This window comes from Bradyrhizobium sp. BR 10289 (genome assembly GCF_019455385.1).
Taxonomy (GTDB): domain Bacteria; phylum Pseudomonadota; class Alphaproteobacteria; order Rhizobiales; family Xanthobacteraceae; genus Bradyrhizobium.
The window spans coordinates 111,415-160,655 of sequence record NZ_JACOFR010000018.1; the positions used below are offsets into that span (position 1 = coordinate 111,415).

The 49,241-nt window shown below is 62.7% G+C and carries 49 protein-coding genes and 2 tRNA genes (1 of these 51 running past the window's edge); 29 read left to right on the forward strand and 22 right to left on the reverse strand.

Annotated features, from left to right (window positions below; translation table 11 throughout):
• Nucleotides 1–291 carry the 3' portion of a hypothetical protein gene (locus tag HYH08_RS26015; protein WP_220012687.1) on the forward strand. Its footprint begins 132 nt before the window's first position, so 291 of the gene's 423 nt are visible here — the last part of the coding sequence; the start codon falls outside the window, past its left edge; the stop codon is at nt 289–291.
• 2 nt (nt 292–293) lie between these two features.
• Here the strand turns inward: HYH08_RS26015 and rplT are convergent, their stop codons facing one another.
• Both rplT and rpmI read right to left on the reverse strand, forming a co-directional pair.
• Nucleotides 294–653, reverse strand: coding sequence for a 50S ribosomal protein L20 (gene rplT / locus HYH08_RS26020; RefSeq protein WP_220012688.1), 360 nt, complete (start codon nt 651–653; stop codon nt 294–296).
• Nucleotides 654–743: 90 nt separating this feature from the next.
• Nucleotides 744–944 carry a 50S ribosomal protein L35 gene (gene rpmI / locus HYH08_RS26025; RefSeq protein ID WP_007598540.1) on the reverse strand — a complete coding sequence of 67 codons (201 nt, stop codon included), beginning with the start codon at nt 942–944 and terminating at the stop codon, nt 744–746.
• A 273-nt stretch (nt 945–1,217) separates the two neighbouring features.
• Here rpmI and HYH08_RS26030 point away from each other — a divergent pair, with 273 nt between their 5' ends.
• Nucleotides 1,218–1,622 carry a hypothetical protein gene (locus HYH08_RS26030; protein ID WP_220012689.1) on the forward strand — a complete coding sequence of 135 codons (405 nt, stop codon included), beginning with the start codon at nt 1,218–1,220 and terminating at the stop codon, nt 1,620–1,622.
• A gap of 64 nt (nt 1,623–1,686) precedes the next feature.
• On the opposite strand, the gene infC is transcribed toward HYH08_RS26030, so the two are convergent.
• Complete coding sequence (infC, locus tag HYH08_RS26035; RefSeq protein ID WP_220012733.1) at nt 1,687–2,226, reverse strand: translation initiation factor IF-3; 540 nt, start codon at nt 2,224–2,226, stop codon at nt 1,687–1,689.
• Between the two features lie 247 nt (nt 2,227–2,473).
• On the opposite strand from infC, the gene HYH08_RS26040 reads away from it, so the two are divergent.
• Both HYH08_RS26040 and HYH08_RS26045 read left to right on the forward strand, forming a co-directional pair.
• Entirely contained in the window at nt 2,474–3,262 is a 789-nt protein-coding gene (locus HYH08_RS26040; RefSeq protein WP_220012690.1) for an alpha/beta hydrolase, read from the forward strand.
• A 190-nt stretch (nt 3,263–3,452) separates the two neighbouring features.
• On the forward strand, nt 3,453–3,920 hold the full coding sequence (locus tag HYH08_RS26045; RefSeq protein ID WP_220012691.1) for a nuclear transport factor 2 family protein: 468 nt from the start codon (nt 3,453–3,455) through the stop codon (nt 3,918–3,920).
• A gap of 9 nt (nt 3,921–3,929) precedes the next feature.
• On the opposite strand, the gene HYH08_RS26050 is transcribed toward HYH08_RS26045, so the two are convergent.
• From HYH08_RS26050 to HYH08_RS26060, 3 genes are all read right to left on the reverse strand, one after another.
• On the reverse strand, nt 3,930–4,730 hold the full coding sequence (locus HYH08_RS26050) for an acyl-CoA thioesterase domain-containing protein (protein ID WP_220012692.1): 801 nt from the start codon (nt 4,728–4,730) through the stop codon (nt 3,930–3,932).
• 182 nt (nt 4,731–4,912) lie between these two features.
• Entirely contained in the window at nt 4,913–6,103 is a 1,191-nt protein-coding gene (queG, locus tag HYH08_RS26055) for a tRNA epoxyqueuosine(34) reductase QueG (RefSeq protein WP_220012693.1), read from the reverse strand.
• On the reverse strand, nt 6,052–6,744 hold the full coding sequence (locus HYH08_RS26060) for a glutathione S-transferase family protein (protein ID WP_220012694.1): 693 nt from the start codon (nt 6,742–6,744) through the stop codon (nt 6,052–6,054). The genes queG and HYH08_RS26060 overlap by 52 nt, the downstream gene beginning before the upstream one ends.
• Before the next feature lie 168 nt (nt 6,745–6,912).
• Here HYH08_RS26060 and HYH08_RS26065 point away from each other — a divergent pair, with 168 nt between their 5' ends.
• The 3 genes from HYH08_RS26065 (at nt 6,913) to HYH08_RS26075 (ending at nt 9,890) form a co-directional block, all read left to right on the forward strand.
• Entirely contained in the window at nt 6,913–7,719 is an 807-nt protein-coding gene (locus tag HYH08_RS26065) for an undecaprenyl-diphosphate phosphatase (protein ID WP_220012695.1), read from the forward strand.
• A gap of 101 nt (nt 7,720–7,820) precedes the next feature.
• Nucleotides 7,821–9,146 carry an FAD-binding oxidoreductase gene (locus HYH08_RS26070; protein WP_220012696.1) on the forward strand — a complete coding sequence of 442 codons (1,326 nt, stop codon included), beginning with the start codon at nt 7,821–7,823 and terminating at the stop codon, nt 9,144–9,146.
• A gap of 3 nt (nt 9,147–9,149) precedes the next feature.
• The gene (locus HYH08_RS26075) at nt 9,150–9,890 is read left to right on the forward strand and encodes an SDR family oxidoreductase (RefSeq protein ID WP_220012697.1); all 741 of its coding nucleotides are present in this window, start codon (nt 9,150–9,152) and stop codon (nt 9,888–9,890) included.
• Nucleotides 9,891–10,045: 155 nt separating this feature from the next.
• On the opposite strand, the gene HYH08_RS26080 is transcribed toward HYH08_RS26075, so the two are convergent.
• Nucleotides 10,046–11,011 (reverse strand): complex I NDUFA9 subunit family protein, encoded by a 966-nt coding sequence (locus tag HYH08_RS26080; RefSeq protein WP_220012698.1) that lies wholly within the window; start codon nt 11,009–11,011, stop codon nt 10,046–10,048.
• A gap of 139 nt (nt 11,012–11,150) precedes the next feature.
• Between HYH08_RS26080 and HYH08_RS26085 the strand changes: the two genes are divergently transcribed.
• Together HYH08_RS26085 and HYH08_RS26090 are read left to right on the forward strand one after the other, a co-directional pair.
• Nucleotides 11,151–11,237, forward strand: a tRNA-Leu gene (locus HYH08_RS26085).
• A 1,203-nt stretch (nt 11,238–12,440) separates the two neighbouring features.
• A complete protein-coding gene (locus HYH08_RS26090; RefSeq protein ID WP_220012699.1) occupies nt 12,441–13,415 on the forward strand; it encodes a hypothetical protein in 975 nt (324 codons plus the stop codon).
• A 167-nt stretch (nt 13,416–13,582) separates the two neighbouring features.
• On the opposite strand, the gene HYH08_RS26095 is transcribed toward HYH08_RS26090, so the two are convergent.
• Complete coding sequence (locus HYH08_RS26095; protein ID WP_220012700.1) at nt 13,583–14,854, reverse strand: MFS transporter; 1,272 nt, start codon at nt 14,852–14,854, stop codon at nt 13,583–13,585.
• Between the two features lie 331 nt (nt 14,855–15,185).
• Between HYH08_RS26095 and HYH08_RS26100 the strand changes: the two genes are divergently transcribed.
• From HYH08_RS26100 to ptsN, 8 genes are all read left to right on the forward strand, one after another.
• Nucleotides 15,186–16,511: a UbiA family prenyltransferase gene (locus tag HYH08_RS26100; RefSeq protein ID WP_220012701.1), complete on the forward strand. Its 1,326-nt coding sequence runs from the start codon at nt 15,186–15,188 to the stop codon at nt 16,509–16,511.
• A 111-nt stretch (nt 16,512–16,622) separates the two neighbouring features.
• Entirely contained in the window at nt 16,623–17,237 is a 615-nt protein-coding gene (locus HYH08_RS26105; protein ID WP_220012702.1) for a ribonuclease D, read from the forward strand.
• A gap of 142 nt (nt 17,238–17,379) precedes the next feature.
• Nucleotides 17,380–18,099 carry an LPS export ABC transporter periplasmic protein LptC gene (gene lptC, locus HYH08_RS26110; RefSeq protein ID WP_220012703.1) on the forward strand — a complete coding sequence of 240 codons (720 nt, stop codon included), beginning with the start codon at nt 17,380–17,382 and terminating at the stop codon, nt 18,097–18,099.
• A 5-nt stretch (nt 18,100–18,104) separates the two neighbouring features.
• Nucleotides 18,105–18,863 carry an LptA/OstA family protein gene (locus tag HYH08_RS26115; protein WP_220012704.1) on the forward strand — a complete coding sequence of 253 codons (759 nt, stop codon included), beginning with the start codon at nt 18,105–18,107 and terminating at the stop codon, nt 18,861–18,863.
• Between the two features lie 235 nt (nt 18,864–19,098).
• Nucleotides 19,099–20,118, forward strand: coding sequence for an LPS export ABC transporter ATP-binding protein (gene lptB, locus HYH08_RS26120; RefSeq protein WP_220012705.1), 1,020 nt, complete (start codon nt 19,099–19,101; stop codon nt 20,116–20,118).
• Nucleotides 20,119–20,209: 91 nt separating this feature from the next.
• Nucleotides 20,210–21,823, forward strand: coding sequence for an RNA polymerase factor sigma-54 (rpoN, locus tag HYH08_RS26125; RefSeq protein WP_220012706.1), 1,614 nt, complete (start codon nt 20,210–20,212; stop codon nt 21,821–21,823).
• Between the two features lie 159 nt (nt 21,824–21,982).
• Complete coding sequence (hpf, locus tag HYH08_RS26130; RefSeq protein WP_220012707.1) at nt 21,983–22,594, forward strand: ribosome hibernation-promoting factor, HPF/YfiA family; 612 nt, start codon at nt 21,983–21,985, stop codon at nt 22,592–22,594.
• A gap of 232 nt (nt 22,595–22,826) precedes the next feature.
• Nucleotides 22,827–23,288 (forward strand): PTS IIA-like nitrogen regulatory protein PtsN, encoded by a 462-nt coding sequence (gene ptsN / locus HYH08_RS26135; protein ID WP_008141251.1) that lies wholly within the window; start codon nt 22,827–22,829, stop codon nt 23,286–23,288.
• A 154-nt stretch (nt 23,289–23,442) separates the two neighbouring features.
• Here ptsN and HYH08_RS26140 read toward each other — a convergent pair whose 3' ends face one another.
• From HYH08_RS26140 to HYH08_RS26190, 11 genes are all read right to left on the reverse strand, one after another.
• Nucleotides 23,443–24,570 (reverse strand): ClpX C4-type zinc finger protein, encoded by a 1,128-nt coding sequence (locus HYH08_RS26140; RefSeq protein WP_220012708.1) that lies wholly within the window; start codon nt 24,568–24,570, stop codon nt 23,443–23,445.
• Nucleotides 24,567–27,536 carry an NB-ARC domain-containing protein gene (locus HYH08_RS26145; protein ID WP_220012709.1) on the reverse strand — a complete coding sequence of 990 codons (2,970 nt, stop codon included), beginning with the start codon at nt 27,534–27,536 and terminating at the stop codon, nt 24,567–24,569. Before HYH08_RS26145 ends, HYH08_RS26140 begins: the two co-directional genes overlap by 4 nt.
• Nucleotides 27,537–27,607: 71 nt before the next feature.
• Nucleotides 27,608–28,051: a Het-E N-terminal domain-containing protein gene (locus tag HYH08_RS26150; RefSeq protein WP_220012710.1), complete on the reverse strand. Its 444-nt coding sequence runs from the start codon at nt 28,049–28,051 to the stop codon at nt 27,608–27,610.
• A 794-nt stretch (nt 28,052–28,845) separates the two neighbouring features.
• Entirely contained in the window at nt 28,846–29,118 is a 273-nt protein-coding gene (locus tag HYH08_RS26155) for a BQ00720 family protein (RefSeq protein ID WP_100178644.1), read from the reverse strand.
• Nucleotides 29,119–29,168: 50 nt separating this feature from the next.
• The gene (locus HYH08_RS26160) at nt 29,169–29,594 is read right to left on the reverse strand and encodes an Hsp20 family protein (RefSeq protein WP_008141238.1); all 426 of its coding nucleotides are present in this window, start codon (nt 29,592–29,594) and stop codon (nt 29,169–29,171) included.
• Between the two features lie 299 nt (nt 29,595–29,893).
• On the reverse strand, nt 29,894–30,979 hold the full coding sequence (locus HYH08_RS26165; protein WP_220012711.1) for a sn-glycerol-3-phosphate import ATP-binding protein UgpC: 1,086 nt from the start codon (nt 30,977–30,979) through the stop codon (nt 29,894–29,896).
• A 6-nt stretch (nt 30,980–30,985) separates the two neighbouring features.
• Nucleotides 30,986–31,834 (reverse strand): sn-glycerol-3-phosphate ABC transporter permease UgpE, encoded by an 849-nt coding sequence (ugpE, locus tag HYH08_RS26170; RefSeq protein WP_220012712.1) that lies wholly within the window; start codon nt 31,832–31,834, stop codon nt 30,986–30,988.
• Complete coding sequence (ugpA, locus tag HYH08_RS26175; RefSeq protein WP_220012713.1) at nt 31,834–32,715, reverse strand: sn-glycerol-3-phosphate ABC transporter permease UgpA; 882 nt, start codon at nt 32,713–32,715, stop codon at nt 31,834–31,836. Before ugpA ends, ugpE begins: the two co-directional genes overlap by 1 nt.
• Before the next feature lie 46 nt (nt 32,716–32,761).
• The gene (ugpB, locus tag HYH08_RS26180) at nt 32,762–34,078 is read right to left on the reverse strand and encodes a sn-glycerol-3-phosphate ABC transporter substrate-binding protein UgpB (protein ID WP_220012714.1); all 1,317 of its coding nucleotides are present in this window, start codon (nt 34,076–34,078) and stop codon (nt 32,762–32,764) included.
• A 231-nt stretch (nt 34,079–34,309) separates the two neighbouring features.
• Entirely contained in the window at nt 34,310–35,512 is a 1,203-nt protein-coding gene (locus HYH08_RS26185) for a CaiB/BaiF CoA transferase family protein (RefSeq protein WP_220012715.1), read from the reverse strand.
• Nucleotides 35,513–35,685: 173 nt separating this feature from the next.
• On the reverse strand, nt 35,686–36,111 hold the full coding sequence (locus HYH08_RS26190; protein ID WP_220012716.1) for an organic hydroperoxide resistance protein: 426 nt from the start codon (nt 36,109–36,111) through the stop codon (nt 35,686–35,688).
• A 156-nt stretch (nt 36,112–36,267) separates the two neighbouring features.
• Here HYH08_RS26190 and HYH08_RS26195 point away from each other — a divergent pair, with 156 nt between their 5' ends.
• Nucleotides 36,268–36,726, forward strand: coding sequence for a MarR family winged helix-turn-helix transcriptional regulator (locus HYH08_RS26195; protein ID WP_220012717.1), 459 nt, complete (start codon nt 36,268–36,270; stop codon nt 36,724–36,726).
• 4 nt (nt 36,727–36,730) lie between these two features.
• On the opposite strand, the gene HYH08_RS26200 is transcribed toward HYH08_RS26195, so the two are convergent.
• The 3 genes from HYH08_RS26200 to HYH08_RS26210 form a co-directional block, all read right to left on the reverse strand.
• A complete protein-coding gene (locus tag HYH08_RS26200) occupies nt 36,731–36,973 on the reverse strand; it encodes a GIY-YIG nuclease family protein (protein ID WP_220012718.1) in 243 nt (80 codons plus the stop codon).
• A 139-nt stretch (nt 36,974–37,112) separates the two neighbouring features.
• Nucleotides 37,113–37,188: transfer RNA gene (locus tag HYH08_RS26205), tRNA-Ala, on the reverse strand.
• 91 nt (nt 37,189–37,279) lie between these two features.
• Nucleotides 37,280–37,687 carry a TIGR02300 family protein gene (locus HYH08_RS26210; RefSeq protein WP_220012719.1) on the reverse strand — a complete coding sequence of 136 codons (408 nt, stop codon included), beginning with the start codon at nt 37,685–37,687 and terminating at the stop codon, nt 37,280–37,282.
• A gap of 112 nt (nt 37,688–37,799) precedes the next feature.
• Here HYH08_RS26210 and aroA point away from each other — a divergent pair, with 112 nt between their 5' ends.
• The 11 genes from aroA to HYH08_RS26265 all read left to right on the forward strand — a co-directional run bounded on the left by aroA (nt 37,800) and on the right by HYH08_RS26265 (nt 49,145).
• Nucleotides 37,800–39,185: a 3-phosphoshikimate 1-carboxyvinyltransferase gene (gene aroA, locus HYH08_RS26215; protein WP_502788814.1), complete on the forward strand. Its 1,386-nt coding sequence runs from the start codon at nt 37,800–37,802 to the stop codon at nt 39,183–39,185.
• Nucleotides 39,182–39,820: a (d)CMP kinase gene (gene cmk, locus HYH08_RS26220; RefSeq protein ID WP_220012721.1), complete on the forward strand. Its 639-nt coding sequence runs from the start codon at nt 39,182–39,184 to the stop codon at nt 39,818–39,820. The genes aroA and cmk overlap by 4 nt, the downstream gene beginning before the upstream one ends.
• A gap of 269 nt (nt 39,821–40,089) precedes the next feature.
• The gene (gene rpsA / locus HYH08_RS26225) at nt 40,090–41,796 is read left to right on the forward strand and encodes a 30S ribosomal protein S1 (protein ID WP_220012722.1); all 1,707 of its coding nucleotides are present in this window, start codon (nt 40,090–40,092) and stop codon (nt 41,794–41,796) included.
• Between the two features lie 270 nt (nt 41,797–42,066).
• Entirely contained in the window at nt 42,067–43,047 is a 981-nt protein-coding gene (gene sppA / locus HYH08_RS26230; protein WP_220012723.1) for a signal peptide peptidase SppA, read from the forward strand.
• A 172-nt stretch (nt 43,048–43,219) separates the two neighbouring features.
• Nucleotides 43,220–43,525 carry an integration host factor subunit beta gene (locus tag HYH08_RS26235; RefSeq protein WP_007598410.1) on the forward strand — a complete coding sequence of 102 codons (306 nt, stop codon included), beginning with the start codon at nt 43,220–43,222 and terminating at the stop codon, nt 43,523–43,525.
• 66 nt (nt 43,526–43,591) lie between these two features.
• Nucleotides 43,592–43,978 carry a lipopolysaccharide assembly protein LapA domain-containing protein gene (locus HYH08_RS26240; protein ID WP_220012724.1) on the forward strand — a complete coding sequence of 129 codons (387 nt, stop codon included), beginning with the start codon at nt 43,592–43,594 and terminating at the stop codon, nt 43,976–43,978.
• 65 nt (nt 43,979–44,043) lie between these two features.
• On the forward strand, nt 44,044–44,703 hold the full coding sequence (locus HYH08_RS26245) for a phosphoribosylanthranilate isomerase (protein WP_220012725.1): 660 nt from the start codon (nt 44,044–44,046) through the stop codon (nt 44,701–44,703).
• A complete protein-coding gene (gene trpB, locus HYH08_RS26250; RefSeq protein ID WP_220012726.1) occupies nt 44,700–45,917 on the forward strand; it encodes a tryptophan synthase subunit beta in 1,218 nt (405 codons plus the stop codon). Before HYH08_RS26245 ends, trpB begins: the two co-directional genes overlap by 4 nt.
• A complete protein-coding gene (trpA, locus tag HYH08_RS26255) occupies nt 45,914–46,750 on the forward strand; it encodes a tryptophan synthase subunit alpha (protein ID WP_220012727.1) in 837 nt (278 codons plus the stop codon). The genes trpB and trpA overlap by 4 nt, the downstream gene beginning before the upstream one ends.
• Before the next feature lie 113 nt (nt 46,751–46,863).
• Nucleotides 46,864–47,805, forward strand: a complete 942-nt coding sequence (gene accD / locus HYH08_RS26260) for an acetyl-CoA carboxylase, carboxyltransferase subunit beta (protein ID WP_220012728.1) — start codon at nt 46,864–46,866, stop codon at nt 47,803–47,805.
• The gene (locus tag HYH08_RS26265) at nt 47,802–49,145 is read left to right on the forward strand and encodes a bifunctional folylpolyglutamate synthase/dihydrofolate synthase (protein WP_220012729.1); all 1,344 of its coding nucleotides are present in this window, start codon (nt 47,802–47,804) and stop codon (nt 49,143–49,145) included. Before accD ends, HYH08_RS26265 begins: the two co-directional genes overlap by 4 nt.
• The last annotated feature ends 96 nt before the right edge of the window (nt 49,146–49,241 follow it).

A 49,241-nucleotide genomic window follows, 5' to 3' on the forward strand; every position in this document is an offset into this window, starting at 1 on the left:
GTCCAGAACAGCTGCGAAAGTGCGATGAAGCTGGCTCAGGATTGCCAATTGACCGCGAGCGGCGATGTCCAGCTCGGCGCCGCCGTCGAGAACAAATGCGAGGCGGATTTCAAGCCCGGCCTCAACACGGCGCAGAACCAGGCCTATAAGCGCGAGATGCGCGCATGCGACCTCAAGTACCGGAACAAGTCCGGCACCATGTATCTGTCGTTTTCGGCTTTCTGCCGGGCGGAGGTCGCCCAGCGTTACTCGCAACGTGCGTTGAAGGCTGCGGGCACCAAGGCCCGCTAGCCTCAGGCGGCCAGAGCGGCCTTGGCCTTCTCGGCGATCGCCTGGAACGCGGCGGGCTCGCTGATCGCGAGATCCGACAGCACCTTGCGGTCCACGGTGATCCCGGACTTCGCCATGCCGTCAATAAATCGGCTGTAGGTCAGGCCGAACGGACGGACGGCTGCGTTGATGCGCTGGATCCAGAGCGCGCGGAAGGTGCGCTTCTTACGCTTGCGGTCGCGGAAGGCGTATTGCTGGGCCTTCTCCACGGCCGGCTTGGCGGCGCGGATGGTGTTCTTGCGGCGGCCGTAGAAGCCCTTGGCGGCCTTGTAGACTTTCTTGTGCTTGGCGTGGGCGGTCACACCGCGTTTGACGCGAGCCATGACGAATATCCTTGAGAGATGACTTGGTTTCGGATCGCCGCGAAGTGCGCGGCGGAGATGGCGATGATCTTGGACGATCGCTGGACGCGATCAGGCGTTCGGCAAGAAGTACTTCTTGACGTTGTCGCCGTCGGTCTTGAACAGCACCGCGGTGCCGCGCAGCTGACGGATCTGCTTCTTCGTCCGCTTGATCATGCCGTGACGCTTGCTGCGATGAGCGAACATCACTTTGCCGGTGGCAGTCACCTTGAAGCGCTTTTTGGCGCCCGATTTGGTCTTCAGCTTGGGCATTTTGCTCTCCTATGGCCAAAGAAATCCGCCCGCGAAGGCGGCATGGCCGTCAAAAATGCTCGTTAGAGCGTTGATTGTGCTCAGGTTTCGCGAACAAGCGCAAAACCCGCACGAGACACCGCCACGGCAGCCCGTAAATCAGCCGGGCGATGAAGGCCGGGCTTATGACAGAGAACGGGCGAATTGGCAACGATGAACCGGTGGAACCTGACCGCCGACTATCCGGAATTGATACCCATATGTCCAAGTCGTGTCGCCTGGAGCAGGATCATAATGGCCCATTTTTCCCAATTGCTTTCCGTTCTGACCGAATTCGCCCGCCCGCGCCATCTGGCGCTTCTGGCCGTGCTTGCCACGGCCGCGCTGCCGCAGACCGCCCAGGCCCGCGTCGGCGGCTATGACGGCATCTGGAATGTCACCTTCGCCACCACCCGCGGCAATTGCAGCTCGGGCTACAGCGTCCCCTTCACGGTCACAGGCAGCCGCGTTTCGTCGGCCGGCGGCGGCCGGGTCTCGGGCCGGGTCAACCGCTCCGGCGCCGTCGCGGTCCAGGTCTCGGTCGGCGCATCCCATGCCAGCGGCGGTGGCCGCCTCACCGGGATGAACGGCGCCGGCTCGTGGCGCGGCATCATCTCCGGCGACCAGTGCAGCGGCACCTGGCAGGCGACGAGGAGCTGATACGCAAACGGCCCGCCGGAGATCCGGACGGGCCGTTGAATACTGAAGTCCTGACTTGCTGCGCTCAGCGCGGTGCCAGCACCATGACGACCTGGCGACCTTCGAACCGGGCGTCCTGCTCGACCTTGGCGAGCTCGGCGACGTCGGTCTTGATCTTGTCCAGCAGCTTGGTGCCGATCTCCTGGTGCGCCATTTCACGACCGCGATAGCGCAGCGTGATCTTGACCTTGTCGCCCTCTTCGAAGAACCGCTGCATCGCGCGCATCTTCACGTCGTAATCGTGATCATCGATCATCGGGCGGAGCTTGATCTCCTTGATTTCGACGGTCTTCTGGCGCTTACGGGCTTCGGCGGCTTTCTTCTGAGCGGAATACTTGTACTTGCCGTAGTCCATGATCTTGCAGACCGGAGGACTGACGTTCGGCGAAATCTCGACCAGATCCATGCCGGCTTCCTGGGCCATCTTGATGGCGACGACCGTCTCGACGGTGCCCTTGTTCTCACCGGCCGCATCGATCAGCTGGATCTGCGCATTGCGGATATCATCATTGATGCGCGGCCCGTCTTTGCTGGCAGCGGGCGGAGCTTTATTAGGACGGCGAATGGGTGGTTCTCCAAAGTTGTGAAAGAAGCGGCTATTTTGAAGGAAGTTGCGTTGGCCGGCAAGCAATTCGCTCGTGGTGCCGTCGAAAAACCCTCAAAAGCGAGGCATTTTAGCCACGGCCCTCGGCACGCTGACCGACATAGACACCTTGCCTCTGTTCCGCAAGCGGCCCAAAGGGACAATGCCGGGCTGCGCCGCTGCACGGCGGGCCAGACTGCTCAAACCGCACAGCCAGAGTAAACGTTCCATGACCTCAGCAATTCCCGACGCCGTGCTCGACTTCATCGATGTGGGCGAGGGTCCGTCCGCACGGAAAATCGCGGTGCGCCACCGCGCCGGAGCGAGTCCCGGCCTCGTCTGGCTGGGCGGCTTCAAATCGGACATGCAGGGCGGCAAGGCCGTGGCGCTGGACGCCTGGGCGCACGAACGCGGCCGCGCCGTGGTCCGGTTCGACTATTCCGGCCACGGCGAATCCAGCGGCAATTTCGCCGATGGAACCATCGGAAGCTGGCTCGCGGATAGCGTTGCGGTGTTCGAGCGGTTCTGCGACGGCCCGCAAATTCTGATCGGCTCCTCCATGGGCGGCTGGATGGCGCTGCTGCTCGCGCGCGAGATCAGGAAGCGAAGCAGCAAGGGGTCGCTCGCCGGGCTCGTGCTGATCGCGCCGGCGCCCGATTTCACCGAAGAGCTGATGTGGAAAAATTTCCCGGCGAACGTGAAAGCGGAGATCGAGACCAAGGGCTTCTGGCTGCGGCCATCGGAATATGGCGACGGCTCGCCCTATCCGATCACGAAGAACCTGATCGAGGAGGGGCGCAACCATCTGGTGCTCGGCAGTGCCATCGATCTCGGCTGCCCCGTTCGCATCCTGCAAGGCGCGCAGGATCCTGACGTGCCCTGGCAGCACGCCTTCGAACTGACGCATCGGCTGCCGGCCGATGACGTCGTGCTGACCTTGATCCAGGACGGCGACCACCGCCTCTCCCGCCCGCAGGACATCGCGCGCATCCTTGCCGCGGTGGCGGAGATCGGGTGAAGTCGCTTCCTTCTCCCCTTGTGGGAGAAGGTGGCTTCGCGCAGCGAAGGCGGATGAGGGGTTCTCTCCAATCACACGAAACGTTGGTGAGGATAGAGACCCCTCACCCAAGTGAATGCGGATCGACGAGCGGAGCTGCCCTCTCCCACAAGGGGAGAGGGCGCAACAACAAACAGCGGGAGGCAACACAATGACCACCACCGCCATGCTGCGCGCCTTCTGCGATGCGGTCGAGCACCGCAACGGCAAGGCATTTGCCGACCTCTTCACCGAGGACGGCGTCTACCACGACGTCTTCTACGGCGCCTTCGCAGGCCGGACAAAGATCGCCGCGATGGTCGATGACTGGTTCTATCGCACGGCGACCGATTTCCGCTGGGACATGCATGATCCCGTGTCGGACGGCACCACGCTCTATGCGCGCTACACGTTCAGCTACAAATCCACCCTGCCGGAAGCAGGCGGTGCACGGGCAATGTTCGAAGGCGTCGCGATCATGACGCTGCGCGACGGCCAGATCGTGAGCTACCACGAAGTCGCCAACACCGCGCCGGCGTTCGTCGACCTGAAATTTGCGCCGGAAAGGATCGCCAAGATCGTCGGCAAGCAGGGCGCGGAATTGAAGGCACGGCCGGAAATGAAGCGGCATCTGGCCTGACGGCAGGGCCTACGGCGGCGGCTGCACCTTCGGCATCGGCTTGCGCTGCGCCAATGCTGCGACCGTCGCGGTGCCGATCGGGCCCTCTTCGTCGTAAAGCCAGCATTCGCCGATCGCGACACCGTTGGTGGCTTGGTGGTTCATCACGTCGAAACCGATCCAGTTCGTCACCGGCAGGCGATGCAGATAGATGGTGACGTCGCTGTTGATGTAGCCGAGCCCCTTGTCGCCGGCATTGGCAAACGGGCTGGCGAAATCGGCACCTGTGGCGACATGCACGAACGGCGTCATCGGCACGCCGGCCACGAGCTCGCGCACCTCGCTCATCCACAACCGGCGCGGGCCGAGCGAGCCCATGTGTCCGACGATCGGGCGCGTCGTCCATTTGCCGTTCATGCCGAGCCTGGGGTCGGTCGGTTCTGGAATGTCCGATGGCTTCGGCACGTCCCAATTCGGCGGCGACCAGACATTCCCATCCGGGTTCTGCGTTCGCCGCAGCAACTGGCACGAGGCGCGCGCCATGCTGACGCCGCCGGAGACGAATTCCGCCTCGACCACGCGGATGCGCAGGCCATCGCGAATGAGCCGCGTCGTCACCTCGATCGGCTTGTCGATGGTCGGCAGCCGGAACATGTCGACCGTGAGCCGCGCCGGCACGAATTCGGGGCCCGAATGGCGCTCCTCGATGGCGAAGCCGAGCAGGCCGATGATGACGCGCCCGTGCAGCGATTTCGGATCCCAGGGGCCGTTGGCCACTTCCGTCGGATGGAATGTATCGCCGTCGCGTGTGAAGAAAGGCATGTTTGTCATGACGCGCGACTTTGCGGGAATGGATGGGGAAATCAAGGGTGGTGAGCCTGACGTCGTCGCCACAACAATGCTGTCATCGCCCGGCCTTGACCGGGCGATCCAGTACTCCGAGGCGTCAGTGATCGAATCGATAGGCCGCGGCGTACTGGATTCCCCGCCTTCGCGGGGAATGACACCGAGAGCTAGGAGGCAGCGAACCACTCCTCACGCACGCTCTCATCATTCTCGGCCGCAAGCGCGGCGGACTTCATCGCAACAAACTCTCCCGGCTCCACCAACTGCCCCAGCGCCCACACTGCCGCCCCACGCACCATCGGACTCTGATCTTCCAGTAATCGCCGCGCATCTTCCGCCAGCGCTGCATCACCGGAATTGCCAATCGCAATCAGCACATTCCGCAAGAAGCGGTCCCGGCCGATCCGCTTCACCGGCGACTTCGTGAACAGCGCGCGGAACGCGGCGTCGTCGAGCCGCGAAAGTTCAGCGAGACCCGGCGCACGCAATTCATCGCGCGCCGCAAGCTTTGCTTCTCGCCCCTGCTGCGCGAACTTGTTCCAGGGGCATGCCGCAAGACAATCATCGCAGCCATAGATGCGGTTGCCGATGGCTTTGCGAAATTCGCGCGGGATCGGTCCCTTGTTCTCGATGGTGAGATAGGAGATGCAGCGCCGCGCATCGAGCCTGTAGGGCGCGGGGAATGCCGATGTCGGGCAGATGTCGAGGCAGGCCCGGCACGAGCCGCAATGATCGATCTCGGCATCGTCGCGCGGCAGCTCGAGCGTGGTGTAGATCGCGCCGAGAAACAGCCATGAGCCGAATTCGCGCGAGACCAGATTGGTGTGCTTGCCCTGCCAGCCGAGATGCGCGGCTTGCGCCAAGGGCTTCTCCATCACCGCGGCGGTGTCGACGAATACTTTGACTTCGCAAGTCTTCATCTCAGAAGTCGCGGTCGCGACCAGCCAGCGCGCCAGTGCCTTCAGGCGCTTCTTGATGAGGTCGTGATAGTCGTCGCCCTGCGCATAGACCGAGATCGCCGCGCGCGTGGGCTGTTTCAGGATCGCGAGCGGATCGGAGCCGGGACCGTAATTGACGCCGAGCATGATGACGCTGCGCACGTCGGCCCACAGCCCGCGCGGATCGACGCGGCGCTCCGGCTGCGCGGCGAGCCAGTCCATGTCGCCATGGCCGCCCGAGGCGATGAATTCGAGGAAATGCGCGCCGGCTTTCTGGATCGTGCCGGGCTCGGTGATCCCGATGCAATCGAAGCCGAGCGCATGCGCCTCGCGCGCAAGCGCCGCCTTCAGTTCAGTCGGATCCGAGTTCAGAAATCCAGGTCCACGTAGGTCCGCGAGGCCGGCACGCCGGCCAGCCATTCGCTCAGCAGCGGACGGAACGACGGGCGGGATTTCACCCGCGCGTACCACGCCTTTGCCGCGTCGTCCTCGCTCCATGGCACGTCGCCCAGATAGTCGATCGCCGAGAGATGCGCCGCGGCGGCGAGATCCGCGTAGGTGATCCGGTCGCCGGCGAGGAAGTTCCGCGTCTGCGCCAGCCAACCGATATAGGCCAGATGATAGCGCACGTTCGCCTTCGCCGCGCGCATCACGTCGGCCGAAGGCGGGCCGCCACCATTCTCTTCGCTCATGAAGCGCTTGTAGATGCGCTCGGTGACGAGCGGATGCGAGACTTCCTCGAAGAACTTTTCGTTGAACCAGGCCATCAGCCGGCGCACCTCGACACGTTCGGTGACCGTATCCGGCATCAGCCGCTTGGGGCCCATCCCGGCGCCATAGGCTTCATCGACATATTCGGCGATGATGGCCGCGCCCGGGATCGGCGGCTGCTCGTCGTCCACCAAAACGGGCGTCGTGCCCGCTGCGTTGAGCAGCAAAAAGGCCTCGCGCCGTTCCCAGCTGCGCTCTTCGACCAGCTTGAGGTCGAGCCCGTATTCGCCCGCGACCAGGCGGATGAAGCGCGAATGCGGGCAGAACGGATGATGAAACAGCGTAAACATGAAGCCTTTGACTATTTGATGGTGCTTAAGAATCCATCAATGTTTGTGCGGCGCCACACTAGTCCTTCAAAACCGCGAAGCAAGAGCGTGCAGCGCATTTTGCGATTGCAGCATTGGGGGGAATAGGCGAGAAGAGCCGCGCTTTTCCAGCGGAAATGGACCGTAAATATGTCAGACGCAATACGGGCAGTGATCCTTGGCATCATCGAGGGTGTGACCGAGTTCCTTCCTGTGTCCTCGACCGGCCATCTGCTGCTGGCCGAGCGCTTCTTCCATCTCGGTGAGGGCGCGTTCTGGGATTCGTTTACGGTTCTGATCCAGCTCGGCGCGATCCTCGCGATCGTCGGGCTCTATTTCAAGAAGCTCTGGGACGTAGCGATCGGCATGTTCACGGGCGATGCCTATGCCCGCCGCTTCGTGATCGGCGTGCTGGTGGCGTTCCTCCCGGCGGTCGTCGTCGGCCTCGTCGCCGGCAAGTACATCAAGAGCATGCTGTTCAATCCGTGGGTCGTCTGCTTCACGCTGATCGTGGGCGGGGCCATCCTGCTCTGGATCGACAGGCTCGACCTCAAACCGCGCGAGCACGACGCCACCAAATTCCCGCTGCTGATGTATCTCTATATCGGCATCGCACAGTGCGTGGCGATGATCCCGGGCGTGTCGCGTTCCGGCGCCAGCATCGTCGCTGCGATGCTGCTCGGCGCCGACAAGCGCGCCGCGGCGGAGTTCTCATTCTTCCTCGCCATCCCCACCATGATCGGCGCGTTCGCCTACGATTTCTACAAGAACCGCTCCGAGATGACGATGGACCACATGGGCATCGTCGCGATCGGCTTCGTCGTGTCGTTCATCACTGCGATCATCGTCGTGAAGACGTTCCTGGGCTACGTCACCCGTCACGGATTTGCGGTGTTCGCCTGGTGGCGCGTCATCGTCGGCACGCTCGGCCTGATCGCGCTGGCGCTGGGCCGTTAACCTCTCGAAAACTCACTGATACGCCTCAACGCAATATAAGCTTTTGATCGCTAGGCAGTTTCCAACGCTAGGCGGCGCGCGCCCGGCACAGGAGCTGAGCCATGACCCTCGTCAGCGGCTGGGGGCGTTTCCCGGTCGTCGATAGCGATGTGCTGCGTCCGCGGTCGTTCGAGGCCGTCGGCGAAGCCGTGGTGACCGGCACCATCGCGCGGGGCAACGGCCGCGCCTATGGCGATGCCGCGATCGGCGCGGTCAGGACGATCGGCATGACCGGCTTCGACCGGGTCAGGTCGTTCGATCCGGCGACCGGGCGCATCCGGCTCGAAGCCGGCGTGCTGCTGGCGGACCTGATCGACACATTCGGTCCACGCGGCTTCCTGCCCTTCGTCGTGCCGGGCACGCGCTTCGTCTCGGTCGGCGGCGCCATCGCCGCAGATGTCCACGGCAAGAACCATCATTGCGAGGGCGGTTTTGGCCGCTACGTCGACAGCATCTTGCTGCGCACGGGTCAGGGCGAGACCATCGAGGTCTCGCGCGAAGAAAATTCCGATGCCTTTTTCGCGACCGTCGGCGGCATGGGCCTCACCGGAATCATTCTCGAAGTGTCGATGCGGCTGCGTCCGGTGCAGACCGGCTGGATCCGCGAGCGCGTCGTCTCGGCGTCCGATCTCGATGCCGCCATGCGCGCGCTCGAGGCGAGCGATGCCGCGACCTATTCGGTGGCGTGGATCGATTGCGCCGTGCGCGGACGCGATCTCGGCCGCTCGCTGATCTATCTCGGCGAGCACGCCGTCAAAGGCGATCTTGCCGACGATGCCGCTGCATTTCCCGCCGGCAAAAATCCCGGGCTCGCCGTGCCCATCGACCTGCCGTCGATGACGCTGAACCGCACCAGCATCCGTGCCTTCAACGAGCTCTATTACCGCATGGGCGCGCGACGCGCCGGCGGCAATCATGTGGTCTCGCTCTATCCCTATTTCTTTCCGCTCGACAGCATCGCCGACTGGAATCGCATCTATGGCCGGCGTGGTTTCCTCCAGCACCAATGCGTGATTCCGGAAAACGGCGCGCGTTCCGTGCTCGGTGATATCCTCGACCGTGTCGCGACACGCGGCGATGCCTCGTTCCTCGCAGTGCTTAAGAAGCTCGGCCAGGGCGACGGCATCCTGTCGTTCCCGCTGCCCGGCTACACGCTGGCGCTGGATTTTCCAGTGAGAGGCGACATCCTCAATTTCCTCGACGAGATCGATCGCCTGGTCGTTGCCGCCGGCGGCCGGCTTTATCTCGCCAAGGATGCGCGCCAGTCGCGCGCGACCTTCGAGGCCGGCTATCCGGCCTTGTCGCGCTTCAACGCGATCCGCAAGGCGCTCGATCCCAACGGGACCATCCGCTCGAAGCTTTCACAACGCCTGTTCGATGAGGTCTAGGCCGTGACGTCACGCAAATCCGCACTTGTGCTCGGTGGCTCCTCCGATATCGGACGCGCCACGGCGCGCGCCTTTGCCAAGGCAGGCTACGATATCGGCCTCGCAGGCCGCGACGTCGCTGCGCTCGAGCCTGACGCCGCGGATCTGCGCGCGCGCTACAATGTCGAGGTCGGTCTTCACAAGTTCGACGTGCTCGACACCGCCTCGTTTGAGGGCTTTGTGAGCGGCCTTCCCGCCATGCCCGATGTCGTCATCTCGATCGTCGGACTGCTGGGTGTGCAGCAAGAGGCCGAGAGCGACCTCGCCCATGCGACGATGATCATGCGCTCGAACTATGAGGGCCCATCGCTGATCCTCGGCCTGTTCGCCGAGAAGTTTCTCGCCCGCGGCAGCGGCTCGATTGTCGGCGTCTCGTCGGTGGCGGGCGACCGCGGACGCGCCTCGAACTATGTCTACGGCTCGGCGAAAGCCGGTTTCTCCGCCTTCCTCTCAGGCCTGCGCGCCCGCGCCAGCAGCAGTGGCGTGCATGTCGTCACCGTCAAGCCCGGCTTCGTCCGCACCAAGATGACCGAAGGCATGAAGCTGATCGGCCCGCTCACCGTCGAAGCGCCCGTCGTCGGCGATGCGATCCTCAGCGCTGTCGAGAGGAAGACCGACATTGTCTATGTCAGCGGCAAATGGCGCCTCGTGATGCTGATCATCAAGACGCTGCCGGAAGCGGTGTTCAAGAAGCTGAGGTTTTGAGGTGTTGTAGCCGAGGCGGCGGTGCACTCCCTCTCCCGCTTGCGGGGGAGGGCCGGGGAGGGGGTATCCCCACGGGCGAGAACCCCCAAGAGGATAAAACCCTCACCCGCCGCTACGCGGCGACCTCTCCCGCAAGCGGGAGAGGTACAACAAACTCACGCGTTCTTGCGCTGGAACTGGCCCTGCGGGCGGAAACGCCAGAGATATTGGGGGGCGATCGCTTCCAGCGAATCGGGCGTGATGCCGAGGCCTTCCAGCGTCAGGCCAGCCGTCTTCGCCGCATCCGATACGACATTGTCGCGCTCGAGCAGCGTGACCTGGTCCGGTGTCAGCTTGAACGCGCCGGGTGCGAATTGCAGGAAGGCGGCCTTGAGGCGGGCGAGGCCGAACGGCAGAGGGATCAGCGCGCGCTCGCGATCGGTGATCTCGAGGATCGCCTCGATGATCTCGCGCATGGTCAGCACCTCCGGCCCGCCGAGCTCGTAGGTCGCGCCCGCCCTGGCCTTGCCGTCCACCGCGTCCGCAATCGCGGTGGCGACGTCGCCGACATAGACCGGCTGCATCTTCGTCTCGGCGCCGATCAGCGGCAGCACCGGCGACATCCGGGCCAGCGCCGCAAAGCGGTTGGTGAACTGGTCCTCGGGACCGAACATCACGGAGGGGCGGAAGATCGTCGCCGACGGTACGGCCGCCAGCACAGCCGCTTCGCCGGCGGCCTTGGCCTTGGCGTAGCGCGAGGGTGATTCGGCGTCCGCACCGATGGCGGAGACGTGTACCAGGCGCGCCCCCGCGGCCGCAGCCGCCTTGGCGACGGTCTCGGCGCCCTTGGCCTGGACGGCGTCGAACGTCTGCGCGCCGCCCTCGGCCAGAATGCCGACCAGATTGATCACGACATGCGAATCACGCAACGCCGCCTCGACCGAGGCGGGGTAGCGCAGATTGGCCTGGACCAGATGGACCTGCCCGACCTTGCCGGAGGGCTGGAGGTATCCGGCGAGTTCCGGCCGCCGCACCGCAACCCGGACCCGGTAATCCCGCCGGCACAGCGCCCGGACGACATTCCGGCCCAAAAACCCCGATCCGCCGAAAACCGTGACGAGAGTTTCCAGATTCGATGCCATGGGAGCCAATCCTGCGCGAAGAATACGAGATATCAGGCTTCTACCGGCCCGGTGTGCGATGCGCAATCGGCATCCTGAACCATGAATTGACAACGGCGTCACCGAACCTTAGTACACGCCCCCGTGCCCCAAACGGCATGCCCAGGTGGTGGAATTGGTAGACGCGCTGGCTTCAGGTGCCAGTGGCTTAACGGCCGTGAAGGTTCGAGTCCTTTCCTGGGCACCACCCCCAACCCGAGTGGTTGAAATCGCTGATTTGCAGGGGAATTGAGTCGCTGACCGGTACACCTGACCGGAACACAGCGCCATGAATCATCGAACGTCTTACATCTCCCTCGACGCGGATTCCTCGCATTGGAATTTCAGGAGGCGGACACTGTCCGACGTTCCTCCGCATCTTGGACTTCGATAGTTGCTTAGGTGGGGCAGGCCGGATGCCGCTCTCGGCAAAATTGTGATAGGCGTACCCGACAGATATACTTCTTAGACCATCCCCTATTTGCTTTTTCCTCACGAGTGAATTGGTGACCGGACCGGGCGTTTTTCCCATTGGGCTGCTTGTTGGCGCCGCGGTGCTTGGAGGCATCGCTGCACACGCGAACACGCGCGGTGAGCTTCCGGATGAACTCGATGCCGTGCGAGGCGGCCCGAGCGTTGCTGTCTCCCTCACGCCGACAAGGCCCGCCTCCTCCGAAAGCTCCCCGGCCACCAAACGCGCCGACCTTGAGCAACGCGGCAATCCGCTGTGGGGGATTCCGTTCGCCGCCCTCGCAGCGACGCGCGAGCGACCGGTTTTCTCATCGTCGCGCCGGCCCCCCGCGCCAGTGATGGCCCCGCCGCCGCCGCCGCCGGTGCCGATCATCCAACCGCCGGCTCCGGTCGCCGAGACTCCCAGTCTCAATTTGGTTGGCACTGTGGTGAACGACGAGCAAGGGATTGCGGTCTTTTTCGATTCGGCAAGCCGTGCCGTCGTTCGGCTCAAGGTGGGGCAGGCGCATTCCGGTTGGGTCCTGCGCCGCATTGAGGGGCGAGAGACTTCGCTGGAAAAGGATCGACGTACGGTTACGCTCAAACTGCCGCTCCCGGGAGAGTCCGCAATCAGCGTGCCGGTCGAACCGGCTGGACACGCGCCAGTCCCCGCTGTTCTGCCCGGTCTGGCTCGCGTCGATCCAACCGTGCGAGGGCCAGCGCCTCCTCTTACCGCAATTCAGCTTGCCCCGGACTTCTTGCCGGGGGCTGTGCCAAGCTTGACGGGTCGACTTCCGGGACTCTGAGACCGGTTGGTAGAAACGCAGCGCAACAATGCTTGACGTGATGATCGACACGCAGTTAGCCTGACATTGTTTTCGAATGTCCACACGTCAGCGCGGCGTGCATTTTTCTAGCCATGTACGTTGCACAAACAAAATTATTTCGGGAGAACTCATACATGAGTAGCAGGATCTTCGGGTTCATCGCGGTCGTTGTCATCGCGGTGTTTGCGGGCGTGACGGGCGCCTCGGCCCAGAACACCTTCAGCTATGTCTCGTCGACGGGCAATGACGCCAACAGTTGTACGTTCGCGTCGCAATGCAGAACCTTCCAGCGCGCGCACGATCAGACCAACGACGGCGGCATTGTCCAGGCTCTCGATTCGGTTGCCGACTTTGGCCCCGTGACGATCACCAAGGGCATCCGCATTTCCGGAATGGGCGATAACAACCCCAATCAGCGGGCGTACATCACCGTGACCTCCGGCAGCGCCGTCACCGTCAACGCACCCGCCAACAAGGGGGTGACTCTGGTGAATCTGGAATTGAGAGGGTCGGGCACCGGCGATAACGGCGTTCTGTTCAACAGCGGGGGGTTGCTCCAAATCTACGGCAGTTCCATCTATGGTTTTGGAGCGGCCTCGCCCTACGGGCACGGCGTCAAGTTCGCGCCATCGGCGTTCAGCCGATTGGCCATTTTCGGGTCGAACATTAGCGGTAACGGCACGGCCACGACCGGTTCGGCTGTCCAGGTCAATCCAGGATCGGGCGGCGGCGCCCAGGTCGATCTCACCAACATCACCGCCTACAGTAATGCGTTCGGTCTCGCGATCGACACCAGCGGCAGTTCGTCGGGCGTCCAGGCCGTGATTCACGGCGGGGTGATGCAGTTCAACAGGCAGGATGGCGTCGTCATCGTCAGCGGTGCGCCGATCAGCGTGACGCTGGACAACAATGCGCTGATGATGGGCAACGCGGGCTATGGCGTTCGTGCCATCGGTGCCGGGGCGAACATCCGCCTCAATCAGGCGACCATCACCGCCAATACCACAGGCGTCGCGGGCGTGTCAGGCGGCGTGGTCAGCTCCTACGGGAACAACAGCGTCGACGGAAACGCCACCAACGGGACAATGACAATCATTCCCTTGAAATAGCCGACTATCTTTTGCTCTCGATGCAGGTGGTCCAGCCCGCCGGCCGATTTCGGCGGGCTGGACCATGCTGTTTTTATACGGAAGCATCTGGAGAAGAGATTGAGGCGTTCGCCGACCTTTCGCCAGCGGCGATCACCGCGTCGCCGCGGCCGTTGCTGGCGATCCCTTCAAACCACGCGCCTCCCCGCCCGCTCCGCCACCTCCTTCTGCACGAAATACATCGCCACCAGCGTGATGATCGTCGTGGTGACGACGACGTAGCCGATCCGCTCGAAATGCAGCAGCGAGCCGTCGGGCTGTTGCGAGATGATCGCGGCGGCGAGCACCGAGCCTAGTCCGCCGGAGAGCTGCTGCAGCGAGGCGCTGACCGCGCTGAAAGAGCCGCGCTGGCTCTGGTCGGGGATCGCCGAGATCAGCGCCTGCGACGGGATCATGCGCGAGAAGATGCCGACGAACAGCAGCACGTTGACGGCGATCGCGGTCACCAGCGAGACGTGGCCGAGATGGGTGTAGATTAGCACCATGACGACCGTCATCGCGCAGCCGAACACGAAGGTCGGATATTTGCCGAAGGCGTCGCTGGCGCGGCCGACCAGCGGCCCCGTGACGATGCTGAACAGGCCGGAGACCAGATAGATCGTCGGCAGATGCGCCATGTCGATGCCGATATTGTTCACGGTGAAGGCGCTGGAATACGGCATCAGCATATAGCCGCCGGTCGCCAGCAGCGTCGTGACCGCAAACGCGAGCGTGTAGCGCGGCTCACCGACGGTTGCGACCAGATGGTGGAACGGATTTTTGTCCTGCTTCAGCTTCAGATGCGCGTCCACCGGCTCCATGACGAGCCCGACGACGGCGATCGTCACGATCGACAGCCCGACGATCGCGATGAAGCAGACGTGCCAGCTCCAATGGTTGGCGAGATAAAGCCCGGCGGGAATGCCGAGCACCTGGCTCGCGGCGAACGCGGTCTGGATGAAGCCCATCACGCGGCCGCGCAAATGCAGTGCGAACAGATCGGTGACGATGGCCAGCACCACCGAGCCGATCACGCCGCCGAACAATCCGGTCACGATCCGGCCGATCAACAGCACATGGTAGTTCTGTGCCATTGCGCAGAGCAGCGTGCCGAGCGTGAAACCGACATAGAAGAACAGCAGCAGCCGCTTGCGGTCGAAGCGATCGGCAAAACCGGCGGCCAAAATGCCCGAGAGCCCCGCGCTGAACGCGTAGGCCGACACCGCGACGCCAAATTGCCCGGTCGTGATGTCGAGCGCGGGCATCAGGATGGCGCCGAGCGGCGACATGATGATGAAGTCGAGGATGATCGTGAACTGCGTGAACGCGAGCAGCGCGACGAGGAGTGACTGGTAGCGCGTAAAGCCGCGCTGGATTTGCGGTTGATCGTCGATTGGCGCAGCGAGCGTTTGTTCGGACATGAGACTCATTCGTGGTGAGGGGTCGGCCACAGATGGGGTGGGCCGGTACGATTTTCACCGGACGCATGGCGCAAGTTCCCGCCGGAAAATCGTGCTCGCCCCGTATTGTGGGATCCGTGCAACAGTGTGGACTTGCCGGCCGCGGCAACTCGAATCCGCAGCAATTCCGCACTAATCCGAGTGAGCTCCACCTCAGCGGCTGCCGCTTTTTGCCCCCGATTAAGCCGCCCTTAGCGAATGCCCGCTAGGCTCGCGTCCGTCCATTTCCCTGCTCCCCGGTCCTCTCAGCCCCTTGGGGCCGGTCGTGTTGCGGTCAATAGAGCGTTTTCGGATGGAGCAGCCTGCCTGGAGCACCGATTCTGGCGCGCCCGCACCGTCGGCGACGGTGGCGGCTGCGCGGACGCTCGTGATCGATCTCGAAGGCGCCCTGCTGCGCTCCCAGCTGTTGATGGAGGCGCTGTTCTCCAGGCCCGCCCTGATGCTGGCCCGGTTCGGCGCGGGCGGACGGGCCGGCATGGCGGCGCTCACCGACGTGCTGGCGCGGGCCGAGATCGACTACGCGCACCTGCCCTATGACACCGATGTGCTGAACCAGGCCCTGGCAGCGCGGGCGCGGGACGCAAAGATCTATCTCGTCGCGGGGCGCTTTGCGGATCACGCGGCGGGCATTGCCGCGCATCTCGGCTTCGACGGCGTTGTGACGCCGGTTGATCTCGCGGCCGGCAACGCCCTGCCGTTCGATCGCGCCGCCATCGACCGCATCGACAGCCGCGCGCGCAACAGTGCCGGCCTGAAAACCTGGGCGAAGGCGCTGCGCGTCTATCAATACGCCAAGAACACGCTGGTGTTCGTGCCAGCGATCACCGCGCATCAGATGAACTGGCCGACGCTCGGCTATGCGCTGCTGGCGTTCATGGCGTTCTCGGCCTGTGCCTCGGGCGCCTATCTGATGAACGATCTGCTCGATCTCGCCGCGGACCGGCAGCATCCGACCAAGTGCCATCGCGCGCTCGCGGCCGGCGATCTCAAGATCTCGTCCGCGCTGCTCGCGATCCCTGCCCTGTGGCTGTTCGCGGTCGCTGCCTCCCTCTTGATCTCGCCTTTGTTCCTCGGCGTGCTCGGCGCTTATCTCGCCACCACGATCGCCTATTCGCTCGTCCTCAAGCGCAAGATGCTGGTCGACGTCGTCACGCTCGCCGGCCTTTACAGCCTGCGCATCATCGCCGGCGCCGTCGGCGTCGGCGTCGTGCTGTCGGAATGGCTGCTGATCTTCTCGCTGTTCGTGTTCACCTCACTGGCGCTGATCAAGCGCTTCAGCGAACTCAGCATGCGCGAGAGTGCCGGCCTTGCCGATCCCTCCAACCGCGACTATCGCGTCACCGATCTGCAGATCATCGCCGCCATGGCGGCAGCGAGCGCGATGAACGCGGTGACGGTGTTCTCGCTCTACGTCTCCTCCTCCGCGGTGATGCCGCTCTACAGCCGGCCCTGGATGCTGTGGCTGCTCAATCCGCTGCTGCTGTACTGGTTCGGCCGGGCCTTGATGATGGCGCATCGCCGCGAGATGCCGGACGATCCTATTCTGTATGCGTTCCGCGACGGCCCCAGCCGCATCACCGTCGCCGCGATGATCTGCATCATGCTGGCCGCGATCTGACGGCCCGCTTGCGTGGCCTGCCCGCAGTGGCTACATCGCGGGTAATCCGATTAACTTATGCTGCCGACGGATCGATTCGACCCAAGGTTTTGACCAAGGTTTTGACACGCCATGACCGTACGCCTGCATCGCGGCGATTTGCCCGACCTGTCCCGCTACACCTCGGCGGTCGCAATCGACACCGAGACCATGGGGCTGAACCCGCACCGTGACCGGCTCTGCGTGGTGCAGCTCTCGCCGGGCGACGGCAGCGCCGACGTGGTGCAGATCCCCAAGGGTCACACCGACGCGCCGAACCTGAAGGCGCTGCTGGCCAATCCGGCCATCACGAAAATCTTCCATTTCGCGCGGTTCGACGTCGCGGTGCTGTACCAGACCTTCGGCGTCATGACCGGGCCGATCTACTGCACCAAGATCGCCTCCCGCCTGACCCGCACCTATACCGATCGCCATGGCCTGAAGGACCTTGTCCGCGAGGTGCTCAATGTCGATCTCTCCAAGCAGCAGCAATCCAGCGACTGGGGCTCCGACAGCCTGACTGAGCCGCAGCTCGCCTATGCCGCCTCCGACGTGCTGCACCTGCACGCCCTGCGCGAGCGGCTCGACGCCATGCTGGTGCGGGAGGGCCGCTCCCAGCTGGCAAAGGCCTGTTTCGAGTTCCTGCCGACCCGCTGCCTGCTCGACCTGCAGGGTTGGGAGGAAGAGGACATTTTCGCGCATTCCTGAGCCGTCACCCGCCGGCTAGGTTGGGCCAGCGCCCCGTTTCGGACACTTTCCTGCGGCCTGTCCAAGGCTGCATATCTTGGCGGCGCCGGTTACAATGGCCCGCCTATAGACCGGACAAGGCGAGCGACACCCTGGAGCACAGGTGAATTCGGCCCAGAATCCCACCTACGACGCCGCGCTTGCGGCGAAGTTCGCCAGCGCGGCGCGCCATAGCCGTCTGGTGCGGATTCTTCGCGTCGCGGTCCCGGTGACAGTGGCTGCGTCCATGGCGGCGATCGTCGCGGTCTCGACCTTCCTCAATCCGTTCCAGATCCCGGTGAAGCTCGACTCCGGAAATCTCGTGGTAACCGGCACCAAGATCACGATGGAATCGCCGCATATGTCCGGCTTCACCCCGGACCAGCGGCCCTACGAGCTCTGGGCCAAGACCGCGACGCAGGACATCACCGACCCCGATCATGTCGATCTCGCCGACCTGCGCGCAAAGGTGCTGATGGAGGATCAATCGACCTTGTTCCTCGATGCAAAAACCGGCCGCTTCGACAACAAGCAGCAGCAGCTCGATCTGCACAAGGACATCTTCCTGCGCACCTCGACCGGCTATGAGGCGCGGCTGAATTCCGCCTTCGTCGACATGAACAAGGGCACCGTCTCCTCGGACGAGCGCGTCGACGTCAAGCTGACCAACGGCACACTGACCGCCGATCGCTTGCGCATCACCGAAGGCGGCGACGTCATTCGTTTCGAAGGCAATGTGGTGATGCATCTGGACAAGCTGGACGACGGCGCCGCGCAGCCCGCACCGGTCGAGCCTGCGCCGCCGCAGGCCAAATCGAAGAACAAATCCGCCAATTCAAAGTGATTTTCATGATCTCGTCTTTTCCGCGCAACGACGGCAGGCGCAGCGCCATCATCAATGCGGCCGCACTCGCTGCCGCGTTCACGCTTGTCGCAACCGGTGCGGCGCTTGCACAGAGCACGGTGCAGGGCCAGCCCAACGCACTGCAAGGCTTTTCGCAGAATCGCGATCAGCCGATCCAGATCGAAGCCGCTTCGCTCGAGATGCGCGACAAGAAGAAGGAGGCGACCTTCTCCGGTAATGTGAAGGTCATCCAGGGCGACACCACCATGACCTCGAAGACGCTCGTGGTGTTCTACGAGTCCAGCGGCGGCGACAAGCCGGCGACGCCGCAGCAGCCTGCGCCGGCCAAGGGCGCGAAGGCACCTCCGATGCAGTCTGCGACACCGGGGCCAGGCGGCAGCTCCTCGATCAAGCGGCTCGAGGCCCACGGCAATGTCGTGGTGACCCAGAAGGACCAGGTCGTCACGGGCGAGACGGCCGTCTTCGATACCAAGACCAACCTCATCACCATGTTCGGCGGGGGTTCGGGCCAGGTGGTCATGACGCAGTGCAAGAACGTGATGCGCGGCGACCGGCTGAAGGTCGACATGACCACCGGCGTGTCGCGGGTGGAATCCGACAGCGGCCGGGTGCAGGTATTGCTACCCCAGGGCGCCGGCAATGATTGCGGATCCGGCAGCCCCGCCGCTCCAGCTGCTCCAGCCGCTCCGGCCAAACCCGGCGCAGCTTCGCCGCTGCAGCTGCCCGGACTCGGGAAAAAGTAAATTCCGAAAGGAAACTCAACGGCTTGCGTCAGATGCGACCGATCCGAGGTTGAAGCTTGCGTGGTGAGGCTGTATCTAGCGCGCAGGGCTTTCGAAGCGGGGTCCGCCGCTTTTCGGGCGTGTTTCACTGGGCATGAGACATCCCTTCACTCATGCTGTGTCGGCGAATCGCAAAGCCGGTGCAGCAGATTGCGCGAATGCCGCGCAAGAGAACGCGCAAGGCTAGAAGGCGGGGATGGTCGATCTCTTCAGCATGTTCCGTCGGCGCCCCGCCAAGCGCGGCCGGCCAGGATTTGCGCGTCAGGACATCACTGACCTCGGCAGTAGCGTCGGCGGTCTCGTGCCCAGCCCCGTCAGGGATGCACCGCCGATTGCCCGAGACCAGCCGATGCGTGCGCCCGACCAGTTCCAAGGGGATTACAGCGGGGATTACAGCGCGGACTACCAGGCCGAGCCGTCGCGCGCCCCGGTCCACCCGGTCAGGGCCGCCGTCCGGCCCAACGGCGCCGGCGGGCCGCAGCTTCTGAAGCGGCCGGGCTTCCTGGCTGTGCATAGCGTGGAAAAGAGTTTTGGCAGCCGCCAGGTCGTGCGCGGCGTCAGCATCTATGTGCGCCGCGGCGAAGCCGTCGGTCTGCTCGGCCCGAACGGTGCCGGCAAGACCACCGTGTTCTACATGATCACCGGCCTGATCAAGGCCGATCGCGGCGCGATCGAGCTCGATGGTCACGACGTCACCAAGCTGCCGATGTATCAGCGCGCGCGGCTCGGCATCGGCTATCTGCCGCAGGAAGCCTCGATCTTCCGCGGCCTCACCGTCGAGCAGAACATCCGCGCCGTGCTCGAAGTGGTCGAGCCCTCGCGCAAGAAGCGCGAGCAGCAACTCGACTCGCTGCTGGACGAATTCAACATCACGCGCCTGCGGAAATCGCCGTCGATTGCGCTGTCGGGCGGTGAGCGTCGCCGCGTCGAGATCGCGCGCGCACTCGCCACGCGTCCGAACTACATGCTGCTCGACGAGCCTTTCGCGGGCATCGATCCGATCGCGGTCGGCGACATCCAGGATCTCGTCCGCCATCTCACCAATCGTGGCATCGGTGTGCTCATCACCGACCACAATGTGCGCGAGACGCTCGGCCTCACCGACCGTGCCTATATCGTCTATGCCGGTGAAATCTTGACTGAGGGAAGCCCGGATGAGATCGTTGCGGACCCGGATGTCCGCCGCCTTTACCTTGGCGAGGAATTCCGCCTCTAGCCCGTTTTTGCGTTTCGTCAAGACGTGTACATCGGGCTCAGACTAGGATAAGCAAAAATCGGACCAATTTTTTGGGAACGGTTCTTGCTTCATGGCGCTCACGCAGAGATTAGAGTTCCGACAATCGCAGTCGCTGGTCATGACGCCGCAGCTGATGCAGGCGATCAAGCTGCTGCAATTGTCCAATCTCGATCTCACGACCTTCGTGGAGGAGGAACTCGAGCGTAACCCCCTGCTGGAGCGGGCCAATGACGAGGCTCCCGGCGGCGAGGCCCCAGCCGAGACCGGCCAGTACAGCGATTCCGACGGCGGCCACAATGACGAGCCCGGGGGCGGCCCGGGCGAGGCGTTCGAGCCCGGCCAGGAAGAATGGATGAGCAAGGATCTCGGCACCCGCGCCGAGATCGAGCAGACCCTGGACACGGGCCTCGACAACGTCTTCTCCGAGGAACCGGCCGAGGCGGCCGCGCGCAACGCCCAGGACGCGGCGCCGACCACCTACACCGAATGGGGCGGCGGTGCCTCCGGTGACGAAGACTACAATCTCGAGGCTTTTGTCGCGGCCGAGACAACGTTGTCGGACCATCTCGCCGAGCAGCTCTCGGTCGCCTTCACCGGCGCCGCGCAGCGCATGATCGGCCAGTATCTGATCGACCTCGTCGACGAGGCCGGCTATCTGCCGCCCGATCTCGGCGGAGCCGCCGAGCGTCTCGGCGCATCGCAAAAGGACGTCGAGGACGTCCTTGCCGTACTGCAAAAATTCGATCCGCCCGGCGTCTGCGCGCGGTCCTTGAGCGAATGCCTGGCGATCCAGCTGCGCGAGCTCGACCGCTACGATCCCGCAATGCAGGCGCTGGTCGAGCATCTCGACGTCCTCGCCAAGCGCGACATCGCGAGCTTGCGCAAGCTCTGCGGCGTCGACGACGAGGACATCGCCGATATGATCGGCGAGATCCGAAGGCTCAATCCCAAGCCCGGCATGAAGTTCGGCTCGGCGCGGCTCCAGACCATGGTGCCCGACGTCTATGTCCGCCCGGGTCCGGACGGCGGCTGGCATGTCGAGCTCAACAGCGACACCTTGCCGCGCGTGCTGGTCAACCAGACCTATTACTCCGAGCTGTCGAAGAAGATTGGCAAGGACGGCGACAAGTCCTACTTCACCGACGCGCTGCAGAACGCCACCTGGCTGGTGCGCGCGCTCGACCAGCGCGCCCGCACCATCCTGAAGGTTGCGACCGAGATCGTGCGCCAGCAGGACGGCTTCTTCACCCACGGCGTCGCGCATCTGCGGCCGCTCAATCTGAAGGCCGTCGCCGACGCCATCCAGATGCATGAATCCACGGTGTCGCGCGTCACCGCCAACAAATACATGGCGACAAATCGCGGCACATTCGAGCTGAAATATTTCTTCACGGCCTCGATCGCCTCGGCCGACGGCGGCGAGGCGCATTCGGCCGAAGCCGTGCGCCACCACATCAAGCAGCTGATCGATTCGGAGGAGCCGTCCGCGATCCTGTCGGATGATACCATCGTGGAACGCTTGCGCGCTTCGGGCATTGATATTGCCCGCCGCACGGTCGCGAAGTACCGCGAAGCCATGCGCATCCCGTCCTCGGTGCAACGCCGTCGTGACAAGCAGAGCGCCCTTGGTAACGTCCTCTCCACCGCAATGTCCGATCGCTCCCGCAACACCGAACCGGCCTGATTGCGCTGGCGCCAAATCGCGCTACTCTCATCCCCCATTCGCGACCGATCCAAGCACGCGCATGATCCGGAAAAGTTTTCCGACAAGATCATGCGCAGGGAATAACCAGGCTGCGATGACGCGTCATCGTGGCCTGGAGCAAACCAAGCGAGGCATCACATGACTCTTCGGATTTCGGGCAAGAGCGTCAGCGTCGGCGAGGCCCTGCGCGGCCGCGTTTCCGACCGGACTGAAGAGGTCCTGCGCAAATATTTCGACGGCAATTATTCCGGCCACATCACGCTGAGCAAGGACGGCTTCGGCTTCCGCACCGATTGCGCGCTGCACCTTGATTCGGGAATTACGCTGGAGGCCGATTCCAACGCGCCGGACGCCTATGCCAGTGCCGACCAGGCCCTGATCATGATCGAGAAGCGGCTGAAGCGTTACAAGAGCCGGCTCAAGGACCGCTCGGCGCGCAAGGCCCATGTCGCCTCCGCCGCACTCGCCGCGCTGGACGCGACGGCTTACGTGCTGGAAGCCCCGGGCGAGGGGGAGGAGGAGGACGAGGTCACCGGCTACAACCCCGTGATCATCGCGGAGGCCACGACATCGCTGAAGCAGCTCTCGGTCAGCGAAGCCGTCATGGAACTGGACCTCAGCGGGGCACCTTGCCTGGTATTCCAGCATGGCTCCTCGGGCCGGGTGAACATCATCTATCGCCGGGCCGACGGCAATGTCGGCTGGATCGACCCGCCGGGCGCGAAACCGGACGGCAAGGCCGGCGGTTAGGGCCGAAACCCGAGCCCCCGGTCGGCCCCGTATCAACCACAGGTCTTAACAATGACCGTGGCAAAGCCGCACGCGGGAGTTGGCACCGGGATTGCGTTGGAGTAGAAGCGCCCCACATCAAGAACGGGGCTAAGTCCCCCTTCTGCTTGACCTTCTTGACGCCGGCCGAGCTCGATCTAATCGAGACGGTCAATTCGGAACCTGACGGTTTAATTCACCTCGGAACACTTCCATGCCGATTACCGATCTGGTCGCCCCCGAGGCGATACTTCCGGCATTGAAGGTCAACAGCAAGAAGCAGGCGCTCCAGGAGCTCGCGGCGAAGGCCGCCGAGCTGACCGGTCAGAACGAGCGCTCGGTGTTCGAGGTGCTGCTCCAGCGCGAGAAGCTCGGCACCACCGCGGTCGGCTACGGCGTCGCCATTCCCCACGGCAAGCTGCCCAAGTTGGAAAAGATCTTTGGCCTGTTTGCGCGGCTCGACCGCCCGATCGATTTCGAAGCGATGGACGGCCAGCCGGTCGATCTCGTCTTCCTGCTGCTCGCCCCCGAAGGCGCCGGTGCCGATCACCTCAAGGCCCTCGCCCGCATTGCCCGCCTGCTGCGCGACCAGGACATCGCCAAGAAGCTGCGCGCCTCGCGCGATGCCCAGGCGATTTATTCGGTGCTGGCGCTGCCGCCGGCGACGGCGGCTTAACCTTTCCCGTTCGAACCCGCGCCGCGCCGTCTGCGACTTATTTGCAGCCGGGAGATGCGATATTTTGCCACCGGCAAGGTTATGGCCCGGAAGCTCTCGTGGAGGCATTCGCCGGCTCCACGAGGCCCGTGTGCAGCATAGAGCTTAGCGAGTCTTAGAGAAATCTTTCGATAAAATCCTTCTCAATTGTAATGGTCTTCGAAGCATCTCTGAAGCCCGTTTCAAAAGAGGCGCTCAAAGTTAGTCTAGATAAAAGGGCTTGGACCGACTTAAGACCGAAGTGCATCTCATTGACGCGCTTAGCGATAGCTCCTAACGCATCGGGCGAAAATTCCGCCGTGATGCCCACCTCAGACAATCGCTTGACGCAGCCCTCAATTGCATCGGATCCGGAGCCGGTCAAGAACTCATAGATCTGTGTCGGCGATGGGAGTTGAAGCCGCTCGATATAAGAGAATTCGCTCACGATCTTTGCGGATATCCCGCATGCAATCAATTGGTCAGACAGACTGGCATCTGCGGACAAAGAACCAGCCGCTCTGTGTTTTACCCAGCCCCGCTCCGGCTCGTACACTAGCGGTAGAGTAGTCGTGACCACGAATGTCAGCCCTTCTGTTGAGAGCTGGATAGCTTCGGTCTGGGCGGTCCGCCTCGTCACGGGGGTAGAAGACACGAATACTTCGTCCCCTCGCAATATTGAGGAAAGCTCCTCTTGTGTCGATTGCAGTTCGGGTCGACAAAGGAATTCGATATTTTCAAGTAGGACGACCACGTGCGTCGCTAGGTCGACGTTGAAGTCTACTGAGGCTAGGAGTTCGCGGAAAGGGTCGCGAGATCCTCGCCATTGAGAGGGCCGAAATGACGATGCATCGATTCTGAAGAAGGGCCTCTTAAACTGATTGCAAGCTTCCAAGATGAGCTCGGAAGCGCCGCAGCCTATCGGGCCCGACAACAAGATACGCGCTGCTCTAGAGGCTCGCTGTTCGGATTGCGGCCGGGCAAGCAAGCTGCACAATTCTGTTGCCGAAGTATTCCAGGGAAACTTCTTAGCCAAGTAAGCGTGTACATCAAGCGACGACGATCCATCTACGATCAATGAAGAGCGGTTCTCTTCACGAATAATATCACCGCAGAGATCTACACATTCGTCGCAAATGAAGACCGTAGGGCCGGCGATCAACTTTCTTACTTCATGTTGGGATTTACCACAAAATGAACAATAAAGGGTCTTGTTAGAGGAGTCATCGGACCCGCTTTCCTTAGAGGAGGGCTTCGGCTTCAAGACAATAACTCCCGGGGTAAGGCAAAGCCGATGTTGTAGTGTCGGCGCAGAATTCTCTGATCAAAGGGCGGTAGAGAGGGGCTCTGTACTCCGCATCGATGCAAAATAGCCCGAGCGTCGCGCACAATCCGCATAAGCGCAAATGGAGGCCCATCGCACCAAGCCAGCCTCATCGCCTCACTCGCATATTCCACTGATTGATCTTTTGCGCCTACGATCTGAGCTGCTTGGGCAAGCAGTACCATGCGCTCCGCGCGAGGCTCGACAATTCGATAAACAGGAGAAATCGATTCGATCGATTGGAGATAATTGACGGCAAGGGTCGGAAGTTTGGCCCTCAAGGCCGTTCTCGCTAAAGCGATGATGGTCTCGCATTCGGGCCCAATCAAAAGCTGTTTCCGAGCGACTTCAAGTAGCTGCAAGAGCCTTTCTTGCGTAAGCTCACTGCCAAGTTCGGCTTGGTCCAACTCAGCCAGGAATATTCCAGAGTAAATCTGTAAACTTGAAATTCGGCTGCGCTCGGCAATTCTAAGTGCATGCTCAGCCCAGCGTCGCGCTGCCTTCAGATCGGGCGAATTGTCTGCATAGAATGTTGCCGCCAGATTTAGACTCGTGATCCCGACTGACGACTCCGTGTCGAGCCCGCGCGATTCAAACGCGCCCAGAGCTTGCAGCAGCGCAGCGCGTGCATGCTCTACGAATCCCAAGCGGAGCAATATCTCTCCCAACAAGGACAGACTGTGCGAACGCTTTTTCTGGCTTACGGCTTTGTCTGATGTCTGAAGAGTTAACGAGTAAGCGCGAAATAGATTGCCGCAAGCAAATTCTGACTCTGCTAAGTTTGTGATTAAGGTCGGGTCATCAGACGATTCATGCATCCTCGCCGACCCGAGGGCAGAGCCAAACCATTTTATTGCCGAGTCATTCAGGCAACTTCGCGAATAAACAAGGCCTAGGTTATTTTCGGCATAGGCTCGATCGTGGGGAAGAAAAATTGCATCACTGCCTTCGGGCAAGGTTTCGAACAGCGCTTCCATCATTTGGATGACGATGTGCGCCATTCCTAAGCGGAAAACGGCGTCATCAAAGAAATTCTGATCGAGTAAAGTAAAAGCCTCGGCGTGCCTCCCAAGCTCCAACAAGACGTAGTAATATTGAACTAGATCCTGATAATTTCGCTCCATTCCTTGTGCTGCAAAAGAGTCGTCTAGCTCGAAGTAGCTCTCGTGAGCTTCGATGACAATGCGCTGCCCCAGAGCGCCTATGAGGTGCCATACGACTCCTCGGACTATTGGGTGTACATCAAAAGTGTAAGTCGCAATATCCCATCCAACCAGCCCTCTATCTTCAAGCTCTTCAAGAGCTGCATCTAGTTCAGAGATAGATTGTAGCGTCTTCGACGGCCCGACTACCATTGTCTGTAGAATCGCGAATGTGGGAGGCCAACGAAAGGCAGCAATTGCTGATAACACGAAAAGTGGTCCGCTTTTTAACTCGCGCGTTGCGTAAGATAGAACGTGATTGCGTCGCTGAACCAGGCTGAGCTGTGTCGGTTGAAATCCAGGGTTTTCGGCCAACCACCTAGAGAGTGAGCCCTGTGCCGATTTACTTTGAACGACCGCGCCCGCTAAAGCTCTGATCCCGAGGGGATACCACTTGATTGACTCGGCGAATTTAATGAACTCGCCTAGCTTAAACTTCAGCCCAAGCTTCTTCGCGAAAGATACGGCGTCGTCGCTTTCGAGCCCCTCAAGATCAATGGTCCTCACTGAGCGTAGATGAATGCCATCTGCCCCTTCGAATGCCGCAGGATATAGGCGACTGGTTATAAGGATTCGACTGTTGTTGCATGTCGTCAAATCGTACAGGAATGCGTCGGCACGTCGGTCGAAACACTCTCGAAAGCGTCTGCTATCGAAGTGAGCAGTCTGGCTTTGCTGCGACGGGATCTCCTCAAGTGAGAAGCTATCGAATTCTTGCTGTCTTGTATCTTCGGAGTAAGCGCTCATTATGCGCTCTAACCCGTCTAGGCAGAGGAGGAAGCGGCGTTGCCGAAGATGACTTAGAAGGTCTCTGGCATTTGCCTCAACGCTTCGCTTCGATATGTCAGAAGGTAGGACGGCGGACACGTAGGAAAGTGCTTGAACGATGAAGCGCTCAAACGTGGCGTCAGATTCGTAGAAGCTCCACCATATAAATCCTTCAAAGTCGGAGCCGAGAGTTTCTTGTCGATCATTGCACCAACTCCACGCGAGTGCAGTTTTTCCCATGCCACCAAGTGCACGAATGACAAGCACGGGAGTGCATTCGTTTGCGGGGGCGGGCGGCGACCAATGATCGAGCTTCGCAATTTCTTTGGTGCGGCCAGAGAACGTTTCCGTGTTATGGAGAGCGTACCCATGAGGCAAAAACGGTCGCGGCAGAGGCGGGATGTGACCAAGTAGCCTGTCGCTCTCGTCAAGAGGCAGGCCAGTACGAAGCCTAAAGAGAGATTCGACAAGCGCGATGCGAAGTGCAAACGGCGTTTGAACCTTCAAAAACTCTTGATGCTCAGTCAGACGGTCTACGAACAAGTCCGCTTCCGTCGAAGCCGATTTAATCTCAAAGTTGTGATCCGCGCCCTCCGGCTTAAGTGCCTGGAAGACGACAATCGGCCTACGCAATTCGAGCGCACGCTCATACTGAGCTTTCGCAATCGAAAGCAGCTCAAAGTCCCGGTAAGGTTTGAACGTTCCGCTCTCGACGAGCAGAACTAGAACATCGCATTCATCAACAAGCTTTGCAGCTGCAGTTAAATCAATCGGTTGGAATCGATCGCGTGGTTTCTGCTTTATCTGTTGCAGGCCCAGCTTTCGAATACACCGAGAGGCTTCATTATGAAATTCTGGTAGATCACTAATCCTCGACAAGAGAACCGAATATCTTCGGCTTCTGTCGCGGCCATTGAGAAATACGTTCAGGTTCACATCATTGCCAGCATGAATGATGCCAGCTTGAACCCCTATACCGGCAGCGAGTGGGGTCTGGTCCGCTGCCGTTACGAATTTCCCGCGTCGCCGACCTTCAAGCCGTCAATGTTGAAATTCCCTGCAAGCTTAGCTTTTCCTATCGAGATCCCTGTTCCATCGGTTACTGTGATCGACTTTAGATTTACTTCCAAAGCTTCCAATTGCCCAATGGAAATCCCGGTGAGAGGTTCGGTTTTAAGGGCTGCCGAAAGAGCTTTAACAAGTGGATCGATTGCTGATTTTTCTTCACTTGGCAATTGATCGATCAATTCAGCTAGCACCGCTTTTCGCGCATTGGAGTTTGGAGATTTCTCCAACTGAGCGACGTCGTCCGCTGCCCATGTCGAAATTTTTGCTTTAAGAGCAGAGTACGCCGACTTGGCCGCTTCTCCAGCAAACCCCTTGATCGCGCCGTCGGCCGCTAGCGAAAGCGCAGAAGCACAGAGAAAACCCAGAGTCACAGGATCTGGCATTATAAAATCCACAGTTTGTCAAAATCGATCAAGTATACGTAACTCAAAGGCACTCGCGCAAGTAGACTTAGGTGGTCATAGGGAAAGCTCCCGGGAAAATTGCCTCGGGCTAGACTGGCATCATCCAGAGCAACCGAAACGTCGTCCTATTATTGGATCATCATGATTTGAGAAAACTGCCATCCGGGGAGGAGCGAATATAAGCACGCATATATCGTCCTCCAAGTGTGGATGCAGCCGAGCGAGAAATGTCACCGCCGTCGGACGAAATGCGAGGACGGGCGCAACAATCAATGATCCGACAAGAATATCCGCGTCAGAACGCACGAACGCCGAACGATTGGCTCGTGTCCCGATCACCCGTCCACCTAGGGGTTATGAGCAAAAAGGCCGGCAACCTTCATCAATTCGGCTTTGAGCAGGGACGCTGCCTTCAGGGTGACGCCTCGTTTAGTGGGCCCGATCGATTCCGTCGCATCCGGCCCAGTTGACGATGCCTGGCTAGATTTCCGCTTTGACTCATGAAGGGTTTGCTGCCGAGCGAATCTCGGGTGCCTAACAACGGCGCCAATTCTCTTCCGCTAAGTTTTCGTAGCCGACGCTAAACGGGATAGCTTAGCAGCGCGTCGGCCTAACTTGTTCAACGGTGGTTGAGGCCTGATGAAACCGGCAACTCAATCAAGCCAATCTGAAATACAATCAACTCTGGGAAAATGCTCATCTAAAAACAAACGGGCACGCCTTCCTGCGAAGGCATGCCCGCTTGAAACTCTATTCGTGCGACGCGCCTGCGCTCAGTGCACGCTCACCGCCTGCAGCTCGTTGCTCCAGGCATTCGCAATCGCGGCTTCGCGGCTGTCGGTCAGCATGATCGGCGTGCCGTCGGCGGCGTGGAGCGCGAAAAGCTTGAGACCCGGCGCGATCTTCGGCGCCTCGGGGAACAGGCCCGGTACGTCCTCGGAGCGGATCTGCTTCACATAGGCGATATGACCTTCGCCCAGGGTTGCCAGCGTCTCGGGCGAGACGGCTTTGGCTTCGTATTCGAACGCAACGTGACCTTCACTCATGGTCTCGACTCCTTCACAGAACTAAGCGGTCGAGTCCGCTACTCGTTCCATTATTCGTGCTCATTGATAGCGATTGTCTTAACGATCCTCTCCGGTTCAGGCCGGGCAAGATCGATCGACAACAGCCCGTTCTTCAGATCCGCACCCAGCACCAGCATCCCCTCGGCCAGCACGAAGGTACGCTGGAAGTGGCGCGCGGCAATGCCGCGATGGATGTATTGCCGGGTCTTGTCGTCCTGCTGCCGTCCGCGAATGACGAGCTGGTTTTCCTCAATGGTTACATCGAGTTGGTCGCGGGTGAAGCCGGCGACCGCCAGCGTGATCCGTAAGCGTTCGGGCTGGCCGTCCGCTTGGCCGCACCTCTCGATATTGTAGGGAGGGTAGCCGTCGGCGCCTTTGACGACCCGATCGAGCACGCGCTCGATCTCGTCGAAGCCCAGCAGGAAGGGACTGGAGAGCGTTGGAACACGAGACATAGTTTACAAAGTCCTCTCGAAGCGACTTTGGTGTTTCGGGGCCCGGGAGCGGCACCCCTTGGTCTGCAATATGGGCATATCCCCGTGTGGGTTCAAGGACGTAGCGGGAGTGCTGTGGATGGGCCGCTTTGCCGCCGCCCGCTCTGCTATCGCACAAAATGCTGTCAGTTTGGCGTGGCCGGCAGGCGCGCTTGCGGGTCGACTCTGCGGGGGCGGTTTATCGCAATGAAAACAGCGCCCCTTCTACGGTGCATGGGGTTGTTTTCGCGCTTTGAAGCGGGCGGCCCTTTGGAACCCGGTCAGGCCTCGATCCGCGTCCGCCCATCGCCGCTGAACAGGTGCAGCTTTTGGCGCACCGCCGCGACCCGGATCCTCGCGCCGACGGCGGGGGCCTGGGTTCCGGGGATGCGGACGATGACTTCGCCGGGCGGCAGCTCGCCCGGGGTGGCCGCGACGCGCTGCTCGTCCTGGGCGCGCGAGCCGTACACGAAGGTCTCCGCGCCGACGCGCTCGATGGCTTCGACGGTGAGCCCCAGCGCGACACCGCCTGATGGCGTCTGGTCGGTGATCACAAAATCTTCGGGGCGGATGCCGAGGATGCCGGCCTCGCCCGCGCTGCCGCCAAGCTGCGATGTGATGTCCTCGGTGCGCGCCGACATCAGGTTCATCGGGGGCGCGCCGATGAAGGAGGCGACGAAGGTCGTCGCCGGCTTCTCGTAGATCGCCAAGGGATTGCCGACCTGCTCGACCTGTCCGCCGTTCATCACGACGAGGATGTCGGCGAGCGTCATGGCTTCGAGCTGGTCGTGGGTGACGTAGATCGAGGTGACGTTGAGCCGGCGCTGCAGCTTACGGATCTCGACGCGCATCGAGATTCGCAGCTTGGCATCCAGGTTCGACAGCGGCTCGTCAAACAAAAATACTTTTGGCTGACGCACGATGGCGCGGCCCATCGCGACGCGCTGGCGCTGGCCGCCGGAGAGCTGGCGCGGCTTGCGTTCCAGCATCGGCGTGAGCTCGAGCACGCGCGCGGCTTCCTCGACGCGCGACTTGACCTCGGCCTCCTTCATGCCGCGATTGCGCAGGCCGTAGGCCATGTTGTTGTAGACGGTCATATGCGGGTAGAGCGCGTAGTTCTGGAACACCATCGCGATGTCGCGATCGGCGGGCTCGATCTCGTTGACGACACGGCCGCCGATGTCGATCTCGCCGCCGGTGACGGTCTCCAGGCCCGCGACCATGCGCAGCAGCGTGGACTTGCCGCAGCCGGAGGGGCCGACCAGCACGCAGAACTGTCCGTCGGCGACATCGACGTTGACGCCCTTGATGGCCTCGAAGCCGCCGGTATAGGTCTTGCGGACGTTGCGCAGGGTGACGTTAGCCATAACTCTCTACTTCTCGGTCTCGACCAGACCGCGCACGAACAACTTCTGCATGACGACGACGACGAACACCGGCGGCAGCATCGCCAGCACGGCCGTGGCCATCACGATCGGCCATTCGGTCAGCGCGTCGGTGGTGGTGATCATCTTGCGGATGCCGACCTGGATGGTCTGCATGTCGTCGCGGGTGGTGATGAGCAGCGGCCAGAGATATTGGTTCCAGCCGAGGATGAAGAGGATCACGAACAGTGCCGCCATGTTGGTGCGCGACAGCGGCAGCAACGTGTCCCAGAAGAAGCGCAAGGGGCCGGCGCCATCGATGCGCGAGGCTTCGAGCAATTCGTCCGGCACGGTCATGAAGAACTGGCGGAACAAGAGCGTCGCGGTGGCCGATGCGATCAGCGGCAGCGCGAGCCCCGCATAGCTGTCGAGCATGTGCAGATCGGCGACGATCTTGTAGGTCGGATAGATGCGCACCTCGACCGGCAGCATCAAGGTGATGAAGATGATCCAGAAGATCGGCATCCGGAAGGGAAAGCGGAAATACACGATCGCATAGGCCGAGATGATCGAGATCGCGATCTTGCCGATCGCGATCGCCAGCGCCATCACCAGCGAGTTCAGCATCATGTTGCCGACCGGCTCGCGGGTCGAGCCGCTCGTGCCGACGAAGATGGTCTGGTAGTAGACCTCGAAGAAGTGCCCGCCCGGCAGCAGCGACATCTGACCGTTGGCGATCAGCGCGTTGTCCTGGGTCGAGGCGACGATGGCGATGTAGACCGGAAAGGCGACGATCGCGATTCCGATCCACAGGATGGCGTGGGCGATGTAGCGCCGGAAGCCTTCTTCCTCGACCATCAGTAGGTCACCTTGCGTTCGACGAAGCGGAACTGGATTGCCGTGAGCACGATGACGAGGACCATCAGGATCACCGATTGCGCCGCCGAAGAGCCGAGATTGCCGCCGAGCAGGCCGTCGGAATAGACCTTGTAGACCAGCGTCACCGTCGACGTGCCGGGACCGCCGCGGGTCATGGTGTCGATGATGCCGAAGGTGTCGAAGAAGGCGTAGACGATGTTGACGACCAGCAGGAAGAAGATGGTCGGCGACAGCAGCGGGAAGGTCACGGTCCAGAACCGGCGCATCGGGCGGGCGCCGTCGATCGCGGCGGCCTCGAACACGCTCTTCGGAATCGCCTGCAGGCCGGCCAGGAAGAACAGGAAATTATAGGAGATCTGCTTCCACGCGGCGGCGAGGATGATCAGCGCGGCGGCCTGGTCGCCGTCGAGCAGCGGATTCCAGTCGATGCCGAGCGCGCGCAGGTAACGCGCGAGCACGCCGAGTGAGGGATGCAGCATGAAGATCCAGAGCACGCCGACGACCGGGGGCGCCACGGCGTAAGGCCAGATCAGCAGCGTGCGGTAGAGCATCACACCGCGCAGCGGCTTGTCCGCCATCACGGCGAGCAGCAGCGCGAAGGACAGCGACAGAACCGCGATCGCGAACGAGAAGAAGAAGGTCCGCAGGATCGAGGCGAAATAAGCGGGATCCCTGAACAGCTCGACGTAATTGTCGAACCAGACGAAGGTGGTCGAGAGGCCGAAGGCGTCCTGGAGCAGGAACGATTGGATCACCGCCTGCAGCGCAGGCCAATAGAAGAAAATCAGGACGATCGCGAGCTGCGGCGCAACCAGCGCGTAGGGCAATAGCTTTGATTGGAAAATGGCTTGCTTCTGCATGATGGGTGGCGCCGGCAGGGCCTTGCGGCCTGCCGGCGCCTTCGCCTTATTTCACGGCGGTCTTTTCGAACTGCCGCAGCATCGTGTTGCCGCGCTCGACGGCGGCATCGAGCGCCTGCTTGGCGGTCTTCTTGCCGGCCAGCGCCTGCTCGATCTCTTCCGACCAGACGTCACGAAGCTGAACCATGTTGCCGAGGCGCAGGCCGCGCGAATTCTCGGTCGGCTCCTTGTTGGTCAGCTCGAGTAGCGGGGTCTCGAGGAAAGGCTGGTCCTTGTAGAAGCCTTCCTCCTTCGCCTTGGCGTAGGCCGCCTTGGTGATCGGCAGATAGCCCGAGGCCTTGTGGATATAGACCTGGCGATCGGTGTCGGACAGGAAGGTCAGGAATTTCGCGACGCCCTTGTATTCCTCGGCCGACTTGCCGCCCATGACCCAGAGCGAGGCGCCGCCGATGATCGAGTTCTGCGGTGCGCCCTTGATGTCGGGATAATACGGCATCGGCACGGCGTTGAAGGCGAACTTGGCCTGCGCCTTGACGTTGCCGAAGAAGGCCGACGAGGTCAGGTAGATCGCGCACTCACCCGAGGTGAAGCGGCCTTCGCCGGTGTTCGTGCGGCCGGCGTAGTCGTAGATCTTGTCCTTCTGCAACTCGACCAGCTTCTCGAGATGCTTGACCTGGAGCGGACCGTTGAATTCGAGCTTGGTGTCGAAGCCGTCGAGACCGTTGGCCTTGCTCGCGAGCGGCACGTTGTGCCAGGCGGAGAGCTGCTCGAGATTGACCCAGGTGACCCAGGAGCCGGAGAAGCCGCAGGTCGGATGACCGTTGTCATGCAGCTTCTTGGCGGCCTCGAACGTCTCCGGCCAGGTCTTGGGGATTTCGATATTGTTCTTCTTCAGCTCGTCGAGGTTGACCCACATCACGGTCGACGACGAGTTGAAGGGGAAGGACAGCATCTCGCCCTTCGAGGTCGAATAGTAGCCGGTGATGGCGGAGAGATAGTTCTTCGGGTCGAACTTCTCGCCGGCCTCGGCCATCAGCTTGTAGACCGGCTTCACGGCGCCGGTCGCCGCCATCATGGTCGCGGTGCCGACCTCGAACACCTGCATGATGTGCGGAGCATTGCCGGCGCGGAACGCGGCGATGCCGGCGTTCATCGTATCGGGGTAGTTGCCCTTGTAGGTCGGGATCACCTTGTAGTCGGTCTGCGACGCGTTGAAGTCGTTGGCGAGCTTGACGATGACGTCGTTGTTGGCGCCGGTCATCGCGTGCCACCACTGGATTTCGGTCACGGCCAAGGCCGGTGAAGCCGACATGCCAACTGCGATTGCAACAGCGGCAGCCGTCCTCAAATGTCGAAGAGCCATCAAGTAAACCTCCCTCAGCCGTCCTTTGGCCGTCAAAAAGAAGCGCTTGCGCTAGCAGCGCTGTATGACGTTCACATGACTGTGTAAGCGGGAGAAACGAAAGCAGCAAGCGCTGCCAAATGGGAAGCCGTCAAATAGGCGAAGACGGTGCCGGCAGCCTCCTCCGTTCGCAGTGCACAGGCGTGCCTGCGCCGCAGTGCGGCATTAATTATGCGAAGGTGGTGAGGGCCCCTAGCGCTTGCGCTCGGGGCCGCAGACCGTGCCTTTCGCGACCATCGCATCGATCTCGGCCTTGGAGTAGCCGAACTCGCCCAGCACCTCGGTCGCGTGCTGGCTGAATTTCGGCGGCAGGCGGCGCAGGCTCGGCTTGCTGCGGTCGAGCCGGATCGGCGAGGCCACGCCCTTGTACCAGTCCTTCTCGATCACATCACCGCGGGCGATGGTGTGTGGGTTCGTCAGCGCCTGGTCGATCTTCTGCACGGGGCCCGCCGGCAGGCCCGCAGCCAACAGGCGATTGCACAGCGGCTCGGCCTCGTGCTGGCTGAACACGGCGGCAAGCTCGGCGCGCAGCGCCTCGCGATTGGCGATGCGGTCCTTGTTGCGGGCAAAGCGCGGATCGGTGCCGAGCTCGGGCTTGCCGATTTCCTTCGCGAGCTTGCGGAAGGTGCCGTCATTGCCGACGCCGATGAAGATGTTGTCGGTCTTGGTCGGGAAGATCGCGTACGGAACGAGGTTCGGATGCTCGTTGCCGGTGAGCGACGGCGGCTTGCCGTGCATGAAATAGTTCGCGGTGTGCGGATGCATGATGGCAAGACCCGTCTCGTAGAGCGTGGTCTCGAGGAACTGGCCTTTGCCGGAGCGCTGCCGCTCGGAGAGCGCCATCAAGATGCCGATCGCGGCATAAAGCCCGGTGCCGATGTCGACCAGCGGCACGCCGATCCGCATCGGTCCGCTCTCGGGCGAGCCGGTCGCGGCGATCATGCCGGTCATGGCCTGGATGATGGCGTCATAGCCGGGATTGCCGCCGCGCGGACCGTCGGCGCCGAAGCCGCAGATCCGGCAATGCACCAGGCGCGGGAATTTTTCGCGCAGGACTTCGTTGCCGATGCCCCACTTTTCGAGGGTACCGGGCTTGAAATTCTCGATCAGGACGTCGGCCGTCTCCAGCATCTTCAGCAGCACGATTCGGCCACCCTCGGAGGCGAGGTCGAGGCCGATCGAGCGCTTGTTGCGGTTGATGCCGATGAAATAGGCGGCGTCTTCGTCGTGGAAGGGAGGGCCCCAGTCGCGCACCTCGTCGCCCGCAGGCGGCTCGACCTTGATCACGTCGGCGCCATGGTCGGCGAGGATCTGGGTGCAGTAGGGACCGCCGAGCACGCGCGTGAGATCGATGACGCGCAGTCCGCTCATTGCGCCTAATGCTGCCTCAGTCATGCCTTCGCTTCCCTGTGTCGATATTCGATCACAGGCCTAGCGAGGTTTGTTTGCGCCAGCAATGGGCTGCCGCGTAGGGCCGCATGCGCTGCCGCGGTGCAATCCCGCAATGTGGGAAATCAGCGGAAGCGGCCGGCCCGAGGGGGATCCCGGGCCAGCCAATTCGCCCTGGATCAGACGACCGTCAGGCGAACGTCGACATTGCCGCGCGTGGCATTGGAGTACGGGCAAACCTGGTGTGCCTTCTCGACCAGCGCTTCGGCATCCTGACGGGAGAGGCCCGGCAGCGAGACGGCCAGATCGATATCGAGGCCGAAACCGCCGGCCGAGCGCGGGCCGATGCCGACGGTCGAGGTCACGGAGGCGTCGGCGGGGACCTTGGGGCCGCCCTGCGAGGCTACGAATTTCATCGCGCCGATGAAGCAGGCAGCATAGCCGGCCGCAAACAGCTGCTCGGGATTGTTGCCGGCGCCGCCGCCACCGCCGAGCTCCTTCGGCGTGGTGAGCTTGACGTCGAGCGCGCCGTCGAGGGTGGCAGCATGGCCGTCACGGCCGCCGGTGGCTTTTGCGCTGGTCTTGTAGAGGACGTTCACGGACATTGTCGTCTCCCTTGGGGGCTTCGGGTTGGGGTGCAGCTCATATCGCAGACAATTAGATTGCGCGCAATTGAAATCGGCATGTCTCACATTTAATTGTTCGCAATTGAATATGCCGCCGGCCGGCCCCAGAATGGAGCAAACCCTGTGAGATTCTCGATGCCCCGGAAGTTATCGGCGCTGGACCCGCTGCGCCTCGACAACCAGATCTGCTTTGCGGTCTATTCGGCCGCGCATGCCTTCAACCGCGTCTACAAGCCGCTGCTGGACCGGCTCGGCCTCACCTATCCGCAATATCTGGTCATGCTGGTGCTGTGGGAGCGCGACGATGTTCCGGTCAAGGACATCGGCGAAAAGCTGTTCCTGGACTCAGGCACGCTGACGCCGCTGCTGAAGCGCCTCGAGGCGGCACACCTGGTCAAGCGCACGCGCAGCAGCGAGGATGAGCGCCAGGTGCTGATCGCGCTGACGCCGCAGGGCCACGCACTGAAGGAGAAAGCGCGTAGCGTGCCGCCATCGATCCTGGCGGCATCAGATTGCTCGGTGTCGGAGCTGGTCGCGATGAAGGACGAGATCGTGGCGCTGCGGGATCGGCTGAATGCGGTGATCGGGGAGTAGGGGCTTAAGAAAGCCGCTTCTTTGTGAAAGCCCGACCCGAGTGGGACTTCAGGTAGGCCTCGAACGCGAGCGCCTTATGCTTGTCGGGGAAAGCGCAGTACCAGATCAGCTTCCACGGCTTGAATTTGGCGGTGTGGGTGGATTTGCCGGCATTGTGCTCGGGAAGCCGTCGCTTCAGATTCTCAGTGGCCCCAACATATTCTTGGTCAGGAAACCCGATGCTGCGGAGGATGTAGACGTACCACATTGACGGCTCGCGTCTGGGCAGTCGTTCGGTGGGAATCTCATCACCAGTCCGTCTTCGCCCTTCGGGCTACGCCGGACACCACGCTTCGCCCTTCAGGCTGCGTCGTGGCTGCGCCACGCGTAGCCCGAAGGGCGAAGCGTGGTGGAGCCAGGCGGGATCGAACCGCCGACCTCTTGCATGCCATGCAAGCGCTCTCCCAGCTGAGCTATGGCCCCTTAACTCTTGGAATGATCCTGGGGGATCATTCCCGACCGGCGAGCCTTCCGACTCGCGCGGTGCACCCTTTTTCACAGATCAGGACCGATCTCAAGTCTCTTCATCACCTCCGACATCACCAATGATGTCGGTCACGTCCTCATCGCCCTCTTCTTCGTCGGCAATGAAGGTCGAATCGTCGTCATCGTCGTCGTCGAGGGTCTCGTCGACCTCGATATCGTCCTCCGACTCGGGCACGACGGCCTTGACCTTGCCGGTGTTCTCTTCGGCGTCGGCCTCCTCGAGGGAGACCAACTCTTCGGCCTCCACCGGCTCCGGCGCGGTGTCCTGGGCCATGCTGCGGGCCTCGGCTCCGCGGGGGGCGCGGGCCGGCGCCACGGGCGCGATCGGCACAACTTCGCCGGTATAGGGCGAGATCACCGGATTCTTGTTGAGGTCATAGAACTTCTTGCCCGTGGTCGGGCAAATACGTTTGGTTCCGAGTTCGGACTTGGCCACGGCAGAGGAATCCTGGGAATGTCTGAAAAGCGGTGCTTCACTTGGCTAGTTGGCGGCCCGCTGTCAATAGCGCATTACGGGAGAACGACATGCCCGTGACGGAACGCGGGCCATGTGGTACCTGCCCGCGAGCCTCAAGGGCAGATCCAAGGACACAATCTTGACCCATTCCGACAAGCCGACGCCGCTTCAGTCGCGCGCAAGCGGGCCCCTGACCGGGAAAGTACGGGTGCCCGGGGACAAGTCGATTTCTCACCGCGCCCTCATCCTGGGCGCGCTGGCGGTCGGCGAGACCAGGATTTCAGGCCTCTTGGAGGGCGAGGACGTCCTCAACACCGCCAAGTCCATGCAGGCGCTCGGCGCCCGGATCGAACGCACCGGCGATTTCGCCTGGAAGGTCAACGGCGTGGGTGTCGGCGGCTTTGCCCAGCCCAAGGCGGCGCTGGATTTTGGCAATTCCGGAACCGGCTGCCGGCTGGTCATGGGCGCCGTCGCCGGCTGCCCGATCTCGGCGATTTTCGACGGCGATGCCTCGCTGCGCAGCCGCCCGATGCGCCGGATCCTCGATCCGCTCGAGAAGATGGGGGCCAAGGTCGTGTCCGGCGGCGAGGGCGGCCGGCTGCCGCTGACCGTCCAGGGCGCGCGCGATCCGCTGCCGATCACCTGCAAGACCCCGGTCGCCTCGGCCCAGATCAAATCGGCCGTGCTGCTGGCGGGTCTCGCCGCGCCGGGCACGACCACCGTGATCGAGAGCGAGGCCAGCCGCGACCACACCGAGCTGATGCTGAAGCATTTTGGCGCCGAGATCACCTCGGTGCAGGAAGGCCAGCACGGCCGCCGTATCACACTCAAGGGCCAGCCCGAGCTGCACGGCGCCAATGTCGTCGTGCCCGCCGATCCATCCTCAGCGGCGTTCCCCATCGTCGCCGCGCTGATCGTCGAAGGCTCGGACGTCGTGCTGTCCGACGTCATGACCAATCCGCTGCGCACCGGTCTTTTCACCACGCTGCGTGAAATGGGCGCCTCAATCGAAGAGAGCGAAGTCCGCGGCGATGCCGGCGAGCCGATGGCGCGCTTGCGCGTCCGCGCCTCGAAGCTGCGCGGGGTCGAGGTGCCGCCGGAGCGTGCGCCCTCGATGATCGACGAGTATCTGGTGCTGGCGGTGGCAGCTTCGTTCGCCGAGGGCACGACCATCATGCGCGGCCTTCAGGAGCTGCGCGTCAAGGAATCCGACCGGCTCGAAGCCACGGCCGCCATGCTGCGCGTCAACGGCGTGAAGGTCACGGTGTCCGGTGATGATCTCATCGTCGAGGGCCGTGGCCACGTCCCCGGCGGCGGCACCGTCGCCACCCACATGGACCACCGCATCGCGATGTCGGCCCTGGTGATGGGCTGCGCCTCCGACCAGCCCGTGACGGTCGACGACACCGCCTTCATCGCCACCAGTTTTCCGGACTTCATCCCGATGATGCGTTCGCTTGGGGCCGAGTTTTCATGATCATCGCCATCGACGGGCCTGCGGCCTCGGGCAAGGGGACGCTCGGCAAGCGGCTCGCCCACCATTACGGCTACCGTCATCTCGATACCGGCGTGATCTACCGTGCGGTGGCCTATGCCCTGATGCAATCGGGCCATGATCTCCGGGACGAGGCGGCGGCGGTTCAGGCCGCGCTGGAACTCGATCCCGAAAAGTTCGGCAATCCCGCGCTGAAGACCCAGGAGGCCGGCGAGGGTGCCTCCATCGTGTCGGCAATCCCCAAAGTCCGCGAGGTCCTGGTCAATTTCCAGCGGCAATTCGCCGCCGACCCGCCTGGCGCCGTGCTCGACGGCCGGGATATTGGAACGGTGATCTGTCCCCATGCCGACGTGAAGATCTTCGTCGTGGCGGATCCCAGGGTGCGCGCCCGCCGACGCACCATGGAGGCCAAGGCGCGGGGCGAGGAGGCGGACGAGGCGGCGGTGCTGGCGGACATCATCCGGCGCGACGAACGCGACAAGAACCGGCCGATTGCGCCTTTAAAACCGGCCCCGGATGCTTACTTGCTAGATAACTCCCAACTGGATATAGAAGGCGGCGTCCGGGCCGCCATCGACATTATCGAGGCTGTCCGAGCGGGCCGGTCGCGGGGTTAAGCCGCCGCCGTCATTGGAGGAAGTGCCCGCTCCCGCTCTTTGAGGTCGATACTCTCGGTCCCCTGTTTGGGGGACCGGCGCGATCCAGGCTCCGGACACAAGATTTCCACGTATCGAACGCGCGGGCCCTGCCGGCCCGCTTCCGCTGTTCTGGCCGTTCGGCCGGGGCAACGAGCGGTCGCTCGAAGGTTTCGCGGACCTTCCGACACTGCGCGTGCGATGCGCCCATGAACCCAACGGCCGGCAAGACATCCGCACCTGGAGAACAAATGGCTTCGACTTCCGCTGATACCTATAGCCCGTCGCGTGACGATTTCGCCGCGATGCTCGACGAGTCCTTCGCAGGTGGCAACCTGCAGGAGAGCTCGGTCGTCAAGGGCAAGGTTGTTGCAATTGAAAAGGACATGGCCGTCATCGACGTCGGCCTGAAGACCGAGGGCCGCGTCGCCCTGCGTGAATTTTCCGGCCCCGGCCGTGACAGCGAGATCAAGGTCGGCGACGAGGTGGAAGTGTTCCTCGATCGCATCGAGAACGCCCTCGGCGAGGCCGTCCTGTCCCGCGACAAGGCGCGCCGCGAAGAGAGCTGGGGCAAGCTCGAGAAGGCCTTCCAGAACAACGAGAAGGTCAACGGCGTCATCTTCAACCAGGTCAAGGGCGGCTTCACCGTCGACCTCGACGGTGCCGTGGCCTTCCTGCCGCGCTCACAGGTCGACATCCGTCCGATCCGCGACGTTGCGCCGCTGATGAACAACTCGCAGCCGTTCCAGATCCTCAAGATGGACCGCCGCCGCGGCAACATCGTGGTGTCGCGCCGCACGGTTCTCGAAGAGACCCGCGCCGAGCAGCGCCAGGAGCTGGTGCAGAACCTGGAAGAGGGTCAGGTCATCGACGGCGTGGTCAAGAACATCACCGATTACGGTGCGTTCGTCGACCTCGGCGGCATCGACGGCCTGCTGCACGTCACCGACATCGCGTGGCGCCGCGTCAACCACCCGACCGAGGTGCTCTCGATCGGCCAGACCGTGAAGGTCAAGATCATCAAGATCAACCACGAGACGCACCGCATCTCGCTGGGCATGAAGCAGCTGCTGGACGATCCGTGGCAGGGCATCGAAGCCAAGTACCCGCTGGGTGCCCGCTTCACCGGCCGCGTCACCAACATCACCGACTACGGTGCGTTCGTCGAGCTCGAGCCGGGCATCGAAGGCCTGATCCACGTCTCCGAGATGTCGTGGACCAAGAAGAACATGCACCCCGGCAAGATCGTGTCGACTTCGCAGGAAGTCGACGTGCAGGTGCTGGAAGTCGATTCCGTCAAGCGCCGCATCTCGCTCGGCCTCAAGCAGACCATGCGCAATCCGTGGGAAGTCTTCGTCGAAGGTCACCCGACCGGTTCGGTGGTCGAGGGCGAAGTCAAGAACAAGACCGAGTTCGGTCTGTTCCTGGGCCTCGAGGGCGACGTCGACGGCATGGTCCATCTTTCCGATCTCGACTGGAAGCTTCCGGGCGAGCAGGTGATCGACAACTACAAGAAGGGCGACATGGTGAAGGCCGTGGTGCTCGATGTGGACGTCGAGAAGGAGCGTATCTCGCTCGGCATCAAGCAGCTCGAAGGCGACCCCTTCGCCGAGCCGGGCGATGTCAAGAAGGGCGCGGTCGTGACCTGCGAAGTGCTCGAAGTGAAGGAAAGCGGTATCGAGGTGAAGATCGCCGGGACCGACTTCTCGACCTTCATCAAGCGCTCGGAGCTCGCGCGTGACCGCAACGACCAGCGCGCCGAACGCTTCGCCGTCGGCGAGAAGGTCGATGCCCGCGTGATCCAGTTCGACAAGAAGGCCCGCAAGGTCCAGGTGTCGATCAAGGCGCTCGAAGTCGCCGAAGAGAAGGAAGCCATCGCGCAGTACGGCTCCTCGGATTCGGGTGCGACGCTCGGCGACATCCTGGGCACCGCGCTCAAGAACCGCGACAGCAAATAAGCGAAACGCCGAGTTTTGCTGACATCGAAGCCCCGGCGCGAGCCGGGGCTTTTTTGTGTGTTGTGCCGTAGCCCGGATGGAGCGCAGCGAAATCCGGGGCTGGCTTCCAATGCGGCACGATCCCGGATTACGCTTGCGCTCCATCCGGGCTACCGCCCACCAGGCCTTGTTTTCTTCAAATTGCGCCGCAATTGATGTATCCAGATAAGCCGATGGTCACGTTGTGACGGCACAACGCCCGCGGCCAGCCTTTCATTTGGAGATATTCCGATGTCGCTCGATTCGGACATCATCGTCGATCGCCGCAGGATCCGCCGCAAGCTGACGTTCTGGCGTGTGATGGCCGCGCTGATCGCGATCGCCGCGATCGCGGGCTTTGCGCTGGTCGCGACACCCGGTGCGCGCGGCTCGTTCGCCGCCGCCGGCTCGATCGCGCGGGTGCAGATCGAGGGCCTGATCCGCAGCGATTCCGAGCGCACGCAGGCGCTGGAGCGGCTGTCGAATTCGCAGGCCGCCGCCGTCATCGTCCACATCAATTCGCCTGGCGGCACCACCGCCGGCTCCGAGCAGCTCTATGATTCCTTGACGCGCCTGAAGGCGAAGAAGCCGCTGGTCGTCGTGGTCGAGGGTCTTGCCGCCTCGGGCGGCTACATCACCGCAATCGCGAGCGACCACATCATCGCGCAGCAGAGCTCGCTGGTCGGATCGATCGGCGTGCTGTTCCAGTTTCCCAACGTCTCGGAGCTGCTGAAGACCGTCGGCGTCAAGGTCGAGGAGGTGAAGTCCTCGCCGCTGAAGGCTGCGCCCAACGGTTTTGAGCCGACCAGCCCCGAAGCGCGCGCGGCGCTCGATGCGCTGGTGAAGGATTCCTACGCCTGGTTCAAGGATCTGGTGAAGCAGCGCCGTGGCATGGATGACACGCAGCTTGAGAAAGTCGCCGATGGACGCGTCTTCACCGGACGCCAGGCGATCGATCTCAAGCTGATCGATCAGCTCGGCGACGAGAAGGCCGCTGTGACCTGGCTCGAGGAACAGAAGAGCGTCAAGAAGGGGCTCACCGTTCGCGATTACAAGCTTCAGCCTCGTTTCAGCGACCTGCCGTTCCTCAAGACGGCTGCCGCCGTGACGCTGGAGGCGCTTGGTTTGGGCTCGATTGCCCATCAGATCGGTCAAACCGGTGTCGCGCAGGCCGTCGATCGGCTCGGAATGGATGGAATGCTGGCACTGTGGCAGCCGGCCGCGTCAAATTGACGGGAACTGGGCGAGTCCAAGAGCTTTTTCCCGTCTGACGGGTATGGGGGCACTCCGCTTTTTCGGCAAATGTCACGTATTTTCACGAGGCTCAACCGTCATTTAGCGTCTTGACAGATCACGGTATTTTCACGGAAATGGTCATCCGCACGCTCCCGGGTCCTATCTCTCGATGATCAAATCCGAACTTGTTCAGCGTATCGCCGAGCACAACCCGCATCTGTACCAGCGGGATGTCGAGAACATTGTGAATGCGATTCTCGAAGAGATCGTCGCGGCTCTCGCGCGCGGTGATCGCGTCGAGTTGCGCGGTTTCGGTGCCTTCTCGGTCAAGCATCGCCCTGCACGTGCCGGCCGCAATCCGCGCACCGGCGCCCATGTCCCCGTTGATCAGAAGAGCGTTCCGTTCTTCAAGACCGGCAAGGAAATGCGCGAGCGGCTCAACCGCGATCATCCGGATCCGGGCGCGCCCGATTGAGGTTTGTCGTCCGGATTGAAAGCCGCCCGATGCGGCAGCAAGCTTGATTCAAGACGAGCGATCGCGATGCGAAAGTTCCTGACCGCGCTGATCGTGATTCCGGCGTTTCTGCTGCTGGTGACCTTCGCCGTCGCCAACCGGCATTTCGTCACCGTCTCGTTCGATCCGTTGGTATCCAGCGACCCGTCATTCGCGGTCACCATGCCGCTGTTCCTGCTGCTGATCCTGGTGGCCGCCATTGGTGTTTTCGTAGGCGGCCTGGCCGTCTGGTTCGGTCAGCGGCACTGGCGGCGCGCGGCGCGCCGGCATGAGGCGGACGCACGGGCGGTTCGGGTCGAGCTCGCCGGTCTGCAGGCCCACGCGACCGCCGCGAAGGCCGAGTCCCAGCGCCTCCCAGCCCCCTCCGGCCTTTACGGGCCCATCGGGCGAGACAAGCAGCGCGCGACGTTGTAGAAGCGGCCCGACCGAAAGCCCTGTTTTCCGGCCGCGAACCCGCGGCCTTCACCCGCTTTGAGACCATGTCCCTGCTCGTCAAAATCTGTGGCCTGTCCACGCGCGAGACGCTTGAAACGGCGCTCGACGCGGGCGCCGACATGGTGGGGTTCGTGTTCTTTCCGCCGTCGCCCCGGCATGTCTCGCTGGAGACCGGGCGCGAGCTCGGCCGGCAGGTGAAGAAGCGCGCGCTGAAAGTCGCGCTCACCGTCGATGCCGACGATGCCACGCTCGACAACATCATGGACGCGCTGTCGCCGGATATCCTCCAGCTCCACGGCAATGAGAGCGTAGCGCGCTTGCGCGACATCAAGCAGAAGTTCGGCTGCCCGGTGATGAAGGCGGTGCCGGTCGCGACCGCAGCCGATCTCGCCGTGCTGCCCGGTTACGCCGCGGTCGCCGACCGCATCCTGTTCGACGCGCGCGCGCCAAAGGATGCGACCCGTCCCGGCGGCTTGGGGGCGCCGTTCGACTGGCACCTGCTGGAAAACCTGGAGCTCGATCTCCCGTATATGGTTTCGGGCGGCCTCAATATCCAAAACCTTGCCGAGGCCGTTCGCGTCACCCGCGCCGGTGGCGTCGACGTCTCCTCGGGAATCGAAAGCGCCCCCGGCGTGAAAGATCCCGAGATGATCAAGGCCTTCATTCGCGCTGCGCGCGCCACTCGAGAGTTGAGCGTTCGATGAACATCGCCAAACCAAATTCCTATCGCAGCGGCCCCGACGAGCGCGGCCATTTCGGCATCTTCGGCGGACGCTTCGTCGCCGAGACGCTGATGCCGCTGATCCTCGACCTGGAGAAGGCCTATACCGAAGCCAAGGCCGATCCGGCCTTCCAGGCTGAGATGAACGGCTATCTCAAGAACTATGTCGGCCGCCCCTCGCCGCTCTATTTCGCCGAGCGCCTCACCTCACATCTCGGCGGCGCCAAGATCTACCTGAAGCGCGAAGAGCTCAACCACACCGGCTCGCACAAGGTGAACAACGTGCTCGGCCAGATCATGCTGGCGCGGCGCATGGGCAAGAAGCGCATCATCGCCGAGACCGGCGCCGGCCAGCATGGTGTCGCCACCGCGACGCTGTGCGCGCGCTTCGGCCTCGAATGCGTGGTCTATATGGGCGCCGTCGACGTCGAACGGCAGCAGCCCAACGTCATCCGCATGGAGATGCTGGGCGCAACCGTGGTCCCGGTGCAGTCGGGCACGCGCACGCTGAAGGACGCCATGAACGAGGCGCTGCGCGATTGGGTCACCAACGTGCACAACACGTTCTATTGCATCGGCACGGTGGCGGGTCCGCACCCCTATCCGACGCTGGTGCGCGACTTCCAGTCGATCATCGGCAACGAGACCAAGGCGCAGATGCAGGAGATCGAAGGCCGCCTGCCGGATTCGCTGGTCGCCTGCATCGGTGGCGGCTCCAATGCGATGGGCCTGTTCCATCCCTTCCTCGACGATCCCTCCGTCGAAATCTTCGGCGTTGAAGCCGCCGGCCATGGCCTCACGCAGCTGCATGCAGCCTCGATCGCGGGCGGTCGTCCCGGCGTGCTGCACGGCAACCGCACCTATCTCTTGATGGATGCCGACGGCCAGATCCAGGACGCGCATTCGATCTCGGCCGGCCTCGACTATCCCGGCATCGGCCCCGAGCATTCCTGGCTGCACGAGATTGGCCGCGTCAATTATCTCTCCGCGACCGATGACGAGGCGCTCGCCGCGTTCCAGCTGCTCTCGAAGCTCGAAGGCATCATCCCTGCACTCGAGCCCGCGCACGCCATCGCCAAGGTGATGGAGCTCGCGCCGGAGCGGCCGAAAGACCACCTGATGGTCGTCAATCTCTCCGGCCGCGGCGACAAGGACGTCCCCCAGGTCGGCGACATCCTGAGGGGCAAGAGCAAGTGACCACGCGTATCGACACCCGTTTCGCCGAGCTGAAGAAAGAGGGCCGCGCAGCCTTCGTCACCTATGTGATGGCCGGCGACCCTGACGTCACGACCTCGCTCGAGATCGTCAAGGCGCTGCCCAAGGCTGGCGCCGACATCATCGAGCTCGGCATTCCCTTCACCGATCCGATGGCGGATGGTCCCTCGATTCAGGCTGCAGGTCTGCGCGCGCTCAAGGCCGGCATGACTTTGAAGAAGACGCTCGCTCTCGTGCGCGACTTCCGCAAGGAGGACAATGTCACGCCGCTGGTGCTGATGGGCTATTACAATCCGATCTACATTTACGGCGTCGACAAGTTCCTGGCCGATGCCAGGACGTCGGGCGTCGACGGCCTGATCATCGTCGATCTCCCGCCGGAGGAAGACGACGAGCTCTGCATTCCCGCGCTGAAGGCGGGGCTGAACTTCATTCGCCTGGCGACCCCGACCACCGACGACAAGCGCCTGCCCGCGGTGCTCGCGAACACGTCGGGCTTCGTCTATTACGTCTCGATCGCCGGCATCACCGGTGCGGCGGCAGCGGACGCGAATGTCGTCGGTGAAGCCGTCGCGCGTATCAAGCGCCACACCAAATTGCCGATCTGCGTCGGCTTCGGCATCCGCACGCCGGAGGCGGCGCGCGCCATTGCCGAGAAGGCCGACGGGTCGGTTGTCGGCACCGCGCTGGTCGACGCACTCAAGAACAGCCTCGACGCCGAGGGCCGGGCGACCGCCAAAACCGTTAACGCCGTGGCTGAGCTGACCGCGGCCTTGGCCCAAGGCGTCAGGGGCGCGCAACAGGCGGCGGAATAGGCCATAATTCCGCTTTTGGGGCGGGCGACACCGCCGGCTTGCCGGGCAACGGCCCGGCCGCCATATATCCCTTCAGGCGATCCCGCAGCCGGGTTCGCACATCGGAGCAAACCATGAACTGGCTTACCAATGTGGTCCGGCCGAAGATCCGCAACATGCTGCGGCGGGAGACGCCGGAGAATCTCTGGATCAAGTGCCCGGATTCCGGACAGCTCGTGTTCTACAAGGACGTCGAGGCCAACCAGTTCGTCATCCCCGGCTCGAACTACCACATGCGCATGGGCGCGGTGGCGCGGTTGAAGTCGATCTTCGACAACGAGACCTGGTTCGACGTCGCGCTGCCCGACGTGACGCCGGACCCGCTCAAGTTCCGCGACGAGAAGAAGTACGTCGACCGCATCAAGGATGCGCGGGCGCGCACCAACCTCAACGATGCGATCAAGGTCGGTTATGGCAAGCTCGAAGGTGCCGCCGTCGTCGTCGCCGTGCAGGATTTCGATTTCATGGGCGGCTCGCTCGGTATGGCCGCCGGTGAAGCCATCGTGCGCGGGCTGGAGCTCGCGGTCGAGAAGAAGGCGCCCTTCATCGTGTTCGCCGCTTCGGGTGGCGCGCGCATGCAGGAAGGCATCTTGTCGCTGATGCAGATGCCGCGCACGACTGTGGCGGTGCAGATGTTGCGCGAGGCCAAACTGCCCTACATCGTCGTACTGACCAACCCGACCACCGGCGGCGTCACCGCATCCTACGCGATGCTCGGCGACATCCAGATCGCCGAGCCCGGCGCGCTCATTGGTTTCGCCGGCGCGCGCGTGATCGAGCAGACCATTCGCGAGAAGTTGCCTGAGGGTTTTCAGCGCGCCGAATATCTGAAGGAACACGGCATGGTCGACATGGTCGTGCATCGTCATGAGCTGCGTCCGACGCTCGCGCGGCTCTGCCGCCTGCTGACCAAGGCGCCGGCGCTGGAGGGCGCTTCGAAGCCGGCGCAGCCGGTGGCGAGCCCCGCGCAGATCGTCTCGGCTGCCGAGACGGCGCCGGCCGCGCCGCACGCGTGAACGCATCTTTCGACAGCTCTAAGCCGTCGCTCGGTGAACTGATCGGGCGGCTGTCGGCCCTGCATCAGAAGCGCATCGATCTCGGGCTCGAGCGGATGCACCGCCTGCTCGAACGGCTCGGCCATCCCGAACGCAAGCTGCCGCCGGTGATCCACGTCGCCGGCACCAACGGCAAGGGCTCGACGGTGGCCTATCTGCGCGCGACGCTGGAGGCCGCCGGCCTGCGCGTCCACGCCTATACCTCGCCCTACCTCGTCCGCATCAACGAATGTTTTCGCCTGGGCCGCCTCGGTGGCGGCGTGCTGGTCGGCGACGACGAGCTGCGCGCGGCGCTGGAAGAGGTCGAGCGTGTCAATGCGGGTGAGGCCGCGACTGTATTCGAGCTGAAGACGGCGGCGGCGTTTCATCTGTTCGCGCAAAATCCTGCCGATGCCGTGCTGCTCGAGGTCGGCCTCGGCGGCCGGCTCGATTCGACCAATGTGGTCGATCAGCCTGCGGCCTGCGTGATCACGCCTGTCAGCATGGACCACATGGATTTCCTGGGCGACACGCTAGCATCGATCGCCGGCGAGAAGGCCGCGATCATCAAGCGCGGCGTGCCCGTGATCTGTGCCGAGCAGTTGCCGGAAGCGATGGCCGTGATCGAGGCGCAGGCCAAGCGCATGCGCGCGCCGCTGTTTGCCGCCAACGAGAGCTGGCACGTCAATGTCGAGCACGGCCGCCTGGTCTATTCCGACGAGCGCGGGCTGATGGATCTGGCCGCGCCGCGCCTGTTCGGCCGCCACCAGTTCGACAATGCTGGTCTTGCCATCGCAACGCTGCGCGCGATTCCGAACTTTAAGATCAACCATGCCGCGTTCGAGACCGGCATCATCAGTGCCGAATGGCCGGCGCGGATGCAGCGCCTCACCGCGGGCGAATTGCTTGCGTGGGGCCCGCAAGGCTCGGAGATCTGGCTCGACGGCGGCCACAATGCCGAAGGTGGCCGCGTGGCGGCCGCCGCACTCGGCGATCTCGAAGAGCGGGTGTCGCGGCCGCTGGTGGTGATCGCCGGGATGATGGCCAACAAGGATGCGCAGGCCTTCCTCGCCAATTTCGCCGGCCTCACCCGTCACATCATCGCGGTGCCGATTCCCGATACCGAGAACGCGATGCCGGTGGATCGTCTCGCGGACGCCGCGCGCAGCCTCGGCATGCGCGTCGAGATCGCGCCCGGGATCGAAGCCGCGCTCCGCGCTCTGTCGAAGCTCGCCTACGAGGTGCCGCCGCGCATCCTGATCACGGGTTCGCTCTATCTTGCCGGGCACGTGCTCGGCCTCAACGGCACGCCTCCTGCATGAATTCTCGTGTCCCGGACGCGGTGCAGCGTGCAACGCTGCTCCGCAGAGCCGGGACCCATATGTGGACGGCCCCCGTGGCACAAGAGCTTTGTGAGG

Bases quoted from the DNA above. Each gene is read 5' to 3' on its own strand.
- HYH08_RS26070 (WP_220012696.1), top strand. From the start codon at position 7,821: ATGACCCTCGTCAGCGGCTGGGGGCGTTTCCCGGTCGTCGATAGCGAT.
- HYH08_RS26090 (WP_220012699.1), top strand. From the start codon at position 12,441: ATGAGTAGCAGGATCTTCGGGTTCATCGCGGTCGTTGTCATCGCGGTG.
- HYH08_RS26040 (WP_220012690.1), top strand. From the start codon at position 2,474: ATGACCTCAGCAATTCCCGACGCCGTGCTCGACTTCATCGATGTGGGC.
- HYH08_RS26190 (WP_220012716.1), bottom strand. From the start codon at position 36,111: ATGTCCGTGAACGTCCTCTACAAGACCAGCGCAAAAGCCACCGGCGGC.
- accD (WP_220012728.1), top strand. From the start codon at position 46,864: ATGAACTGGCTTACCAATGTGGTCCGGCCGAAGATCCGCAACATGCTG.
- rpmI (WP_007598540.1), bottom strand. From the start codon at position 944: ATGCCCAAGCTGAAGACCAAATCGGGCGCCAAAAAGCGCTTCAAGGTG.
- aroA (WP_502788814.1), top strand. From the start codon at position 37,800: ATGTGGTACCTGCCCGCGAGCCTCAAGGGCAGATCCAAGGACACAATC.
- HYH08_RS26245 (WP_220012725.1), top strand. From the start codon at position 44,044: ATGTCCCTGCTCGTCAAAATCTGTGGCCTGTCCACGCGCGAGACGCTT.
- queG (WP_220012693.1), bottom strand. From the start codon at position 6,103: ATGGCTGGCCGGCGTGCCGGCCTCGCGGACCTACGTGGACCTGGATTT.
- rplT (WP_220012688.1), bottom strand. From the start codon at position 653: ATGGCTCGCGTCAAACGCGGTGTGACCGCCCACGCCAAGCACAAGAAA.
- ugpB (WP_220012714.1), bottom strand. From the start codon at position 34,078: ATGGCTCTTCGACATTTGAGGACGGCTGCCGCTGTTGCAATCGCAGTT.
- lptB (WP_220012705.1), top strand. From the start codon at position 19,099: ATGGTCGATCTCTTCAGCATGTTCCGTCGGCGCCCCGCCAAGCGCGGC.
- HYH08_RS26050 (WP_220012692.1), bottom strand. From the start codon at position 4,730: ATGACAAACATGCCTTTCTTCACACGCGACGGCGATACATTCCATCCG.
- HYH08_RS26165 (WP_220012711.1), bottom strand. From the start codon at position 30,979: ATGGCTAACGTCACCCTGCGCAACGTCCGCAAGACCTATACCGGCGGC.
- HYH08_RS26200 (WP_220012718.1), bottom strand. From the start codon at position 36,973: ATGTGGTACGTCTACATCCTCCGCAGCATCGGGTTTCCTGACCAAGAA.
- HYH08_RS26240 (WP_220012724.1), top strand. From the start codon at position 43,592: ATGCGAAAGTTCCTGACCGCGCTGATCGTGATTCCGGCGTTTCTGCTG.
- rpoN (WP_220012706.1), top strand. From the start codon at position 20,210: ATGGCGCTCACGCAGAGATTAGAGTTCCGACAATCGCAGTCGCTGGTC.
- hpf (WP_220012707.1), top strand. From the start codon at position 21,983: ATGACTCTTCGGATTTCGGGCAAGAGCGTCAGCGTCGGCGAGGCCCTG.
- HYH08_RS26155 (WP_100178644.1), bottom strand. From the start codon at position 29,118: ATGAGTGAAGGTCACGTTGCGTTCGAATACGAAGCCAAAGCCGTCTCG.
- HYH08_RS26080 (WP_220012698.1), bottom strand. From the start codon at position 11,011: ATGGCATCGAATCTGGAAACTCTCGTCACGGTTTTCGGCGGATCGGGG.
- HYH08_RS26030 (WP_220012689.1), top strand. From the start codon at position 1,218: ATGGCCCATTTTTCCCAATTGCTTTCCGTTCTGACCGAATTCGCCCGC.
- HYH08_RS26115 (WP_220012704.1), top strand. From the start codon at position 18,105: ATGATCTCGTCTTTTCCGCGCAACGACGGCAGGCGCAGCGCCATCATC.
- ugpE (WP_220012712.1), bottom strand. From the start codon at position 31,834: ATGGTCGAGGAAGAAGGCTTCCGGCGCTACATCGCCCACGCCATCCTG.
- ptsN (WP_008141251.1), top strand. From the start codon at position 22,827: ATGCCGATTACCGATCTGGTCGCCCCCGAGGCGATACTTCCGGCATTG.
- HYH08_RS26160 (WP_008141238.1), bottom strand. From the start codon at position 29,594: ATGTCTCGTGTTCCAACGCTCTCCAGTCCCTTCCTGCTGGGCTTCGAC.
- HYH08_RS26045 (WP_220012691.1), top strand. From the start codon at position 3,453: ATGACCACCACCGCCATGCTGCGCGCCTTCTGCGATGCGGTCGAGCAC.
- rpsA (WP_220012722.1), top strand. From the start codon at position 40,090: ATGGCTTCGACTTCCGCTGATACCTATAGCCCGTCGCGTGACGATTTC.
- sppA (WP_220012723.1), top strand. From the start codon at position 42,067: ATGTCGCTCGATTCGGACATCATCGTCGATCGCCGCAGGATCCGCCGC.
- HYH08_RS26185 (WP_220012715.1), bottom strand. From the start codon at position 35,512: ATGACTGAGGCAGCATTAGGCGCAATGAGCGGACTGCGCGTCATCGAT.
- HYH08_RS26105 (WP_220012702.1), top strand. From the start codon at position 16,623: ATGACCGTACGCCTGCATCGCGGCGATTTGCCCGACCTGTCCCGCTAC.
- HYH08_RS26150 (WP_220012710.1), bottom strand. From the start codon at position 28,051: ATGCCAGATCCTGTGACTCTGGGTTTTCTCTGTGCTTCTGCGCTTTCG.
- HYH08_RS26060 (WP_220012694.1), bottom strand. From the start codon at position 6,744: ATGTTTACGCTGTTTCATCATCCGTTCTGCCCGCATTCGCGCTTCATC.
- trpB (WP_220012726.1), top strand. From the start codon at position 44,700: ATGAACATCGCCAAACCAAATTCCTATCGCAGCGGCCCCGACGAGCGC.
- cmk (WP_220012721.1), top strand. From the start codon at position 39,182: ATGATCATCGCCATCGACGGGCCTGCGGCCTCGGGCAAGGGGACGCTC.
- HYH08_RS26095 (WP_220012700.1), bottom strand. From the start codon at position 14,854: ATGTCCGAACAAACGCTCGCTGCGCCAATCGACGATCAACCGCAAATC.
- HYH08_RS26235 (WP_007598410.1), top strand. From the start codon at position 43,220: ATGATCAAATCCGAACTTGTTCAGCGTATCGCCGAGCACAACCCGCAT.
- HYH08_RS26100 (WP_220012701.1), top strand. From the start codon at position 15,186: ATGGAGCAGCCTGCCTGGAGCACCGATTCTGGCGCGCCCGCACCGTCG.
- HYH08_RS26195 (WP_220012717.1), top strand. From the start codon at position 36,268: ATGCCCCGGAAGTTATCGGCGCTGGACCCGCTGCGCCTCGACAACCAG.
- HYH08_RS26065 (WP_220012695.1), top strand. From the start codon at position 6,913: ATGTCAGACGCAATACGGGCAGTGATCCTTGGCATCATCGAGGGTGTG.
- ugpA (WP_220012713.1), bottom strand. From the start codon at position 32,715: ATGCAGAAGCAAGCCATTTTCCAATCAAAGCTATTGCCCTACGCGCTG.